At 74.0% G+C, this 56,048-nt stretch carries 49 protein-coding genes and 11 pseudogenes (1 of these 60 cut by a window edge); 41 read left to right on the forward strand and 19 right to left on the reverse strand.

The features are described 5' to 3' along the window. Positions 1-17: 17 nt before the first annotated feature. The 3 genes and pseudogenes from JD77_RS21770 to JD77_RS21780 form a co-directional block, all read right to left on the reverse strand. A complete protein-coding gene (locus JD77_RS21770) occupies positions 18-785 on the reverse strand; it encodes a polyprenol monophosphomannose synthase (RefSeq protein WP_145775947.1) in 768 nt (255 codons plus the stop codon). A gap of 124 nt (positions 786-909) precedes the next feature. Further along, positions 910-1,909: pseudogene (locus JD77_RS35575) on the reverse strand (SDR family oxidoreductase). Further along, positions 1,906-2,346, reverse strand: a complete 441-nt coding sequence (locus JD77_RS21780; protein ID WP_342799660.1) for an SRPBCC family protein — start codon at positions 2,344-2,346, stop codon at positions 1,906-1,908. Before JD77_RS21780 ends, JD77_RS35575 begins: the two are co-directional and overlap by 4 nt. A gap of 216 nt (positions 2,347-2,562) precedes the next feature. Here JD77_RS21780 and JD77_RS21785 point away from each other — a divergent pair. The 8 genes and pseudogenes from JD77_RS21785 to JD77_RS21820 all read left to right on the forward strand — a co-directional run. After that, a pseudogene (locus tag JD77_RS21785) lies at positions 2,563-4,227 on the forward strand (HAD-IIIA family hydrolase); the annotation flags it as partial. Between the two features lie 103 nt (positions 4,228-4,330). Next, positions 4,331-5,305 carry a glycosyltransferase gene (locus tag JD77_RS21790; protein WP_145775949.1) on the forward strand — a complete coding sequence of 325 codons (975 nt, stop codon included), beginning with the start codon at positions 4,331-4,333 and terminating at the stop codon, positions 5,303-5,305. Continuing rightward, complete coding sequence (locus JD77_RS21795) at positions 5,290-6,507, forward strand: glycosyltransferase (protein ID WP_145775950.1); 1,218 nt, start codon at positions 5,290-5,292, stop codon at positions 6,505-6,507. Before JD77_RS21790 ends, JD77_RS21795 begins: the two co-directional genes overlap by 16 nt. After that, positions 6,507-7,240 (forward strand): annotated as a pseudogene (locus JD77_RS21800) (D-sedoheptulose-7-phosphate isomerase). Before JD77_RS21795 ends, JD77_RS21800 begins: the two are co-directional and overlap by 1 nt. After that, positions 7,237-8,701: pseudogene (locus tag JD77_RS21805) on the forward strand (PfkB family carbohydrate kinase). Before JD77_RS21800 ends, JD77_RS21805 begins: the two co-directional pseudogenes overlap by 4 nt. Next, a complete protein-coding gene (locus JD77_RS21810) occupies positions 8,698-9,399 on the forward strand; it encodes an SDR family oxidoreductase (RefSeq protein WP_145775951.1) in 702 nt (233 codons plus the stop codon). The pseudogene JD77_RS21805 and the gene JD77_RS21810 overlap by 4 nt, the downstream one beginning before the upstream one ends. Further along, positions 9,396-10,394, forward strand: a complete 999-nt coding sequence (locus JD77_RS21815; RefSeq protein ID WP_145775952.1) for a glycosyltransferase family 9 protein — start codon at positions 9,396-9,398, stop codon at positions 10,392-10,394. Before JD77_RS21810 ends, JD77_RS21815 begins: the two co-directional genes overlap by 4 nt. Next, the gene (locus JD77_RS21820; RefSeq protein ID WP_145775953.1) at positions 10,378-11,361 is read left to right on the forward strand and encodes a DNA topoisomerase IB; all 984 of its coding nucleotides are present in this window, start codon (positions 10,378-10,380) and stop codon (positions 11,359-11,361) included. Before JD77_RS21815 ends, JD77_RS21820 begins: the two co-directional genes overlap by 17 nt. Positions 11,362-11,436: 75 nt before the next feature. Here JD77_RS21820 and JD77_RS21825 read toward each other — a convergent pair whose 3' ends face one another. Both JD77_RS21825 and JD77_RS32285 read right to left on the reverse strand, forming a co-directional pair. Further along, positions 11,437-12,519, reverse strand: coding sequence for an AraC-like ligand-binding domain-containing protein (locus tag JD77_RS21825; protein ID WP_145775954.1), 1,083 nt, complete (start codon positions 12,517-12,519; stop codon positions 11,437-11,439). 25 nt (positions 12,520-12,544) lie between these two features. Next, the gene (locus JD77_RS32285; protein WP_170286508.1) at positions 12,545-12,712 is read right to left on the reverse strand and encodes a hypothetical protein; all 168 of its coding nucleotides are present in this window, start codon (positions 12,710-12,712) and stop codon (positions 12,545-12,547) included. 107 nt (positions 12,713-12,819) lie between these two features. Between JD77_RS32285 and JD77_RS21830 the strand changes: the two genes are divergently transcribed. Continuing rightward, positions 12,820-12,999 carry a hypothetical protein gene (locus JD77_RS21830; protein WP_145775955.1) on the forward strand — a complete coding sequence of 60 codons (180 nt, stop codon included), beginning with the start codon at positions 12,820-12,822 and terminating at the stop codon, positions 12,997-12,999. Here JD77_RS21830 and JD77_RS21835 read toward each other — a convergent pair. Further along, complete coding sequence (locus tag JD77_RS21835; RefSeq protein ID WP_145775956.1) at positions 12,989-13,492, reverse strand: hypothetical protein; 504 nt, start codon at positions 13,490-13,492, stop codon at positions 12,989-12,991. The genes JD77_RS21830 and JD77_RS21835 overlap by 11 nt on opposite strands. 55 nt (positions 13,493-13,547) lie before the next feature. Continuing rightward, a pseudogene (locus tag JD77_RS21840) lies at positions 13,548-15,175 on the reverse strand (RecQ family ATP-dependent DNA helicase). 279 nt (positions 15,176-15,454) lie between these two features. On the opposite strand from JD77_RS21840, the gene JD77_RS21845 reads away from it, so the two are divergent. Further along, positions 15,455-15,814: a hypothetical protein gene (locus tag JD77_RS21845; RefSeq protein ID WP_145775957.1), complete on the forward strand. Its 360-nt coding sequence runs from the start codon at positions 15,455-15,457 to the stop codon at positions 15,812-15,814. Positions 15,815-15,845: 31 nt separating this feature from the next. Here the strand turns inward: JD77_RS21845 and JD77_RS21850 are convergent, their stop codons facing one another. Both JD77_RS21850 and JD77_RS34820 read right to left on the reverse strand, forming a co-directional pair. After that, positions 15,846-16,796: a TIGR03557 family F420-dependent LLM class oxidoreductase gene (locus JD77_RS21850; protein ID WP_145775958.1), complete on the reverse strand. Its 951-nt coding sequence runs from the start codon at positions 16,794-16,796 to the stop codon at positions 15,846-15,848. 116 nt (positions 16,797-16,912) lie between these two features. After that, positions 16,913-17,038, reverse strand: coding sequence for a hypothetical protein (locus JD77_RS34820; RefSeq protein ID WP_281292111.1), 126 nt, complete (start codon positions 17,036-17,038; stop codon positions 16,913-16,915). A 147-nt stretch (positions 17,039-17,185) separates the two neighbouring features. On the opposite strand from JD77_RS34820, the gene JD77_RS21855 reads away from it, so the two are divergent. Beyond that, complete coding sequence (locus JD77_RS21855) at positions 17,186-18,700, forward strand: glycoside hydrolase family 3 protein (RefSeq protein WP_145775959.1); 1,515 nt, start codon at positions 17,186-17,188, stop codon at positions 18,698-18,700. On the opposite strand, the gene JD77_RS21860 is transcribed toward JD77_RS21855, so the two are convergent. After that, positions 18,687-18,971: a GNAT family N-acetyltransferase gene (locus JD77_RS21860; protein ID WP_145775960.1), complete on the reverse strand. Its 285-nt coding sequence runs from the start codon at positions 18,969-18,971 to the stop codon at positions 18,687-18,689. The two genes, JD77_RS21855 and JD77_RS21860, sit on opposite strands and share 14 nt — an antisense overlap. Before the next feature lie 146 nt (positions 18,972-19,117). Between JD77_RS21860 and JD77_RS21865 the strand changes: the two genes are divergently transcribed. From JD77_RS21865 to JD77_RS21895, 7 genes and pseudogenes are all read left to right on the forward strand, one after another. Beyond that, entirely contained in the window at positions 19,118-19,483 is a 366-nt protein-coding gene (locus JD77_RS21865) for a hypothetical protein (RefSeq protein WP_145775961.1), read from the forward strand. A 62-nt stretch (positions 19,484-19,545) separates the two neighbouring features. After that, on the forward strand, positions 19,546-20,367 hold the full coding sequence (locus JD77_RS21870; protein WP_145775962.1) for a DUF1206 domain-containing protein: 822 nt from the start codon (positions 19,546-19,548) through the stop codon (positions 20,365-20,367). Between the two features lie 76 nt (positions 20,368-20,443). Then, a complete protein-coding gene (locus JD77_RS21875; protein WP_145775963.1) occupies positions 20,444-21,640 on the forward strand; it encodes a mechanosensitive ion channel family protein in 1,197 nt (398 codons plus the stop codon). A 246-nt stretch (positions 21,641-21,886) separates the two neighbouring features. Then, positions 21,887-22,320, forward strand: a pseudogene (locus JD77_RS21880) (phage holin family protein). Next, positions 22,317-22,661, forward strand: a complete 345-nt coding sequence (locus tag JD77_RS21885) for a DUF3618 domain-containing protein (protein WP_145775964.1) — start codon at positions 22,317-22,319, stop codon at positions 22,659-22,661. Before JD77_RS21880 ends, JD77_RS21885 begins: the two are co-directional and overlap by 4 nt. Continuing rightward, positions 22,658-22,930 (forward strand): DUF4235 domain-containing protein, encoded by a 273-nt coding sequence (locus JD77_RS21890; protein WP_145775965.1) that lies wholly within the window; start codon positions 22,658-22,660, stop codon positions 22,928-22,930. Before JD77_RS21885 ends, JD77_RS21890 begins: the two co-directional genes overlap by 4 nt. A 417-nt stretch (positions 22,931-23,347) precedes the next feature. Continuing rightward, entirely contained in the window at positions 23,348-23,551 is a 204-nt protein-coding gene (locus JD77_RS21895) for a cold-shock protein (RefSeq protein ID WP_011905669.1), read from the forward strand. A 153-nt stretch (positions 23,552-23,704) separates the two neighbouring features. On the opposite strand, the gene JD77_RS21900 is transcribed toward JD77_RS21895, so the two are convergent. Beyond that, positions 23,705-23,902, reverse strand: a complete 198-nt coding sequence (locus tag JD77_RS21900) for a hypothetical protein (protein ID WP_145775966.1) — start codon at positions 23,900-23,902, stop codon at positions 23,705-23,707. 204 nt (positions 23,903-24,106) lie between these two features. On the opposite strand from JD77_RS21900, the gene JD77_RS21905 reads away from it, so the two are divergent. Further along, on the forward strand, positions 24,107-24,901 hold the full coding sequence (locus JD77_RS21905) for a trans-aconitate 2-methyltransferase (RefSeq protein WP_145775967.1): 795 nt from the start codon (positions 24,107-24,109) through the stop codon (positions 24,899-24,901). Continuing rightward, the gene (locus tag JD77_RS21910; protein WP_145775968.1) at positions 24,898-25,920 is read left to right on the forward strand and encodes an adenosine deaminase; all 1,023 of its coding nucleotides are present in this window, start codon (positions 24,898-24,900) and stop codon (positions 25,918-25,920) included. The genes JD77_RS21905 and JD77_RS21910 overlap by 4 nt, the downstream gene beginning before the upstream one ends. A gap of 61 nt (positions 25,921-25,981) precedes the next feature. Here the strand turns inward: JD77_RS21910 and JD77_RS21915 are convergent, their stop codons facing one another. Both JD77_RS21915 and JD77_RS21920 read right to left on the reverse strand, forming a co-directional pair. Beyond that, the gene (locus JD77_RS21915) at positions 25,982-27,385 is read right to left on the reverse strand and encodes a HAMP domain-containing sensor histidine kinase (RefSeq protein ID WP_145775969.1); all 1,404 of its coding nucleotides are present in this window, start codon (positions 27,383-27,385) and stop codon (positions 25,982-25,984) included. Positions 27,386-27,414: 29 nt separating this feature from the next. Continuing rightward, positions 27,415-28,104 carry a response regulator transcription factor gene (locus JD77_RS21920; protein ID WP_145775970.1) on the reverse strand — a complete coding sequence of 230 codons (690 nt, stop codon included), beginning with the start codon at positions 28,102-28,104 and terminating at the stop codon, positions 27,415-27,417. Positions 28,105-28,177: 73 nt separating this feature from the next. Here JD77_RS21920 and JD77_RS21925 point away from each other — a divergent pair, with 73 nt between their 5' ends. Then, positions 28,178-29,095, forward strand: coding sequence for an ADP-ribosylglycohydrolase family protein (locus JD77_RS21925; RefSeq protein WP_145775971.1), 918 nt, complete (start codon positions 28,178-28,180; stop codon positions 29,093-29,095). Positions 29,096-29,426: 331 nt separating this feature from the next. After that, positions 29,427-31,430 carry a threonine--tRNA ligase gene (thrS, locus tag JD77_RS21930; RefSeq protein ID WP_145775972.1) on the forward strand — a complete coding sequence of 668 codons (2,004 nt, stop codon included), beginning with the start codon at positions 29,427-29,429 and terminating at the stop codon, positions 31,428-31,430. 53 nt (positions 31,431-31,483) lie between these two features. Here the strand turns inward: thrS and JD77_RS33935 are convergent, their stop codons facing one another. Continuing rightward, positions 31,484-31,738 carry a D-Ala-D-Ala carboxypeptidase family metallohydrolase gene (locus JD77_RS33935; RefSeq protein WP_246141324.1) on the reverse strand — a complete coding sequence of 85 codons (255 nt, stop codon included), beginning with the start codon at positions 31,736-31,738 and terminating at the stop codon, positions 31,484-31,486. Beyond that, on the reverse strand, positions 31,636-32,106 hold the full coding sequence (locus JD77_RS21935; RefSeq protein ID WP_246140828.1) for a peptidoglycan-binding domain-containing protein: 471 nt from the start codon (positions 32,104-32,106) through the stop codon (positions 31,636-31,638). Before JD77_RS21935 ends, JD77_RS33935 begins: the two co-directional genes overlap by 103 nt. Before the next feature lie 223 nt (positions 32,107-32,329). On the opposite strand from JD77_RS21935, the gene JD77_RS21940 reads away from it, so the two are divergent. Continuing rightward, positions 32,330-32,842 carry an HIT family protein gene (locus JD77_RS21940; protein ID WP_211372838.1) on the forward strand — a complete coding sequence of 171 codons (513 nt, stop codon included), beginning with the start codon at positions 32,330-32,332 and terminating at the stop codon, positions 32,840-32,842. A gap of 291 nt (positions 32,843-33,133) precedes the next feature. Further along, entirely contained in the window at positions 33,134-34,159 is a 1,026-nt protein-coding gene (locus JD77_RS21945; protein ID WP_145775974.1) for an aldo/keto reductase, read from the forward strand. A gap of 138 nt (positions 34,160-34,297) precedes the next feature. Here the strand turns inward: JD77_RS21945 and JD77_RS21950 are convergent, their stop codons facing one another. Continuing rightward, positions 34,298-36,457 (reverse strand): elongation factor G-like protein EF-G2, encoded by a 2,160-nt coding sequence (locus JD77_RS21950; RefSeq protein WP_145775975.1) that lies wholly within the window; start codon positions 36,455-36,457, stop codon positions 34,298-34,300. 248 nt (positions 36,458-36,705) lie between these two features. Here JD77_RS21950 and pgsA point away from each other — a divergent pair, with 248 nt between their 5' ends. From pgsA to JD77_RS21990, 8 genes are all read left to right on the forward strand, one after another. Further along, entirely contained in the window at positions 36,706-37,338 is a 633-nt protein-coding gene (gene pgsA, locus JD77_RS21955; protein WP_145775976.1) for a phosphatidylinositol phosphate synthase, read from the forward strand. Next, on the forward strand, positions 37,335-38,285 hold the full coding sequence (locus tag JD77_RS21960) for a phosphatidylinositol mannoside acyltransferase (RefSeq protein WP_145775977.1): 951 nt from the start codon (positions 37,335-37,337) through the stop codon (positions 38,283-38,285). The genes pgsA and JD77_RS21960 overlap by 4 nt, the downstream gene beginning before the upstream one ends. Positions 38,286-38,354: 69 nt before the next feature. Beyond that, positions 38,355-39,524: a glycosyltransferase family 4 protein gene (locus tag JD77_RS21965; RefSeq protein WP_145775978.1), complete on the forward strand. Its 1,170-nt coding sequence runs from the start codon at positions 38,355-38,357 to the stop codon at positions 39,522-39,524. Positions 39,525-39,667: 143 nt separating this feature from the next. Continuing rightward, positions 39,668-40,168: a hypothetical protein gene (locus JD77_RS21970; RefSeq protein ID WP_145775979.1), complete on the forward strand. Its 501-nt coding sequence runs from the start codon at positions 39,668-39,670 to the stop codon at positions 40,166-40,168. Positions 40,169-40,301: 133 nt separating this feature from the next. Then, positions 40,302-41,219 (forward strand): pyridoxal 5'-phosphate synthase lyase subunit PdxS, encoded by a 918-nt coding sequence (gene pdxS, locus JD77_RS21975; RefSeq protein WP_145775980.1) that lies wholly within the window; start codon positions 40,302-40,304, stop codon positions 41,217-41,219. A gap of 70 nt (positions 41,220-41,289) precedes the next feature. After that, positions 41,290-41,892, forward strand: a complete 603-nt coding sequence (gene pdxT / locus JD77_RS21980; RefSeq protein ID WP_145775981.1) for a pyridoxal 5'-phosphate synthase glutaminase subunit PdxT — start codon at positions 41,290-41,292, stop codon at positions 41,890-41,892. A gap of 231 nt (positions 41,893-42,123) precedes the next feature. Then, the gene (locus JD77_RS21985) at positions 42,124-42,873 is read left to right on the forward strand and encodes a YebC/PmpR family DNA-binding transcriptional regulator (protein ID WP_145775982.1); all 750 of its coding nucleotides are present in this window, start codon (positions 42,124-42,126) and stop codon (positions 42,871-42,873) included. Positions 42,874-42,893: 20 nt separating this feature from the next. Continuing rightward, the gene (locus tag JD77_RS21990; protein ID WP_145775983.1) at positions 42,894-43,667 is read left to right on the forward strand and encodes a recombinase family protein; all 774 of its coding nucleotides are present in this window, start codon (positions 42,894-42,896) and stop codon (positions 43,665-43,667) included. Here the strand turns inward: JD77_RS21990 and JD77_RS21995 are convergent. Next, positions 43,648-44,562 carry an IS982 family transposase gene (locus JD77_RS21995; protein ID WP_145775322.1) on the reverse strand — a complete coding sequence of 305 codons (915 nt, stop codon included), beginning with the start codon at positions 44,560-44,562 and terminating at the stop codon, positions 43,648-43,650. The two genes, JD77_RS21990 and JD77_RS21995, sit on opposite strands and share 20 nt — an antisense overlap. Positions 44,563-44,717: 155 nt before the next feature. Between JD77_RS21995 and JD77_RS35580 the strand changes: the two are divergent. Then, positions 44,718-44,882, forward strand: a pseudogene (locus JD77_RS35580) (recombinase family protein); the annotation flags it as partial. A 36-nt stretch (positions 44,883-44,918) separates the two neighbouring features. Here JD77_RS35580 and JD77_RS32295 read toward each other — a convergent pair. Then, positions 44,919-45,329: a carbohydrate binding domain-containing protein gene (locus JD77_RS32295; RefSeq protein ID WP_170286509.1), complete on the reverse strand. Its 411-nt coding sequence runs from the start codon at positions 45,327-45,329 to the stop codon at positions 44,919-44,921. 313 nt (positions 45,330-45,642) lie between these two features. Between JD77_RS32295 and dnaE the strand changes: the two genes are divergently transcribed. The 3 genes from dnaE (at position 45,643) to JD77_RS22020 (ending at position 51,376) form a co-directional block, all read left to right on the forward strand. Continuing rightward, a complete protein-coding gene (gene dnaE / locus JD77_RS22010) occupies positions 45,643-49,176 on the forward strand; it encodes a DNA polymerase III subunit alpha (protein WP_145775985.1) in 3,534 nt (1,177 codons plus the stop codon). A gap of 544 nt (positions 49,177-49,720) precedes the next feature. Then, on the forward strand, positions 49,721-50,233 hold the full coding sequence (locus tag JD77_RS22015; RefSeq protein WP_387228289.1) for a cation:dicarboxylate symporter family transporter: 513 nt from the start codon (positions 49,721-49,723) through the stop codon (positions 50,231-50,233). Between the two features lie 105 nt (positions 50,234-50,338). Continuing rightward, complete coding sequence (locus JD77_RS22020; protein ID WP_145775986.1) at positions 50,339-51,376, forward strand: aminotransferase class V-fold PLP-dependent enzyme; 1,038 nt, start codon at positions 50,339-50,341, stop codon at positions 51,374-51,376. A gap of 100 nt (positions 51,377-51,476) precedes the next feature. Here the strand turns inward: JD77_RS22020 and JD77_RS22025 are convergent, their stop codons facing one another. Then, entirely contained in the window at positions 51,477-52,358 is an 882-nt protein-coding gene (locus tag JD77_RS22025) for an SPFH domain-containing protein (protein ID WP_246140830.1), read from the reverse strand. Between the two features lie 331 nt (positions 52,359-52,689). On the opposite strand from JD77_RS22025, the gene JD77_RS22030 reads away from it, so the two are divergent. The 5 genes and pseudogenes from JD77_RS22030 to JD77_RS22050 all read left to right on the forward strand — a co-directional run. After that, a complete protein-coding gene (locus tag JD77_RS22030; RefSeq protein WP_145775987.1) occupies positions 52,690-53,451 on the forward strand; it encodes an ABC transporter ATP-binding protein in 762 nt (253 codons plus the stop codon). Then, positions 53,438-54,131, forward strand: a pseudogene (locus JD77_RS22035) (ABC transporter ATP-binding protein). The gene JD77_RS22030 and the pseudogene JD77_RS22035 overlap by 14 nt, the downstream one beginning before the upstream one ends. A 44-nt stretch (positions 54,132-54,175) precedes the next feature. Continuing rightward, positions 54,176-55,273 (forward strand): annotated as a pseudogene (locus tag JD77_RS22040) (ABC transporter substrate-binding protein); the annotation flags it as partial. After that, a pseudogene (locus JD77_RS22045) lies at positions 55,263-55,658 on the forward strand (branched-chain amino acid ABC transporter permease); the annotation flags it as partial. The pseudogenes JD77_RS22040 and JD77_RS22045, both read left to right, overlap by 11 nt. A gap of 242 nt (positions 55,659-55,900) precedes the next feature. Continuing rightward, positions 55,901-56,048, forward strand: a pseudogene (locus JD77_RS22050) (MFS transporter) (it continues 1,420 nt past the right edge of the window).

Raw genomic sequence — 56,048 nt, forward strand, 5'->3', positions numbered from 1 at the left:
AGATCGCGGAAGGGGAATCAGCGGTGGATGTTGCGGTGGCGGGTGCGGAGCATGAACGGCATGAGGGCGCTCTCGATCTTGGTGGCGGTGGTCATCTTGGAGATGCCGTCGCGGCGCTCCTCGAAGCGGATCGGCACCTCCAGGATGGTGTGCCCGAGCTTCGTGGCCAGGTAGTGCATCTCCACCTGGAAGCTGTAGCCGTTCGACTGGACCCGGTCCAGGCCGATGTCGCGCAGCGCGTCGGCCCGCCAGATCTTGAAGCCGGCGGTGAGGTCGCGGATGCGTACCCGCAGCAGGGTGTGCACGTAGAGGTTGGCCCAGCCGCTGAGCGCGCGGCGGTACAGCGGCCACGCCTCGTCCAGCTCGCCACCGGGGACGTACCGGGAGCCGATCACCACTCCGGCCCGGGTGGACAGCAGCGCGCCGAGCATGCCCGGCAGCGCCTCCGGCGGGTGGGACAGGTCCGCGTCCATCTGGGCCACGTACTCCGCCCCGCCGTCGAGCGCGCGGCCGATGCCGTCCACGTACGCCCGGCCGAGGCCCTCCTTGCCGGCCCGGTGCACGACCTCGACCCGGTCGGGGTGCTCAATGGCGAGCTTGTCGGCGACCTCGCCCGTGCCGTCCGGGGAGTTGTCGTCGGCGACCAGCACCTTCAGGCCGGGCAGGGGCAGCGCGAGGAGCCGTTCGACCAGCACCGGGAGGTTCCCCGCCTCGTTGTAGGTGGGCACCACGACGGTCAGACGTGCGTCCCGCCACGGGGCGGGCAACTGCACGGGTTCGATCATGACGGACATCCTCGGTTTGCCGACAGGGTCACCTGAGAGGGTAGCCAGTTGGCCCTTCCGGGTCATAACGGCTCCCCGTTCCGCAGCGTGACTGCCCGCGCCGGCCGCCGGCGGGACGCGCGCCTCAGCGCAGGCGGCGGGCCAGACCGGCGGCCGCGAGGGCGACCGTGAGGAGGCCCACCGTGGACACCGCGGGCTTGTGGGTGCTCACCCACAGCGCCGCCGACCGGGCCCGCGCCCGGTCGGCGAAGACGCCCTCGGCGCCGTGGTCGGTGTGCCCGTCCCGCGGGCGGTCCAGGTTGTCCCGCCAGGTCACCGGGTCGATCGGGGTGTCGGTCTGCTGGGCGTCGTAGCCGTCGCGCGCCAGCTTCCGGTCGAGCAGCCCGGGGAAGAGGATGTTGCCGAGCCGGGCCTGCCAGGTCGGCCCGCCGACGTTCAGCTCGCGGGGCGTGTGCTCGGCGGCCCAGAGCACCGCGCGGGCGGCGACCTCGGGGCGAAGATCGGCGGCACCGGCTGCGGATGCCGGGGCAGCCGGGTCCGCACCCAGGAGAACTGCGGGGTGTTGACCGCGGGCAGCTGCACCATGGACAGCCGCACCCCCGGCCTGTCGTGCAGCAGCTCCGCCCGCAGCGAGTCGTTGAAGCCCTGGATCGCGTGCTTGCTCGCGCAGTACGCCGACTGCAACGGGATGCCGCGGTAGGCCAGCGCCGAGCCGACCTGCACGATCGCCCCCCGCCCGCGCGGGCGCATGTGGTGCAGCGCGGCGAGCGTGCCGTGCACCGTGCCCAGGTAGTTCACCTCGGTGACCCGCCGGAACTCCGCGGCCGTGACCTCCCAGGCGGGCGCGAAGACCGACACCATCGCGTCGTTCACCCAGACGTCCAGCCCGCCGGCGTGGTGCACCAGGTCGTCGGCGGCCTGCTGCACGGCGCCGGCGTCGGCCACGTCCACCTGGTACGCCCGCACGTCGGCGGCGCCCCGCTCCCGGCAGTCCCGTTCGGCGCCCGACAGCCCCGCCGCGCCCCGGGCGATCAGCCCCAGCCGCGCGCCCCGCTCGGCGTACGCCCGGCGACCGCCCGACCGACCCCGGCGCTGGCCCCGGTGATCATCACGGTCTGGGTCATCGCGCCGCCTTCTGCCGGGTGGCGATGTCGGCGAGCCGGCACAGCGTCTCCTTGTTGCGCTGGCGCAGCACCAGGTGCCCGAGCTTGTTGTCGGCCAGGCGCAGCGGGCCGGCGGCGAAGTCCTCGGCCATCCGGACCCGGGTCGCGGCGGCGCCGTCGACCGGCTCCAGGGTGAAGGCCACGATCGCCTCGCCCGCGGGCCAGAGCCCGGCGCGGAGCACCAGCCGGTGCGGCGGCTCGCTGGCCAGCACGGTGGAGGCGTCCTGGATCGAGAACGGCCACGGCCCGGCCCGATGGTGCAGTTGGCTGCCGACCGCCGGCCAGGCGTTGTCGACGCCACGCATGTGCGTGGTGCCGACCACCCAGTCGCTGTACGTCCAGCCGTCGGCGAGGACGTCGAACACCTGCTGCGGGGGCGCCTCGATCACTTTCTCCACAATCGCCACTGTTTCCCCGTACCCCCTCGGGGGCCGGCGCTAACGAGCCGGGCGGGTTAGCTTCTCCGGGGCGGCGGGTATCGCCGCAGCGGAGACGACGCACGACCGCGCCCGCCCGCAGCCCCCGCGGGCCCGGCGCGGCGGCGGCGCCGCGGCAGGAAGATGATGTTTACTCCCCGGGGCGCCGGGAACCCGCGGCCCGTGCGACGGGACCAGATGGAGCCGGACCAGCGCAGGTCAGCCCGGGTCGACCCGGGTGCTGGCCGCTCCGGCGGTGTCCTGTTCGACGCGGTGCTGCTCGACCGGGACGGGACGCTGATCGAGGACGTCCCGTACAACGGCGACCCGGAGAAGGTGCGCCCCCTGCCCGGCGCCCGGGCGGCGCTGGACCGGCTGCGGGCGGCCGGCCTGCGGCTGGCCGTGGTGACGAACCAGTCCGGCCTGGCCCGGGGGTACTTCACGCCCGCGCAGATGGCCCGGGTGCACGCCCGCGTCGAGGAGCTGCTCGGGCCGTTCGACGCCTGGCTGGTGTGCCCGCACGACGACGACGCCGGGTGCGGCTGCCGGAAGCCGGCGCCGGGCCTGGTGCACGCCGCCGCGGCGCAGTTGGGCACCACCGCCGCCCGGTGCGTCGTGGTCGGCGACATCGGCCGCGACATGACGGCCGCGCTGGCCGCCGGGGCGAGCGGCATCCTGGTGCCCACCCCGGTCACCCGGGGCGAGGAGGTGGCCGCCGCCCCGGGCGCCGCCGCCACCCTCACCGCCGCCGTCGACGAGATCCTGCGCCGGCAGCGCGCCGTCGTGCCCGCCGCGCCCCGCACCGCCGGCACGGTGCTGGTGGTGCGCAGCGACTCGGCCGGGGACGTGCTGGTGACCGGGCCCGGCATCCGCGCGGTGGCGGCACACGCCGAGCGGGTGGTGCTGCTGTGCGGGCCGCGCGGGCGGGCCGCCGCCGACCTGCTCCCGGGCGTCGACGAGATCGTCGAGTGGCCGCTGGAGTGGATCGACCCGGACGCGGGACCGGTCGACCCGGCGCGCACCCGCCGCCTGGTGGAGCGGCTGGCGGCCACGGGCGCGGACGAGGCGGTGGTGTTCACCAGCTTCCACCAGTCGGCGCTGCCGCTGGCGCTGCTGCTGCGGATGGCCGGCCTGCGCCGGGTCAGCGCCATCAGCGACGACTTCCCGGGCAGCCTGCTGGACGTGCGGCACCGCGTACCGGTGGGCGTGCCGGAGCCCGAACGGGCCCTGTCCCTGGCCGCCGCCGCCGGGTACGCGCTGCCCGCGCACGACCAGCCCCGGCTGTGCCTGCGCCCGGACGCGGTGCCGCAGCCGCCACCCGGGCTCGACCGGCCCGGGTACGTGGTCGTCCACCCCGGATCGTCGGCGTCGGCGCGGGCCTGCCCGCCCGGGGTGGCCGCCGGGATCGTCCGGCTGCTCGCCGGCGCCGGGTACCGGGTGGTGGTCACCGGCGGGCCCGACGAGCGGGAGCTGACCGCCCGGGTCGCCGCCGCCGGTGGCCTCGACCTGGGCGGGCACACCGGCCTGACGGAGCTGGCCGGCATCGTCGCCCGGGCGGGGGCGCTGGTGGTCGGCAACACCGGCCCGGCCCACCTGGCCGCCGCGCTCGGCGTGCCCGTGGTCAGCCTCTTCGCCCCCACCGTCCCGTTCGGGCAGTGGGGGCCGTACCGGGTGCCCACCGTCCGGCTCGGCGACGCCGACGCGCCGTGCCGGGACACCCGCGCCGTCGCCTGCCCGATCCCCGGGCACCCCTGCCTGGCCGGCCTCGACCCGGGCGCGGTCCTCGACGCGGTACGCCTGCTCGGCGTGCCCACCGGCCAGCCCGACGCCCCCGGCGTCGGCCGCACCGCGTCGGCGGGCCGTCGGAGGCGGCCGGCGGCGGGACGTGGGAGGCGGCCGGCGGCCGGTTGGACTGGGCGGCCGGCGGCCGGTCGGACGGGGCGGCCGGCGGCGGCGGGAGCGGCCGATGAACGTCCTGGTGTGGCACGTGCACGGCTCCTGGACCACGTCCTTCGTGCACGGCCGGCACCGGTATCTCGTGCCGGTCACCCCCGACCGGGGCCCCTACGGGCTCGGCCGGGCCCGCACCTACCGGTGGCCCGACAGCGCCGTCGAGGTCACCCCCGCCGAGCTGCGCCGCGCCGAGGTGGACGTGGTCGTCCTCCAGCGGCCCGAGGAGCTCGACCTGGCGTGCCAGTGGCTGGGCCGCCGGGTCGGCCGGGACGTCCCGGCGGTGTACGTCGAGCACAACACGCCCAAGGGCGACGTGCCGAACACCCGCCACCCGATGGCCGACCGGGACGACCTCCTGCTCACCCACGTGACCCACTTCAACGAGCTGTTCTGGGACAACGGCGCCACCCGCACCGCCGTCGTCGAGCACGGCGTCGTCGCCCCGGACGCGGAGTGGACCGGCGAGCTGGAGCGCCTGGCCGTGGTGATCAACGAGCCGGTACGCCGGTGGCGGGTCACCGGCACCGACCTGCTGCCCCGGTTCGCCGCCGTCGCCCCGCTGGACGTCTTCGGCATGGGCGTCGCCGGCCTCGCGCGGCGGCTGGGGCTGCCGGCCGACCGGCTCGCCGAGCACGACGACGTGCCGCAGGAGCGGATGCACGCCGAGCTGGCCCGGCGGCGGGCGTACCTGCACCTGTGCCGGTGGACCTCGCTGGGGCTCAGCCTCGTCGAGGCGATGAGCATGGGCATGCCGGTCGTCGCGCTGGCCAGCACCGAGGCCGTGGCGGCGGTGCCGCCGGAGGCGGGCGCGCTCTCCACCCGCGTCGACGCGCTGCTGGCGACCGCCCGGCGGTTCCTCGACGACCCGGGGTCCGCCGAGCGGGCGGGCGCGGCGGCCCGCCGGGCGGCCCGGGACCGCTACGGCCTGGATCGCTTCCTCGCTGACTGGGACCGGCTGCTGGAGGAGGAAACATGCGGATCGCGATGATCTCGGAGCACGCCAGCCCGCTCGCCGTCCTCGGCGGCGAGGACGCCGGCGGCCAGAACACGCATGTCGCGGAGCTCTCCGCCGCCCTGGTCGCCGCCGGGCACGAGGTGCGGGTCTACACCCGCCGCGACGCCGTGGACCTGCCCGTGACGGTCCGCAGCCCCGACGGGTACGACGTCGTGCACGTCCCGGCCGGGCCGGCCGAGCCGGTCGCCAAGGACGCGCTGCTGCCGCACATGCGGGCGTTCGGCCGTTGGCTGGTCGACCGGTGGCGGGCCGGGGACTGGGCGCCGGAGGTGATCCACGCGCACTTCTGGATGAGCGGCCTGGCCGCGCTCGCCGCCGGCCGGCGGACCGGGGTGCCGGTGGTGCAGACGTACCACGCGCTGGGCACGGTGAAGCGGCGCCACCAGGGCGCGCAGGACACCAGCCCGCCGCGCCGGGTCGGCTACGAGCTCCAGTTGGGGCGGTCCGTGGACCGGGTCGTCGCCCAGTGCCAGGACGAGGTCGGCGAACTGGTGCGGATGGGGGTGCCCCGGTCCCGGATGACCGTCGTGCCGTCCGGGGTGAACCTGGCCACGTTCGCGCCGCTGGGCCCCGCCGCCGAGCGCACCCCCGGCCGGGCGCGCATCCTCTCCGTCGGCCGCCTGGTCGAGCGCAAGGGCTTCGCCGACGTCGTACGGGCGATGCCGCTGGTGCCCGACGCCGAGTGCGTGATCGTCGGCGGCCCGCCGGAGGGCCTGCTGGAGACCGACCCGCACGCCCGCCGGCTGCGGGCCCTCGCCGAGTCGTGCGGGGTCATTGACCGGGTGACGCTGGTCGGCGCGGTGCCGCGGGAGGAGATGGGCCGCTGGTACCGGTCGGCCGACGTGCTGGTCGCCGCCCCCTGGTACGAGCCGTTCGGGCTGACCCCGCTCGAGGCGATGGCCTGCGGCGTGCCGGTGGTCGGCAGCGCGGTCGGCGGGCTGACCGACACGGTGCTCGACGGGGTGACCGGCGACCTCGTGCCCGCCCGCGACCCGCGCGCCCTGGGCGCCGCGATCCGGCGCCTGCTCGACGACCGGATCCGCCGGTTCGCGTACGCCACCGCGGCGCGCGACCGGGCCCGGCGCAGCTACTCCTGGGCCGCCACCGCGGAGCGGCTGGCCGAGGTGTACCACGAGGTGGCGGCGCTGCGCCCGGCCACCGGGGTGGTCGCCTGATGGCCGCCCTCCCGGCCCGGCCCGACGGGGCCGCCCCGTCGCCGCTCGACGCACACCTGGCGAGCCTCGCCGCGGCGTTGCCGCCGTACCGGCGTCGCGCGGAGCTGCTGGCCCGGTGGGGCGGCGAGCTGGCCCACCGGCTGGCCGCCGGGGCCGGCTGCTGGTCGGGGGCAACGGCGGCAGCGCCGCCGAGGCGCAGCACCTGACCGCCGAACTCGTCGGCAGGCTCCGCGACGACCGGGAACCGCTGTCGGCCATCGCGCTGCACGCCGAGACCTCCGCCCTCACCGCCATCGGCAACGACTACGGCTACGCCGAGGTCTTCGCCCGGCAGGTCCGCGCCCACGGCCGGCCCGACGACATCCTGCTGCTGCTGTCCACCAGCGGCGTCAGCCCGAACCTGCTCGCCGCCGCCCGCGCCGGCCGGGACGCGGGCCTGCGCTGCTGGGCGTTCACCGGGCCCGCCCCCAACCCCCTCGCCGAGGCGTGCCACGAGGCGCTGGCCGTCGACTCGCCCGACAGCCAGGTGGTCCAGGAGCTGCACCTGGTCTCCGCCCACGTGCTCTGCGAGTACGTCGACCGGGTGCTGCCCGCCGCGCTGGCCGCCGCGGGCCGCAGTGCGGCGGCACAGCCGGTCGGCGAAGGGGCGGAGCCGGTGCGCGCCGGGGTCGAGGTGGTGCTGGACGGCGGTGGCGACGCCCAGGTCGAGGCCGGACGAGGGAGGCGAGCATGACGGGACCCGTGGTGGTGGTCGGCGACACCCTGCTCGACCGGGACGTGGAGGGGCTGGTGAACCGGCTCTGCCCGGACTCCCCGGTGCCGGTCCTCGACGAGTCCACGGCCGTCGACCGGCCCGGCGGGGCGGGCCTGGCGGCGGTCTTCGCCGCCGCGCAGGGCGCCGAGGTCGCCCTGGTGACGGCGCTCGCCGACGACGAGGGCGGCGCGCGGCTGAGCACCCTGCTGGCCGCCGCCGGGGTGCGGGTGTACCCGCTGCCGCTGCACGGCGCCACCCCCGAGAAGATCCGGCTGCGGGCCCGGGGCCGGGTGCTGCTGCGGCACGACCGGGGTGGGCAGCCGGGGGAGCCCGGCGAGCCGAGCGACGCCGTGCTGCGGCTGCTCGCCGCCGCGTCCGCGGTGCTGGTCAGCGACTACGGGCGGGGGGTGGCACGGCAGCCGGCGCTGCGGGCGGCGCTTGCCGCGACCCGCGCCCCGGTGGTGTGGGACCCGCACCCGCGCGGCCCGGCCGCCGTGCCCGGCGTGCACCTGGCCACCCCGAACGAGTCGGAGGTGCGCGAGCTGGCGAAGACCGCGCCGGGGGCGTCCCGGCTGGCCACCGCGTCGCGGGGCGCCCAGGGGCTGCGCCAGCGCTGGCAGGCCGGGGCGGTCGCGGTGACGCTGGGCGGCGACGGGGCGTTGCTCTGCCACGCCGGCTCCACCCCGCTGGTGGTGCCCGCGCCGGCCAGCGCCGAGGGGGACACCTGCGGCGCGGGGACCGGTTCGCCGCCACGGCCAGCATCGCGCTGTCCCGGGGTGCGCTGGTCTCCGAGGCGGTGCAGGCGGCGGTCGAGGAGGCGTCGGCGTACGTGGCGGCCGGCGGCGTCGCCACCGCCCTGCCGCCGCCGGCCCGGACGGCCCCGTGACCGTGTCGCGGCCCGGCGGCGAGCGGATCGGGGCGGGGGCGGCCGCCGCGGTCGTCGCCGAGGTACGCGCCGCCGGCGGCACCGTGGTCGCCACCGGCGGCTGTTTCGACCTGCTGCACGCCGGGCACGTCGCCACCCTGGAGGCGGCCCGTCAGCTCGGCGACTGCCTGGTCGTCTGCCTGAACTCCGACGCCAGCGTGGCCGGACTGAAGGGGCCGGACCGGCCGGTGGTGCCGCACGGCGACCGCAGCCGGTTGCTGGCGGCGTTGAGCTGCGTCGACGCGGTGATGATCTTCGACGAGCCCACGCCGGACGCGGCGCTGACCTGGCTGCGGCCGGACGTCTGGGTCAAGGGCGGCGACTACGCCACCGGCGGCGGCGAGCCGGCGCTGCCCGAGGCGGAGCTGCTGCGCCGCTGGGGCGGGCACACGGTCGTGGTGCCGTACCTGAACGGGCGCTCGACCACCGACATGATCGCCGCCGCCCGCGCCGACGGGGTCGGTGGCCGGCGGACCGGGGCGGGCGTGGACGGCGTGACGAGGGGGGCACGATGACGGACGACCTTCCCGGGGCGGGGCCGACCGTCCTGGTCACCGGCGGCTCCAGCGGTCTGGGAGCGGCGGTGGTGACGGCCGTGGCCCGGGCCGGCGGGCGACCGCTGGTGCTGGACCGGCGGGCCCCGGCCGACGGGGTGCCCTGGGTGGAGTGCGACCTCGCCGACACCCGCTCCGCCGAGGCGGCGACCCGCGAGCTGGCCGAGCGCTCCGGCGGCCTGGACGCCGTGGTGACCGCCGCCGGCATCGACGTCCCCGGCCGGCTCGCCGACGTACCCGCCGAGACCTGGGAGCGGATCGTCGCGGTCGACCTGCTGGCCACCGCCGCCGTGATCCGGGCGGCCCTGCCGTGGCTGGAGGCGTCCCGGGGCACCATCGTCACCGTCGCCTCGACGCTGGGGGTCAAGGCCGTCGGCGACGCCACCGCGTACTGCGCCGCCAAGTTCGGCGTCGTCGGCTTCACCCGGGCCCTCGCGGCCGAGCTCGCCGGGACCGTCGGCGTCACCCTGCTCATCCCCGGCGGGATGCGCACCGCGTTCTTCGACGACCGCGACCCGCGGTACCGACCCGGGCCGGACGCCGTGCTCAACAACCCCGCCGACACCGCCGCCGCCGTCATGTTCGCGCTGTCCCAGCCCGCCGGCTGCGCCGTACGCGAGATGGTCGTCTGCGCCGAGCGGGAGACCTCGTACCCGTGATCCTGGTGCTGCGCGCCCTCGGCGTCGGGGACCTCGCCACCGCGGTCCCCGCGCTGCGCGCCCTGCGGGCCGCGGCGCCGGACCGCGAGATCGCCCTCGTCGCCCCCCGGTGGCTGGCCCCCCTCGTCGAGCTGGTCGGCGGCGTCGACCGCCTCGTCCCGGTCTCCGGCCTCGGCCCGCTGCCCTGGCCCGGCCCGCCGCCCGACCTCGCCGTCAACCTGCACGGGCGGGGCCCGCGCTCGCACCGGGTGCTCGCCGCCACCTGCCCCGGCCGGCTGCTCGCCTTCGCCAACCCCGACGCCGGCCACGTCGACGGGCCGCGGTGGCGCGACGACGAGCACGAGGTGGACCGCTGGGTGCGCCTGCTCACCTGGTACGGCATCCCCGCCGACCGCGCCGACCTGGCTCTGCGCCGGCCCGCGCCGGGGCGCGCGCCGAGCGGGGCGACCGTGCTCCACCCGGGTACGAAGCTGGCGGTCAAGCGCTGGCCGGCCGAGCGGTACGCGGCGCTGGCCCGCCGGCTGACCGGCCGGGGGCACCGGGTGGTGGTCACCGGGTCGGCGGAGGAGCGGGAGCTGGCGGGGTGGGTCGCGTACCACGGCGGGCTCGGGCCGGAGGCGGTGCTCGCCGGCCGCACCGACCTGGGCGACCTCGCCGCCCTGGTGGCGTACGCCCGGCTGGTGGTCAGCAACGACACGGGGATCGCCCACCTCGCCACCGCGTACGGCACGCCGTCGGTGGTGCTCTTCGGCCCGGTACCGCCCGCGCGGTGGGGCCCGCCGCCGGACCGCCCCCGGCACCGGGTGCTCTGGGCCGGCGACCGCGGACACCCGGCCCCGGACCTGGGCCGGGAGCGCAGCTCGGCGGGGGATTGGCCGGGGCGCGACGGGGGTAGAACCGACCCGGCGTTGGCGGCCGTCGGGCTCGACGAGGTGTTGGCCGCCGTGGACGAGGCGGAACGGGCGGTGCGGATCTCCGGTGCGGTTACGGCGTAGCGATCCGGGCAGGCCGGGGTACGGGCGCCGCCGGCGCGGCAGGGGCTGGCTCTTCCTCGGCCCCGACGGCGCGCCGGTCCGCGGCCCGGACGAGCTGGCCCGGCTGCGGGACCTGGTGATCCCGCCGGCGTGGCGGGACGTGTGGATCTGCCCGCACCACAACGGGCACATCCAGGCCACCGGCGTCGACGCGGCCGGCCGCAAGCAGTACCTCTACCACCCCGAGTGGCGGCGCAGGCGCGACGAGGCGAAGTTCGACCACGTGCTGGAGGTGGCCCACCGCCTCCCGGTGCTGCGCGAGCGGGTCGCGCACGACCTGTCGGGTCGGGGACTCAACCGGGACCGCGTGCTCGCCACGGTGACCCGGCTGCTCGACATGGGCACGTTCCGGGTCGGCAGCGACCAGTACGCCGTCGGCGACGACGCCACCTTCGGCGTGGCCACCCTGCGCCCGGAGCACGCGCGCAGCCGGGGCGGCTGCGTGGTCTTCGAGTTTCCCGCCAAGGGCGGGGTGGAGCAGGTCCGGCGCATCGAGGACCCGGAGCTGTGCCAGGTGCTGCTCGACCTGCGTCGGCGGCGGCGCCGGGCCGAGCGGCTGTTCGGCTACTGGGACGGGCGGGACTGGCGGGACGTGCGCAGCGACGAGGTCAACGAGTACCTGCGCGACGCCAGCGGCGGGGAGATGACGGCGAAGGACTTCCGTACCTGGCACGCCACCGTCCTGGCCGCGACCGAGCTGGCCGCCGCCGGGCCGGCCCGCTCGGCCACCGCGCGCAGGAGGGCGGTGGCCGCCGTGATGCGGGAGGTGGCGGAGTTGCTCGGCAACACCCCGACCGTCGCCCGGACGTCCTACGTGGACCCCCGGGTCGTCGACCTGTTCCACGACGGCGTGGTGGCGCCGGTGCGACCCCGGATGCCGCGCGAGGAGGCCGAGCGGCGCGTGCTGGAGCTGCTGGAGGAGTCGTGACCGCTCCGCGGGCGCGGCAAACCGGGCGGCCGCCCGCGACGCTACCGGTCGCGGGCGCCTCGCCACGGCCCCCCGTTACCTGTGGGCCGTCCCACCGGTTGATCCGGTGACCGGCCCGTCCCCAGTATGTGCGGCCCCGTCGCGCGCCGAGTTGACCGTGGACGCCCGCTCGTTGACGATCCGTGCCTGTTCCCGCCGGTACGCCTGCGGCGTGGTCCCGTACGCGGCCCGGAACGCCCGGCTGAAGTGGGCCTTGTCCCGGAAGCCCCAGCGCAGGGCGAGCGCCTGGACCGGCCGGTCGCGCAGGGTCGGGTCCGCCAGGTCCCGCCGGCACCGCTCCAGCCGGCTCGCCCGGACGTACTCGGCGACCGTGGTCTCCTCGGCCTCGAAGAGGCGGTGCAGCGACCGGACCGAGACGTGGTGCGCGTCGGCGATCGCCCGGGGGTCGAGCCCGGGATCGCCCAGGTTCTCCCGGATGTACGCGCGGACCCGGGTGAGCAGCGCCCGGCGCCGGACCTCCGCCGGCACGTCGTCCTCGGAGACCAGATACCGGCCGAGCATGGTGGTGACCAGGTCCAGCCCGACGGTGCCGAGCCGGTCCGCGTCGGCGGCCTGGTACTGCTCGGGGTGCCGGGTGATCCGGACCAGGTAGTCCGCGAGCAGCGCCCCCAGCCCCTCGGTGCCGGAGAACCGGCCGGCGAACAGGGGCGCGAGCCGGTCCACCGGCAGCGGCAGCGCGGCGTGCGGGATGACCACCGCGACGGTGGTGGCCCGCTCCCGGCCGGCGTGCCGGCCCACGTGCGAGACCTCGTGCGGCTGGAAGCAGTCGTAGAAGGTGAAGTCGGCGGTGTCGAACCGGCTGCTGCGCCCGTGCTGGCTGATCCCGCTGCGGCCGGTGGTGGTCAGGGCGAGCGAGTAGACCTCCGGGTCGGAGCACTGGAACGGCTTGCGCGTCCGGACCGCGTGCAGCGAGGGGTAGCGGTAGCTGACGAGCTGGATCGGCCCCAGCTCGATGACGTCGGCGCGGGCGGCGAAGTCGGCCGTGTGGTCGCTGCGGATCCGCAGGGGAGCGGCCGTCCGCGCGATCAGGTCCAACCACATCCCGAACCGGTCGGCCGGTGCCGCGACCGTCGTGTCGACGGTGTGTCGCTGCAACATGCGCTCTCCTTCCGGCCCGAGGAGGCTACTCCGCCGGCCCCGGGCACGCGCCGGTCCGCCGCACCTCCCGGTACGCCCGTGGGCTCATCCCGAGGTGCCGGTCGATGAAGTCCCGCACCTGGGTGAGCAGCGCCTGCTGGCGCATCTCGGCGGGGAGCCGGGCCTCGGCGTCGAGGTGGCGGGCGATCAGCATGGAGACCAGGCTGGGCCAGCAGCGCTCCTGGACCCTCCGCTCCGGAGAGGAGGGCGGCCGAGAGACGGTCGACCCTGTCGGGGTCCAGCGGCAGCAGGGCCTGGGGGATGACCGCGGGTGATCGACTCCGCCGCCTCGCGGCCGTGCCGGCGCTGGCCGGCGTGGGGGTCATGGTGCTCGGCGCGGCGGTCGCGCTCACGGCGCTCCGCGGCGCCACCGTGCCGCCCGCCGACGCCCCGGGCGTTCCGGACGGCCCGGAGGCGCTGGCGGAACCAGTCAGTCGTTGAGGACCTGGGAGAGTTGGTCGCGGAAGCGCCGCTCCGAGTCGCTGACCACGTCGCCGCCGAGGCCGAGGAGGCCCCCGCTGGACGCCGCGCTCACGACGTTCTCGGCGATCTCCACCAGCCAGTGCTTGTACGCCCCGGCCTCGCCCTCGTCCACCTTGGCGGCCAGCAGGCGGGCGGCCTCGGCGGCCCGGTTCAGCACGTCCTCGATCGCGGCGCGGGGGTCGGCCGGCTCGATCACCGGCAGTTCCTCGCCGGCCTCCGGGTCGCCCACCCGGAGGACGATCTCGCCGGCCACGGCGGCGACGAGGGGGCTGGCGGACTCCCGACCGGCGGAGATGGTCTCCAGGCCCGCGGCGTTCTCGGCCATGGTGCGGCGGGCGCCGTCGTGTTCGGCGGCGCTCGCCGCGGTCAGGACCGACTGCGGCAGGCCGACCAGCAGCCCCCACTCCTCGTCGGAGAAACCGAACCCGGTGTACGCCGGCTGCTCGATCACGACAACGCTCCTCTCGCTCTCTGCTGTGGACCCCGGCGGCGGGGCCCGGCTCAGGCTAGTCGAGGCTCAGCAGCCCCTGTTCCGACACCACGCGCACCGACAGGGTCTTGTACCCGACCTCGTCGAAGAGCACCGTCATCCGGTCGTCCTCGTAGCTGAGCACCAGGCCGCCGCCCCACTCCGGATGCCGCACCTGGCTGTGCACCGGGAACGGCCCGCGGGCCCCGTCGTCGGCGACGCTCGTGCCGGCGAGGCAGTTGTCGCAGTGCCCGCAGACCTCCGTCATCTGCTCGCCGAAGTAGGCCAGCAGCGTCTGCCCCCGGCAGCCGCTGGTCTCGGCGAAGGCGCGCATCATGTCCGTACGCGACCGGGTGACGGCCTGCTGGCGCTCGGCCTCCGCGAGGGCGGCCCGCCCGGCCTCGACGGGCTTCGGGGAGTACCGGGGCGCCGCGAGGCGCTGCCCCCGCGGCTCCGCGGCGCCGACCTGCTCCAGTAGCGACAGGTACTGCCCGAGCCGGCGCGGCCCGAGTCCCGTCAGCTCCCGCAGTTCCTTCCTGGTGGTCGGCTTCCGGCGCAGCAGGGCGGCGAGGTCGCGCAGCTCGGTGGCGTCCGGCAGGCCACCGGTGAAGAACCGTCGCAGCCCGACGTCCTCGGCCTGCCAGAGCAGCAGCACCCGGGCCGGCTCGCCGTCGCGGCCGGCCCGGCCGATCTCCTGGAAGTAGCTGTCCGGCGAGTCGGGCAGCGCCATGTGCACCACCCACGCGATGTTGGGCTTGTCGATGCCCATCCCGAACGCCGAGGTGGCGACCATGATCGGCACCCGGTCGGCGAGGAACGCCTCGTGCAGTTCGCCGCGCGCCCCGGCGGTCATCCCGCCGTGGTAGTGCCTGGCGGGAAAGCCGGCGTCGGTGAGGCGCTCCGCCAGTTCCTCGGCCGCGCGGCGGGTCGGCACGTAGACGATGCCGGGCCGTCGGTCCTCGCGCAGCAGCGCGATCAGTCGCCGCCAGCGGTAGTCCTCCGTGGGGCAGTGGGCGACCTCCAGGAAGAGGTTGGACCGGTCCAGCCCGGAGACCACGATCTCGGGGTCGCGCAGCCGCAGCCGGGCGACGATGTCGTCGCGCACCGGGGGCGAGGCCGTGGCCGTCAGGGCCACCACGGGCGGCCGGCCGATGCCCTCGACGAGGTGGCCGAGCGCCAGATAGTCGGGGCGGAAGTCATGTCCCCAGGCGGAGATGCAGTGCGCCTCGTCGACCGCGACCAGGCCCGGCCGCAGCGACCGGACCTCGGCCATCCGGCCGGGGTTGGCGAGCTGCTCCGGGGTGATGAACAGGAACTCGGCCCGGCCGGCGCGCACGTCGGCGATCGCCTCGGCCTGCTGGGCGGGGCTCTCGGCGGAGCTGATCCGCACCGCGCCCAGCTCGGGCGCTGGCGCTCGTTCAGCGCGGCGATCTGGTCCTGCTGGAGGGCGAGCAGCGGGGAGACCACCACCGTCGGGCCGGGGATCAGGCTGGCCGGGATCTGGTAGATCGCCGACTTGCCGGCGCCGGTGGGCAGCACCACCAGGGCGTCGCGGCGCCTCATCACCGCGCGCATGGCGGCGAGCTGGTTGGGCCGCAGCGTGGTCCAGCCGAACAGCTTGCGCGCGGCGCGGCGCAGCGTCGTGGAGTGCGTGGACAGCTTCATCGAGGGCCGGAGGTACCCGGGGCCGGCTCCGCCGAAACCGCACCCGCCCGGAGGGTGGGGTCGGCAGGTCGCGGCATGTGGAGTTGCCCGCGTAGGTGGGGCAGTGCGGGGTCTGGGTCTCCACGCCATGCCCCACCCTTGGCGGGCGGCGGCCGGCACGGGCGGGCCGCGGAATCGGTAGCACGAACGGGGCAGCTCCAAAGGGCCCGCGCAGGGCTGTCTACGCCCCGGCCCCTTTCGGCCTAGGTGGCCGTTGTGCCGCCCCCGCACAATGTGCCGATGACCGCTTCCCGGCTGCCGGTCCTGCTGGCCCTCGCGCTTGCGCTCGGCTGGGCGGTGCTGGTCGGCGCGTGGCGACCGGGGGAGCCGGCGGCCTACGGCTGGTTCGTCGCCGGCCAGGTGTCGGGCAACCGCCTGCGTCTCCCGCTGCTCCGGCCGGAGCTGGTCCGGCGGTCGGGACTCACCGGGCGGGGCCCGTGGCCGTTTCCCGGGCTCTCCGTCGAGCTGGGCTGGGTGCGGATGCATCCGTGGTTCCTGGCGGACGTCTTGCGGTACTACGTCGAGCGGCCCGAGGAGCGGCCCGGCATCGGGACGGCTGACGGATACCGGCGGCTGCGCCGCACGCTCGGCCTGCCCTGAGCGGCCAGCCCGGCGTCCGACCCGACAGGGGTCAGCGCAGCCGGGGCAGCACCTCGCGCTGGTACAGGTCGAACAGGCCCTGGTAGTTCGGGCCGGTGTTGGCCACGTAGACCTCGTCGAAGCCGGCCTTGGCGTACTGGTCGATCATCTCCAGGTGCGCGTCGGCGCTGTTGCCGCAGACGAAGGACTCCTTCATCATCTCCGGCTGCACCAGCTGCCCGGCCTGCTCGAAGTGCCGCGGCGAGGGGAGCACCTGGGACAGCTCGTCCGGCACGCCCGCGTTGGGCCACCGCTCGTACGCGATCCGCGCGCCCTCGTCCTCGCTGTCGGCGTACGCGGCCTTGAAGCCGGCCTGGCACGGCTTGTCGCCGCCGCCGTTGTCGCGGAACCGGCGGACCAGGTCCGCGTCGGGCATGGTGCAGACGAACCCGTCGCCGATGCGCGCGGCCAGGTCGACGGACTTCGGGCCGAAGCCGGAGACGTAGACCGGCGGCGGGGTGTCGGGCCGGGTGTAGATCCGGGCGTGCTCGACGGTGTAGTGCCTGCCGTGGTGGTTGACGAACCTGTCCCGCCACAGCTTCCGCATCACCTCGACGGCCTCCTCCAGCATCTCCATCCGGACGTCGGCCTGTGGCCATGCCGCGCCGAGGATGTGCTCGTTGAGCGCCTCCCCGGTGCCGACGCCGAGGACGAACCGGCCGTCGTGCAGGACGGCGCTGGTGGCCGCGGCCTGGGCGACCACCGCCGGGTGGATGCGCATGGTCGGGCACGTCACCGCCGTGGTGACCGGCAGCGAGCAGACCTGGCTCAGCGCCCCGATCATCGACCAGACGAACGGGCTCTGGCCCTGGGCGTCCGTCCAGGGGTGGTAGTGGTCGGAGATCCACAGCGCCTCGAAGCCGGCCCGCTCGGCGCCCCGCGCCTGCTCCAGCAGCTCCGCCGGCGGGTACTCCTCGCAGGACAGGAAGTAGCCGATCTTCATCGTTCCCCCTCGCGGTGTCGCGGGTGCCGATCGCACCCGGTGGACACAGAGGGCCGTACCCCCGCGGCGACGGGATCAACCCGCCGGAGCGCCCGACGCGCGGCGTCGGTCGGGGGTCAGCGGCGGCGGAACATCGCCCGGATGGCGGCGAGCAGGAGCAGGCCGCCGACGACCAGGCCGAGCAGGCGTACGCCGGGCACGTCGGCCGCGCTGGTGGCGTCGGCGAGCGTCGAGGGAGGCATGCCGGAACTCTTCCACGACGGCCCGGCCGCCGCCAGCCATTACAGTAAGGTTTATTGACTATTACGGAGCGCGGTGTGACCATGGCAGGACCGCCGCAGCCCGCGGCCGGGTTCCGGGACGGGAAAAGACGGGGGTACGGCAGCCGCATGAGCAGCGCACCGACGGGGAACCTGGCGAGCCTGGCGGCCGCCGTCCTGCAACCGGGTTTCGTCGGCACCACCCCGCCGCCGTGGATCCTCCGCTGGCTCGGCGAAGGGCTCGGCTCGGTGGTGCTGTTCGCCCGCAACATCGTCGACCCGGACCAGGTCGCCGCGCTCACCGCCGCGCTGCGCGCCGAGCGGCCGGACGTCCTCGTCGGCATCGACGAGGAGGCCGGCGACGTCACCCGCATCGAGTCCGCCCGGGGCAGCTCCCGGCCCGGCAACCTCGCACTCGGCGCCATCGACGACCCCGAGCTGACCGCGGAGGTGGCCCGCGACCTGGGGCGGGAGCTCGCCTCGGTCGGCGTCACCCTCAACTTCGCCCCGGACGCCGACGTGAACTCCAACCCGGACAACCCCGTGATCGGCGTACGCTCCTTCGGCTCCGACCCGGCCCTGGCCGCCCGGCACACCGCCGCCTGGGTCGCCGGCCTGCAGGACGGCGGGGTGGCCGCCTGCGCCAAGCACTTTCCCGGCCACGGCGACACCCGCGTCGACTCGCACCACGACCTGCCCCGCATCGGCGGCACCCGGCAGCGGCTCGACGCCGTCGAGCTGGTGCCGTTCGGGGCCGCCGTGGCGGCCGGGGCGCAGGCGGTGATGACCGGCCACCTGCTCGTGCCGGCGCTGGATCCCGAGCTGCCGGCCACCCTCAGTCCCCGCATCCTCGGCGGGCTGCTGCGCGAGGAGATGGGCTTCCAGGGCCTGGTGGTCACGGACGCCATCGAGATGCGGGCGGTCGCGGGCCGGTACGGCTTCGCCGGCGCGGCCGTCCGCGCCCTCGCCGCCGGGGCGGACGCGATCTGCGTCGGCGGCGAGCGGGCCGACGAGGACGCCGCGAGCGAGCTGCGCGCCGCGATCGTCGCCGCGGTGCTCTCCGGTGAGCTGCCCGAGGAACGGCTGGCCGAGGCCGCCAAGCGGGTCGCCCAGCTCGCCGCCTGGACGGTCGCCGCCCGTGCCGGCGCACCGACCCGTCCCGCCGGGAGCCCCGACGGCTCCCCGGTCGGGCTGGCGGCCGCCCGCCGCGCGCTGCGGGTGACGGCCGGGGCGCCCGGGCCCTCCGCGACGCTGCCGCTGGCCGCCGCCCCGCACGTCGTGGAGTTCGCGCCCCCACGCAACATCGCGATCGGCGCGGAGACCCCCTGGGGCGTCGCCGCCCCCCTCGCGGACCTGCTGCCCGGCACCACCTCCGTACGCCTCGGCGCGGCGGACCTGCCCGCCGAGCCGGCGGCCGGGGCGGCCGGGCGACCCCTGGTGCTGGTGGTCCGCGACCTGCACCGGCACGACTGGATGCGCGCCGCCGTGCGGGACGCCCTCGCCGTCCGCCCGGACGCGGTGGTGGTCGAGCTGGGGGTGCCGGCCCTGGTCACCGGGGCGGTGCACGTCGCCACGCACGGCGCCACCCGGGCCTGCGCCCGGGCCGCCGCCGAACTGCTCGCGGGCGCCGTCAGGCGACCGTGACGAGGCTCGCGTACTCCGGGTGACGCTCGATGAAGGCCGTCATGAACGGGCACTCCGACACGATCCGGCCGCCCCGCTCGCGTACCTGGTCGAGGGCGGCCCGGATCAGCGCCGAGCCGACGCCCATGTCCCGGAACCGCGACTCGACCTCGGTGTGGGTGAACACGAGGACCTCACCCCGCGGGACGTACGCGGCGAACCCGGCCAGCGCGTCGTCGACCAGGATCTCGAACCGCCTGCGGGCGGGATTGTCCTCGACGAGGAAGCTCACGTCGTCATTGTGCCGCCGGCCGGGGCCGGCCGGTCCAGTTCGGCGAGCAACCGGCCCATCGCGTCGACCGTGTTGTAGTGGTAGAAGCGGCCCGCCCCCGCGTTCGGCCGGGGCCGGGTTCGCGGACGTCTCGTACGCTTGATCGCGTGACGAACCGACCCGATGCCACCCCGCTGATCCCCACCAGCCGGTCCGCCGGCCTGCTGGCCGGCCTGGCGCTCGGCGTCGCGCTGCTCGCCGGCTGCAGCTCCGAGGGCGCCTCCACCGACTGCGGCCTGGACGCCTGCACGGTCACCTTCGACCGGGGCGTCGAGGCGAACGCGAGGATCCTCGGCGTCGAGGCCAAGCTGGTCGGCGCCCAGGGCGACCAGGTGACCGTCGAGGTCGCGGGCGAGCAGTTGTCGCTGACCATGGGCCAGCAGGCCACCGAGGTCGGCGGCTTCGCGGTCACCCTCGACAGCGTCACCGACGAGCAGGTCAAGATCCGCGTCTCGCGCAACCCCAACAACTGACACCGTCCCGCGTGGGCGGCGGCCGACGTTTGGGGATCTCCGCGAACGGAGATTGTGGCGCCATGTCACTCACCCATGCCGAGGCCACCGCCGCGCGGGCCGCGAACAGCAGGTGGCTCGAACTCCTCGCCCGGGCCGGCTTCGTCGGCTACGGGATCGTGCACCTCCTCTTCGCCTGGCTGGCCCTGCAGATCGCGTTCGGCCGGTCGTCCGGCGCCAGTGGCGACCAGGCCGGCGCGCTGAGCACCCTCGCGGACGAGCCGCTGGGCAGGTTCCTCTGCGCGGCCATCGCCGTGGGCCTGCTCGCCATGGCCGTCTGGCAGGCGCTGGAGGCCGCCGCCGGGCACCTCGCCGAGCGCGGCCGGAGGCGGGTGGTGGAGCGGTTGACCTCCGCCGGGCGCACCCTGGTCTACCTCTACTTCGCGTGGCTCGCCTGGAAGGTGTTCTCGGGCGCGGGGTCCGGCGGCGCGGACCAGCAGGAGGCGCTCACCGGCCGGCTGATGACCTCCTCCGGCGGGCGCTGGCTGGTCGGCCTCGCCGGGCTGGTGCTCGCCGCGGTCGGCGTCGGGCTCGTGGTCTACGGGTGGCGGAAGAAGTTCGTGCGGCACCTGAAGACCGGGGAGATGACCCCGCGCACCCACACCCTCGCCCGGCGGCTCGGCACCGCCGGGTACGTCGCCAAGGGCGTCGCGTACGGCATCGCGGGCCTGCTGGTCGTCGTCGCCGCGCTGACGTACGACCCGCAGAAGGCGCGCGGCCTGGACGCCGCCCTGCGCCTGTTGCGCGAGCAGTCGTACGGCCCGCTGCTGCTCAGTCTCGTGGCCCTCGGCATCGCCGCCTTCGGCGTCTACTGCTTCCTCCAGTCCCGGTACCGCAAGGTCTGACCTGGTCGGATCAGTCCAAGCCGGGCACAATAGCGCTTTTGTCCGCGACGAGTGCCCGGCTGAAGGAGAACCACCTGTGCGGAGCTACCTCACCACGATCGTCGCCGCGCTCGCCGCGGCGGCGATCGCGTTTTTCCTGGCTACGGTGGCGCACCGGCTGACCCGGCGGCTCGGTCGGCGCTCCCTGCTGATGACCGAGCTGGCCGAACACGCGCACCGCCCGTTCCAGGTCGCGGCGACCGTCCTCGCCGTGCAGTTCGCCGTGCGGTTCAGCACCGGCTACGCGGTCGGCGCCCAGTGGCGGCAGGTGGCGCTGCACGCGCTGGTGCTCGGCGTCATCACGACCGTGGCCTGGCTGGTCGCCTCGCTGCTGGTGGTGGTCGAGGACGTCGCGCTGGCCCGGTTTCGGGTCGACGTGCCGGACAACCGGCACGCCCGCCGCGTACGCACCCAGGTGGTGATGCTGCGCCGGCTGACCATCGCGGTGATCGTGGTGCTGACGGTCGGCGTGATGCTGATGACCTTCCCCAGCGTCCGGGGCGTCGGGGCGGGCGTGCTGACCTCCGCCGGCGTCGTCGGCGTGGTGGCGGCGCTGGCCGCGCAGAGCCTGCTCGGCAACGTCCTCGCCGGCCTCCAGCTCGCCTTCAGCGACGCCGTCCGGCTCGACGACGTGGTCGTCGTGGAGGGGGAGTGGGGCCGGGTCGAGGAGCTGACGCTCAGCTACGTGGTGGTCCAGATCTGGGACGACCGGCGGCTGATCCTCCCCACGTCGTACTTCACGAGCAAGCCTTTCCAGAACTGGACGCGGACCGAGGCGGCGGTGCTGGGCACGGCCGAGTTCGACGTCGACTGGTCGGTGGACGTGCAGGCCATGCGGGAGGAGCTGCGCCGGCTGGTGGAGGGCAGCGAGCTGTGGGACGGCCGGGTCTGCGTGCTCCAGGTGACCGACGCGACCGGCGGCCTGATCAAGGTGCGCGCGCTGGTCAGCGCGGGGGACGCCGGCAGCCTGTGGGACCTGCGCTGCCTGGTGCGGGAGCACCTGGTCGGCTGGGTGCGGGACCACCGGCCCACCGCCCTGCCCCGGATGCGCGCCGAGGTCGGCGACGCCGCCGGCGCCCTGCCCTGGCAGTCGGTGACGCCCCGGCGCCCGGTGCGCCGCCTGCCCGAGGCCGAGGTGCCCGACGACGCCCGGCTCTTCGGCGGCAGCGAGGACGGCGACGCGCGCAGTGAGGCGTTCGTCGGCCCGGAGGAGCCCGCCGAGGCGCGTCGCTGACCCCGTACCTCGTCCCGCGGCCCCCGTCCCCGCCCGAGTGGCGGCGGGGGCCGCGTCGGGCGCGGGACGTGACCTCGGGAAGCGGCTCGGCGTTGCACCTGGCGGGGGAGCCCGGCCCGCCACGGGTTTGACGGTCCAGTATTCGGGGACTGCTGCGCGGCGCGGCCAGTGCGGCTGGCGCCCCGCGCAGGATTGACGGGCGGCGACTCCGGGCATACAGCGCGGTGATGACGAAAGGAGGACAGCATGGCTGACGTCGCGAATCACCGCACGTCTCGGACCGCGGGCGAGCCGTCCACCGCCGAACTCGTGCAGCGGGCCACGGAGCAGATCTCCCGCCTCGTTCGGGACGAGCTGGCGCTGGCGCGGGCGGAGCTGACCCAGAAGGGCAAGCGGGCCGGCATCGGGATCGGCCTGTTCGGCGGCGCCGGGGGCTCGCCGTGTACGGCCTGGGCGCGCTGGTCGCGGCCGCGATCCTGCTGCTGGCGCTGGTGCTCCCCGCCTGGGTGGCCGCGCTGGTCGTGGCGGTGGTGCTCTTCGCCGTCGCCGGGATCCTGGCGCTGGTCGGCAAGAAGCAGGTCAGCCAGGCTGTCCCGCCGGTTCCGACGGCGACGGTGCGCAGCGTCCGGGCGGACGTGGACACCGTGACCGCGGCGGTGAAGGACAGGGGACGGGCATGACGGGCAACGGGACCGGCGACACGGAGGCGCTGCGCGAGGAGATCCGGCGGACCCGGGTGGAGCTGGGCGAGACCATGGAGGCGCTGGCGGCCAAGGCCGACGTCAAGGCCCGGCTGCGGAACTCGACGGAGCAGGCGAAGGAGCGGATGCGCGGGCAGGCGGCGCAGACCCTGGCCCGGGTACGCGGGCAGGCGGTCCACGGGGCCGAGACCGTCCGCGGCCAGGCGCGCTCCGGCAGGGCGAGCCTGCGGCGGGGCGGTCCGGCACCGTGGGCCGCGCTCGCGGCCGGGGCGGTGGCTACCATGATCGTGTTGCTGGTCGTCCGGGGGAGGCGCAGGTGAGCAAGGCCATCGGCAAGGCCGCGTACAAGCCGGTCGGGGTGGTGCTCGGGCTGGCCGCCGGCGCGGTGGCGGGCGTCATCTTCCGGCAGGTCTGGAAGGTGACCTCGGGGGACGGCGAGGCGCCGAGCGCGACCGACGAGGACCGTGGCTGGGGCGAGATCCTCGCCGCCGCGGCGCTGCAGGGGGCGATCTTCGCGGTGGTGCGGGCGGCCGTGGACCGGGGCGGGGCGGTCGGCGTCCGCAGACTCACCGGCCGCTGGCCCGACTGAGCTCGGCGGCCCGGCTTCCCTGGTGGGACCTGTCGGGCCCACGGCCCGGCCTACCTGGTGGGACCCGTCGGGCCCACGGCCCGGCCTACCTGGTGGGACCTGTCGGGCCCACGGCCCGGCCTACCTGGGGAACTCGACGCGTGGGCCCCCTGACGGTCACGGCCGGCAGGGGGCCTTTCGCATGGCGGGATCGGCCCGCCCAGCGGAATCCCGCATCCGTCAGGTCACATGTCGGAGAATTTCGTCAGGTAGGCTGTGCAGAGTTTTCGCTACGTGGTTTGCTGTTCCACGCTGTTGAGAGATGGCGTGGGTTGAGAGAAGTCTCCTTCACGAGGGGGCCGCCTCAGGCGCCGCTGCTCGAAAACGGCCAATCGGCCGCACGGCGTGCTCGGCCGCCAGTTTTAGAAGGAGATACACATGGCGCAGGGAACCGTGAAGTGGTTCAACGCTGACAAGGGCTTCGGCTTCATCACCGTCGACGGCGGGGGTGCTGACGTGTTCGTCCACTTCTCGGCCATCCAGACCAGCGGCTACCGCACGCTGGAGGAGAACCAGCGGGTGGAGTTCGAGATCGCCCAGGGTCAGAAGGGCCCGCAGGCTGAGCAGGTCCGCCCGCTCTGAACCATCCCGGCCGGCGGCGTCGGCCGAAGGGGGCGATCCAGCCAGGATCGAAGTGAAGCCCCGCGTCCCGTCCGGGATGCGGGGCTTTCCGCATTTTCACGCCCAGGTCGTCGCGGCCGGCGCCCGCGCCGTCCCGGCGGTGTGGGCGGGCGGTCAGGAACGGCGGCGCCGGGCCCGAAGTCCGCGCCAGATGGCGGCCACTCCGATCAGGACCACCAGCGGGCCGATGAGGACCCAGATCCGTTGGTCGGTCATCAGGCTGCCGCTGACGTAGCCCAGGCCCTGCACCGTCCAGACGGCGCCGATGACCACGGCGAGCAGGCCGAGGGTGAGCGGGAGCCATTCCTTCATCGCGTTCCTCCTCCGCCCGTCGACCGGGCCCTGCCGTCCCGGTCCAGCATGCGCCGCGCCGGCCCGGCGTGCGAGCACCGCCGCCCCGAAGCCTAGTGACCGGCTTGCCTGGCAGGGCAGCCGGCCGTATCGTCCAGCAAGACGAACGTACGGTTTGCTGCTGCGGCTCGCCGACGCGGCGGCGTGGCGGCTTGGAGGAGAACCATGTGGGACCCGGCGACGTACCTGCGCTACGGCGACGAGCGGTCGCGGCCGTTCCACGACCTGGTGGCGCGGATCGCGGTGGAGCGGCCCCGGGCCGTGGTCGACCTCGGCTGCGGGCCCGGCACCCTGACCGCGGCCCTCGCCGCGCGCTGGCCGACCAGCCGGACCGCCGGGCTCGACTCCTCCCCGGAGATGGTCGAGCGGGCCGCCGCCCTGGGCGCCCCGGTCGAGTTCGCCGTCGGCGACGTCCGCGACTGGCGGCCCGCACCCGACGTCGACGTGCTGGTCAGCAACGCGGTCCTGCAGTGGGTCCCCGGCCACCGGGAGCTGCTCGCCCGGTGGGCCGCCGAGCTGCCCGCCGGGGCGTGGCTGGCCGTCCAGGTGCCGGGGAACTTCGACGCGCCCTCGCATCGCGCACTGCGCGAGGTGGCGCGGTCCGGCCCGTGGGCGGCCGAGCTGACGCCGCTGCTGCGCGAGGCCCCCGTCGACGACGCGGCCGGCTACGCCGCGCTGCTGGCCGGTGCCGGCTGCGCGGTCGACGCCTGGGAGACTACGTACGTGCACCTGCTGCCGGCCCGCGCCGACGCCGACCACCCGGTGCTGGCCTGGATGGAGGGCACCGCGCTGCGCCCCGTCCGGGCCGCCCTCGACGGCGCGCGGTGGGCCGACTTCCGAGCCCGGCTCGGCGTACGCCTCGCCGCGGCGTACCCGGTGCGGGGCGGTCAGGTGTACTTCCCGTTCCGGCGGGTCTTCGTCGTCGCCCGCACGGGCGCCCGCGCAGAGGAGAACCTGTGACCGACCTGTCCCCCTTCATCGCCGGACTGCCCAAGGTGGAGCTGCACGTGCACCACGTCGGCTCCGCCTCGCCCCGGATCGTGGCCGAGCTGGCCGCCCGGCACGAGGGGCGCAGCCCGGTGCCGGCGGACCCGGACAAGCTCGCCGACTACTTCGCCTTCCGCGACTTCGCCCACTTCATCGAGGTCTACCTGAGCGTCGTGGACCTGATCCGCGACCCGGAGGACGTCTGGATCCTCACCCACGAGGTGGCCCGCGAGCTGGCCCGCCAGCAGGTCCGGTACGCCGAGCTGACCGTCACCCCGTACTCGCACGTGCGCCGCGGGATCCCGTCCCCGGCGTTCTGCGAGGCCATCGAGGACGCCCGCAAGCGCGCCGAGGCGGACTTCGGCATCGCCCTGCGGTGGTGCTTCGACATCCCCGGGGAGGCCGGCCTGCCGGCCGCCGAGGAGACGCTGCGGATCTGCCTGGAGGACCGCCCCGAGGGGCTGGTCAGCTTCGGCCTCGGCGGCCCCGAGATCGGCGTGCCCCGGCCGCAGTTCAAGCCGTACTTCGACCAGGCCCGCGCGGCGGGGCTGCGGTCGGTGCCGCACGCCGGCGAGACCACCGGCCCGCAGACCGTCTGGGACGCGCTGCGCGACCTCGGCGCGGAGCGGATCGGCCACGGCATCTCCGCCGCCGCCGACCCGGAGCTGCTCGTGTACCTCGCCGAGCGGCGGATCGCCCTGGAGGTCTGCCCGACCTCCAACGTGCGGACCCGGGCGGTCGCCTCGCTCGACGAGCACCCGCTGCCCCGGCTCGTCGAGGCGGGGGTCCTGGTCACGGTCAACTCCGACGACCCGCCGATGTTCGGCACCACCCTCAACGACGAGTACGCGGTGGCCGCCCGGCTGCTCGGCCGCGGCCCGGACGGGGTGGCGGCGCTGGCCCGCGACGCGGTGGCCGCGTCGTTCCTGGCGCCGGCGGAGAAGGAGCGGATCGCCGCCGAGATCGACGCGTACCTGGCGGCGGCCGGCTGACGGGAGACGGCACGCGGCGGCCCGCCCACAACCACGCGGCGGCCGGCCGGGGCCGGACCGCTCAGTCCTCGGTCGGGCGCTGCCGGGGCCACCGGCGGCCCGCGCCCTTCTGCTCCCGCGCCTCCCGGGCCATCCGACCGACCAGGCCGAACCGGTTGACCTGCCGGGGGGCGGCCTCCGGGTCGGCCAGCAGCATCACCACGCTGGCGCCGCCGAGTTGGGCCCGGTCGATGCTCACCGATCCGTTGGCCTGCAACGCCACCCGCTTGGCGATGTCCAGGCCCAGCCCCGTCGAGCCCTGGTCGCTGGCGCCGCGGCGCAGCGCCCGGTCCGGGTTGGCGATGCCCGGCCCGGCGTCGTCGATCCGGATCGCCACGTACCCGTCCCGCCGGGAGACCGCGACCTCGAACGCGGTGCCCTGCGGGGTGTAGCGGAACACGTTGCCGATCACCGCGTCGAGCGCGGCGGCCAGTTCGGCCCGGGGGACCGGCGCCGGGATGCGCAGCTGCGCCCCGCTGACCCGGTGCGGCCGGTTCTGGTCGCCCGCGAGGGCCGCCCAGAACACCATCCGGTCCCGGACCACCTCGCTGACGTCGCACATCGCCGCCCCGGTCTCGTGCGTGACCGCCTTGCGGGTGGTCTTGATCAGTACGTCGATCTCGCCCTCGAGGGTGACGATCGCCTGCCGGATGCGCCGGATCGTCCGCCGCCGGTCCAGCTCCGCCTCGCTGAACGAGCCCACGCTCGTGTCGTCGGAGTCCAGCCCCTCGGCGTCCAGGCGCAGCACCGTCAACGGGGTGCGCAGCCGGTGCGACAGGTCGGCGACGAGTTCCCGCTCGTCGGTGCGGGCGGCCACCAGCCGGTCGGCCATCCGGTTGAACGCGTGCCCGGCCTCGGCCAGCTCGCGCGGCCCGCCCGGCTGCACGCGGGTGCCGAGGTCGCCGTCGCCGACCGCCTGCGCGGCCCGCACCAGGCCCCGGGCGGAGTCGGCCGTACGCGCGGCGACCCGGTCCACCACCAGCACGGCGGCCCCGACCAGCGCCGCCGCGACCGCGCCCAGCAGCGGCCAGCGGCTGCCCGAACCGGCGTCCAGCGCGGAGTCCGGGACGAACACCTCGACCACGGCCACCGTGTCCCCGAGCACCACCGGGTCGAGCCGCAGCACCCCGCCGCGGGTGTCGGTGACCAGGGAGCGGCGCTCGGCGGCGGCCCGGGCCAGCGCCGCCGCGTCGGCCCGCCCCGCCGGGGCGTCCCCGCCCAGCCCGTGCACCACCGGCCGGGTCGCCGGGTCGTCGCCGCTGGCCTCCACCGCGCGCCGCACGGCGGCCGGTTCGGTGCTGACGGCGAGCGCCCCGGTGACCAGGGCGGCGCGCCGGGCGGCGTCGGCGAGGGCGGCGTCCCGGGAGGTGTCGCCCAGGGTGATCCCGAGCGGGACGAGGAAGGCGGCCGCGGCGAGCGCGCACACGCCGGCCGTGAGCCAGGCCAGCGTCGCCCTCAGTCCGGGGCCACCAACCGGAATCCCACCCCCCGCACGGTGCGCAGGTAGCGCGGCTTCGCCGCGGACTCGCCCATCTTGCGACGCAGCCAGTACAGGTGGACGTCGATGGTCTGGTCCTCGCCGACCGACGGCTGCCGCCATACCTCCTCCAAGAGTTCCCGGCGGGACACCACCCGCCCAGGCCGTGCGGCGAGATACGCCAGCAGGTCGAATTCCTTCCGGGTCAGCGCGAGCGGCACCCCGTCGAGCGTGGCGCTGCGCTCGCCGACGTCGACCCGCAGGCCACCGACGGCGTGTACGGCCGGCCGCACCGTACGGCTGGCCCGGCCGGCCCGGCGCAGCACCGTGGTGATCCGGGCGTCCAGGTGCGCGCCGGTGAACGGCTTGACCATGTAGTCGTCCGCGCCCGCCCGCAGCAGGCGGACCACCGACTGCTCGTCGTCGCGGGCCGTGGCGACGATGACCGGGACGTCGGTGATGCCGCGTAGCATCCGCAGCGCGTCCGAGCCGTCCAGGTCGGGCAGGCCGAGATCCAGCACGACCAGGTCGGGGGTCTCCGCGGCCACCCGGCGCAGCGCGTCCAGCGCGGTGCCGACGGCGTGCACGGCGTGCCCCCGCTCGGTGAGGGACCGCAGCATCGCGCCGCGTACGACGTGGTCGTCTTCGACCAGGAGCACCGTGGCCACGTCAGCACCGTACTCGGCGTGGCAAGTTGATCGCGTTGCGGCGTGCGAGCGAACCGGGCAAGCTGGTACGACGATGTCCTTCACGCTCTTCGCGGACACCCGCCTGGCGCTCGCCCGGGACAGCCTCACCGGCCTCTCCGTCGGAGACGCCCTCGGGGCGCAGTTCTTCGTCCCGGGGCGGCTCCGCGCCGACCTCGCGGCCGGCCGGCTGCCGCCGCCGCCCTGGCAGTGGACCGACGACACCGAGATGGCCTGCTCGGTGGTGGCCGAGTTGGCCGCGGCCGGCGCGGTCGACCGGGACCGGCTGGCCCTGGCCTTCGCCGAGCGCTGCGAGCCCTATCGGGGCTACGGCCCCGGCGCCGTGGCCATCCTGCGCCTGATCCGGGCGGGCACCCCGTGGCCGGTGGCCGCCGCGTCCGCGTTCGACGGGCAGGGCTCGTGCGGCAACGGCGCGGCGATGCGGGTGGGCCCGCTCGGGGCGTGGTTCGCCGACTCCACCCGCCGCGCCGCGGCCCAGGCCCGGGCCTCGGCCGAGGTCACCCACGCCCACCCCGAGGGGATTGCCGGGGCGGTCGCGGTGGCGGTGGCCGGCGCCCTGGCCGCGCGGGCCCGCCTCGACGGGGACCGTCCGCCGCCGTCGCGGCTGCTCGCCGCGGTGGCCGCGGCCCTCGACCCCGGCGAGGTGCAGCGTGGGGTACGGCGGGCCGCCGCGCTGCTGGGCCGCCCGGCGGCGGAGGCCGCCGACGCGCTCGGCAACGGCTCCCGGGTCACCGCGCAGGACACCGTCCCGTTCACGCTCTGGCTGGCCGCCACGCACCTGGACGATTATCCGGCGGCGATCCGCGCCTGCGTCGAGGCGGGCGGGGACGTGGACACCACCGCCGCCATCGCCGGGGCGGTGGTCGCCGCCCACACCGGGGTCGGCACGCCCGGCGGGGTGCCCGCCGAGTGGCTCGCCGCCCGGGAGCCGCTGCCCGACTGGGCCGGCTGAGCGCCCGGTCCGGGGCGCGGGGCCGGCTGAGCGCCCGGTCCGGGGCGCGGGCCGGCTGAGCGCCCGGTCCGGGGCGCGGGGCCGGGGCCGGATCACGCCATGTCGGGGCCATGGCGGGGTGCACGCGGGTCAGATGGCGCCATGTCGCCGATCCGGAGCCAATCAAGGGCTGGGCCGCGCACGGTACGCGTCGCCGCGCCGGCTGCCGCGGTCCCGTGCCGACAAGGTGCGCTTCCTCTACCGAATGCGATAAGAAGTGGCCGTTCCGCGCCCGATAACATCAGCGGCAGCGGTCGCTCGGCCGCGTTCGTCGTCTGCTGGAGGAGTCACCGTGTCCGCACCCCGTACCCCCGTCGTGGCCGACCCCGTCGTCGTCGCCGCCGGGACGACGGCGGCCGACGCGGTGGCCGCGGCCGGGCTGCCCACCAGCGGCCCCAGGGCGGTCGTCGTGGTCCGCGACCCGCAGGGCCAGCTCCGCGACCTGGACTGGACGCCGGCGCAGGACACCACCGTCGAGCCCGTCGGCATCGACACCCCGGACGGGCTTAACGTGCTGCGCCACTCGACCGCGCACGTGCTCGCCCAGGCCGTGCAGGACGTCTTCCCCGAGGCGCGGCTCGGCATCGGCCCGCCCATCGAGAACGGCTTCTACTACGACTTCGCCGTCGACAAGCCGTTCCAGCCCGACGACCTGGCCAAGCTCGAGAAGCGGATGCAGGAGATCGTCAAGTCGGGGCAGCGGTTCCGGCGGCGGCGGTTCAACAGCCTGGACGAGGCCCGGGCCGAGCTGGCCAACGAGCCGTTCAAGCTGGAGTTGATCGAGGTGAAGGGCGAGGGGCTGGACTCCTCGCAGGTGATGGAGGTCGGCGGGGGCGAGCTGACCATCTACGACAACCTGGCCGCGAACGAGGACAAGGTCTGCTGGTCGGACCTGTGCCGGGGCCCGCACCTGCCGAACACGCGGCTGATCGGGGCGTTCAAGCTGATGCGCTCGGCCGCCGCGTACTGGCGGGGGTCGGAGAAGAACCCGCAGCTCCAGCGCGTGTACGGCACCGCCTGGCCGACCCGGGACGAGCTGAAGGCGTACCTGAAGCTGCTGGAGGAGGCCGCCCGGCGCGACCACCGCAAGCTCGGCGCGGACCTGGACCTGTTCAGCTTCCCCGACGAGATCGGCTCCGGTCTCGCGGTCTTCCACCCCAAGGGCGGCATCATCCGGCGGGAGCTGGAGAACTACTCGCGCCGCCGGCACGAGGCGGCGGGGTACGAGTTCGTCAACACCCCGCACATCACCAAGGCGCAGCTGTTCGAGACCTCCGGCCACCTGCCCTACTACGCCGACACGATGTTCCCGCCGATGCAGTTCGAGGGCGCGGACTACTACCTCAAGGCGATGAACTGCCCGATGCACAACCTGATCTTCAGGTCGCGCGGGCGGTCCTACCGGGAGCTGCCGCTGCGGCTGTTCGAGTTCGGCACGGTCTACCGGTACGAGAAGTCCGGTGTGGTGCACGGCCTGACCCGGGTGCGCGGGCTGACCCAGGACGACTCGCACATCTACTGCACCCGGGAGCAGATGGCGGGCGAGCTGTCGACCCTGCTCACCTTCGTGCTCGACCTGCTGCGCGACTACGGCCTGGACGACTTCTACCTGGAGCTGTCGACCCGCGACGACTCGCCGAAGTTCATCGGCAGCGACGCCGACTGGGCGGAGGCGACGGAGGCGTTGCGCACCGCGGCCGAGGAGTCCGGGCTGGACCTGGTGCCCGACCCGGGCGGGGCGGCCTTCTACGGCCCGAAGATCTCGGTGCAGGCCCGCGACGCGATCGGCCGGACCTGGCAGATGTCGACGATCCAGGTCGACTTCAACCAGCCGGAGCGGTTCGGGCTGGAGTACCAGGCCGCCGACGGCTCGCGGCAGCGGCCGGTCATGATCCACCGGGCGCTGTTCGGCTCGATCGAGCGGTTCTTCGGCGTGCTCACGGAGCACTACGCGGGCGCGTTCCCGGCCTGGCTGGCCCCGGTGCAGGTGGTCGGCATCCCGATCCGCGAGGACCACACCGACTACCTGCGCGGGTTCGTGGCGGCGCTGCGCGCCGAGGGCGTCCGGGCGCAGGTGGACGCGGGCGACGACCGGATGCAGAAGAAGATCCGCACCGCGCAGCAGCAGAAGATCCCGTTCATGGTGATCGCCGGCGACGACGACGTGGCCGCCGGGACGGTCTCCTTCCGCTACCGCGACGGCTCGCAGCGCAACGGGGTGCCGGTCGGCGAGGCGGTCGCGCACGTCCTCGACGTGATCAATTCCCGGAGCAACTCCGGCCCGTCGGCCGCCTGAGCCGGGACGCAGGGAAGGCCCCCGCCGCGGCGGGGGCCTTCGTCGTCCGGTGATCAGATTCCGCAGCTCGGGGCCGACCAGGACTGGCTGGGTGAGTTGCCCAGGTGGGTGTGGTCGTCGTGGGCCGGGTAGCCGGGGCCGAGGATGTTGGTGAAGCCGTGGTATCGGGCCTGCTGGGCCATCCGGCAGAACGAGGGCGAGCCGGTCAGGTCCACCCCGTCGCCGTAGAGGTGCCGGCTGCCGGCCGCCCCGCCGACCGCGTTGTTGCAGGCGTAGCTGCGGAAGCCGCTGCTGATGTAGAGCGGCAGCCGCCGAGGGCCTTCCGCATTGCCTGGAGCTTCCGGCGCGCCTGGAGGGCGTAGATCTGGTTGAAGGTCTGCGGGCCGGCGACGCCGTCGGCGCCCAGGCCGTACGCCTGCTGGAACCGGATCACCGCGGACCGGGTCCCCGGGCCGAACGCGCCGTCGATGTCGATCCGCGAGGCGTAGCCGGGGTAGCCGGAGACGCGGATCCGGAGCTGGCGGACGTCCTCGCCGGACATGCCCTGGGACAGGGCGCGTCCCCAGGTGTAGCAGCCGTCGGCGTGGGCTGCTCCGGCGGTGGCGGTGACGCCGACCACCGTGCTGGCGGCGGTGAGCGCGAGGGCCGCGAGGATCTTGCCGATTCGTCGGATCACGGGTACGCCATCGTTGAATGCAAGTGTTCCAATGTGTAGGAGTTTCATGGTTGGGCGTTGATTCGTCAACAACTTGCAGCAACGGGCGGTGGAATTTGCAGCGAAAGGCGGCGGTCACGCGTCGACGGCACCGTGCCGCGACAGTCGGCGGTCGCCGGCCGGCGGGACGGTCCGTAGGATCGCGTCTGTGACTGGGGCGGAGCGGCACACGGACAGCGGCGGGATGGCCGACGGCCTGGAGCGGCTCTGGACGCCGCACCGGATGACGTACATCTCCGGCGAGGACCGCCCCGCCGAGGGCTACGAGAAGCCGACCGGCTGCCCGTTCTGCCGGGCGCCGCAGCTGCCGCCCGGGGAGAGCCTGCTCGTGGCGCGCGGGCGGCACGTCTTCGCGGTGCTCAACCTCTACCCGTACAACCCGGGCCACCTGCTGGTCTGCCCGTACCGGCACGTCGCCGACTACACCGACCTGGACGAGCCGGAGACCGCCGAGCTGGCCGCGTTCACCCAGACCGCGATGCGAATGGTGCGCAAGGTCAGCAACGCGCACGGGTTCAACCTCGGGATGAACCAGGGCGGCGTGGCCGGCGCCGGGATCGCCGCGCACCTGCACCAGCACGTCGTGCCCCGCTGGGGCGGGGACGCCAACTTCATGCCGGTCATCGGCCGCACGAAGGTCCTCCCGCAGCTCCTGACGGACACCCGCGACCTCTTCACCCGCGCCTGGCCCACCTGACCCCCGGTCTCGCGCGATCTTGCACTTTCGGCCCCCGGAACGGGCGTGATTGCGGCTTTTGTCGGGGCGGAAAGTGCAAGATCGGCGGGGTCAGCGCGCGAGCACCGCCGCCAGCAGGGCCGGCCAGCGCCGCGAAGAGCCCCGTTGGCGGCGGGCGTCGCAGGTAGGTCGCGCCGAAGAAGGGGGTGTCCTCGCCGTCGGTGTCCACCCCGAGCCGCCGCTTGGCGCCGATCATGCCGCAACGGCCGAGTTCCCTGCCCTTCGCCCAGGTCGGGATGGCACGATCTGGCCGTGGCAGTGACGACACGGACCCTGGGCCGCAGCGGCATCGAGGTGGGTGCCCTCGGCATGGGGTGCTGGGCGATCGGCGGTCCCTGGGCCGACGGCGTCCGGCCGCTGGGCTGGGGAGCGGTCGACGACGACGAGTCGGTCCGGGCGATCCGCCGGGCGCTCGACCTCGGCGTGAACCTGTTCGACACCGCCGACACATACGGGGCGGGGCACGGCGAGCGGATCCTCGGCCGGGCCCTGGCCGGCCGGCGCGACGAGGCCGTGGTCGCCACCAAGTGGGGCTTCACCTTCGACGAGGCCACCCGGCAGGCCACCGGGCAGGACGCGTCCCCGGAGTACCTGCGCCGGGCGGTGCGGGACTCGCTGCGCCGGCTGGGCACCGACCGGATCGACCTGTACCAGCTGCACCTGGGCGACCTGCCGGTGCCGCGGGCCGAGGCGCTGATCGGCGCCTGCGAGGAGTTGGTCGCCGACGGGCTGGTGCGGGCGTACGGCTGGAGCACCGACCGGGCCGACCGGGCGGCCCGCCTCGGGCACAGCGCCCCGCACGCCACCGCCGTGCAGCACACCCTGTCGGTGCTGCGCGACGCTCCCGAACTGCTCGCCGTCTGCGACAAGTACGACCTGGCCAGCGTCAACCGCAGCCCGCTCGGGATGGGCCTGCTCACCGGGAAGTACGTCGCGGGCGCCACGCTGCCCCGGGACGACGTACGCGGCCTCGCGCCGAGCTGGCTGGAGTGGTTCCGTGGCGGCCGACCCGCCCCGGAGTGGCTGCGCCGGGTCCAGGCCGTCCGGGCGGCGCTGACCGCCGACGGGCGCACGCCCGCCCAGGGCGCGCTGGGCTGGATCTGGGCGCGCAGCGAGCGCACCGTCCCGATCCCCGGCTGCCGCACCGTGGCGCAGGTCGAGGAGAACGCCGCCGCCCTGGCGCGCGGTCCGCTGCCGCCCGACCAGTTCGCCGAGGTCGAGCGCCAACTGGCCGCGCTGCGCTCCGCCGCCCTCCGCGCCGCCACCCAGCACCCCTGACCGTCCCACCGATCATGGACTCGCGGCGTCCCGCAAGACGGGCAAAACGTGGCACCACGGCCACCGCAAGCCGCCTCACCGCCATCGACGGCCAAGCCAACGTCGCCTGAACCGCCCATGATCGCCTGACCTGCAGGCTCAGGAGGCGCCGCTGTGCTCCTTGCGCACCTGCTCGGCCAGGTGGGCGGGCATCGGCTCGTAGCGGGCGAAGGCGCGGCGGAACGTGCCGGTGCCCGAGGTCATCGAGCGCAGCTCGACGGCGTACCGGAGCAGTTCGGTGGCGGGCACCTCGGCGCGGACCAGGGTGCGGCCGTCCGCGTCCGGGTCGGGCTCGGTGCCGAGCACCCGGCCGCGCCGGCCGGACAGGTCGCCCATGACCGCGCCGACGGCGGAGTCGGGCACCCGGACGACCACCTCGTCCACCGGCTCCAGCAGGGCCGGCTGGCCCCGCTCGGCGGCGTCGCGCAACGCCAGCGCCCCGGCCGTCTGGAACGCCGCGTCGGAGGAGTCCACGCTGTGCGCCTTGCCGTCGGACAGGGTGACCCGCAGGTCCACCACCGGGTGGCCGGCGACGAGGCCGCGCTCCATCTGGGCCCGCACGCCCTTCTCCACCGACGGGATGTAGTTGTGCGGCACCGCGCCGCCCACCACCCGGTCGACGAACTCGAAGCCGCCGCCCCGGGGCAGCGGCTCCACCTCGATGTCGCAGATCGCGTACTGGCCGTGGCCCCCGGACTGCTTGACGTGCCGGCCGTGCCCCTTCGCGGGCGCGGTGAGGGTCTCCCGGCACGCCACCCGCACCGGCTCGGTGTCCAGCTCGACACCGCCGCCGCGCAGCCGGTCGAGCACCACGTCCGCGTGCGCCTCGCCCATCGTCCACAGCACCAGCTGGTGGGTCTCCGGGTTGCGCTCCAGCCGCAGCGTCGGGTCGCCCGCCACCAGCCGGGCCAGGTTGCGGGCCAGGGCGTCCTCGTCGGCCCGGCTGCGCGCGACGATCGCCACCGGCAGCAGCGGCTCCGGCATGTCCCACGGCGCCACCAGCAACGGGTCGTCCTTGGCGGAGATCGTGTCGCCGGTCTCCGCGCTGCCCGACTTGGTGATCGCGCAGATGTCGCCGGCCACGCACAGGGGCACCTCGCGCAGGGCCGCCCCGAGCGGGCTGTAGAGGTGCCCGACCCGCTCGTCGGCGTCGTGGTCGGGGTGCCCGCGCTCGGTCATGCCGTGCCCGGCGACGTGGACGGTGTGCTCCGGGCGCAGCGTGCCGGAGAAGACCCGGACCAGCGAGACCCGCCCGACGTGCCGGTCGACCGTCGTCTTGACCACCTCGGCGACGAGCGGGCCGTCCGGGTCGCAGGTCAGCGGCGGCCGGGGCGAGCCGTCCAGCCCGGTCACGGCGGGCAGCTCGTGCTCCGGCGGCGACGGGAACGCGGCGACCAGCCCGTCCAGCAGCGCGTCCAGGCCCACGCCGGTGTCGACGGAGACGGGGACGACCGGGTAGAAGTGCCCCCGGGCGACCGCCTTCTCCAGGTCGGCGATCAGCACCTCGGTGTCGATCTCCTCGCCGGCGAGGTAGCGGTCCATGAGGGACTCGTCCTCGCTCTCGGCGATGATCCCCTCGATCAGCTCGTCGCGGGCCTCGGCGATGGCCGGCAGGTGCTCCGGGTCCGGCTCGCGGACCTGCGCCGGCAGGCCGGCGGTGTAGTCGAAGACCCGGCGGGTGACCAGGCCGAGCAGGCCGGCCACGGACTCGCCCTCGTCGTCCAGCATGGGCAGGTACAGCGGCAGCACGTTGTCACCGAAGACGCGCTGGCACAGCGCCACGGTCTCGTCGAAGTCGGCGCGCGGGTGGTCCAGCCGGGTCACCGCGACCGCCCGGGGCATCTCCACCGCGGCGCACTCCTCCCAGAGGGCGACGGTGGCGGCGTCCATCCCGCCGGCGGCAGAGACCACGAAGAGCGCGGCGTCGGCGGCCCGCAGACCGGCGCGCAGTTCGCCGACGAAGTCGGCGTAGCCCGGGGTGTCCAACAGGTTGATCTTCACGTCCCGGTGCAGCAGCGGGGCGCAGGCCAGGCTCACCGACCGCTGCTGGCGGACGGCCGCCGGGTCGTGGTCGCAGACCGTGGTGCCGTCGGTGACCGTGCCGGCCCGGCCGATGGTGCCGCTGGCCGCGAGCAGCGCCTCCACCAGGGTCGTCTTGCCCGCACCGGAGTGCCCGACGAGCACCACGTTGCGAACCCTGCCGGGCTCGGTCACCACCGGCGCGCCGCCGGTGACACCCTTCTCACTCTTCTGCGCCATGGGGCGCACCTCCCTCAGCCGGTGTTTGGTGGCGACCGCCGCGCGCGACGGGGGAGCGGCCCGGGCGGGTTCCGCGGCGATATCCTCCGGTGATCTGGTGGACAGCGGGTACGGGACGGGCGGACAGGTGAGCTGCCTCACCCCCATGCTCGATCTCACACCGGTTGCCGGCGCCGCACAAGACTTCGGGGCGGCGCGACGCCCGGGGCGTGCCGCCGCCGGGGTCGGCCGTTATCGTGGGGACCGCCATGGCGAAGATCTTCCAAGTGTCGGCCCGCGCGGGGATGACCCGCGTCGTCGAGCCGATCGCGCGCGGCCTGCTTCGCGCGGGCGTGTCTCCCAACGCGGTCACCGTGGCGGGCACCCTCGGGGTGCTCGTCGGCGCGCTCGGCCTCGGTGCCCGCGGGCACCTGGTCGCCGGCGCCCTCTTCGTGACGGTCTTCGCGCTCACCGACCTGCTCGACGGGACGATGGCCCGGATGAGCGGCGGGTCCACCCGGTTCGGCGCGTTCCTCGACTCGAGCATGGACCGGGTCGCCGACAGCGCCGTCTTCGGCGCGGTCGCGTACTGGCTGGCCACCCAGGGCGACCACGCCGGCGTCGCCGCCGCGCTGCTCTGCCTGGCCGCCGGGGGCCTGGTCTCCTACGTCAAGGCCCGCGCCGAGGGGCTCGGGATGACCTGCAACGTGGGCATCGCCGAGCGCACCGAGCGGCTGCTCATCGTCGGCGTCGGCGGGCTGCTCACCGGCCTCGGCGTCCCGTACGCCCTCCAGATCGCGCTCTGGCTGCTGGCCGCCGTCTCGGTCTTCACCGTGGGCCAGCGGATACGGCACGTGTACCGGCAGGCGCGCGAGGTCACCCCGAGCGGGCAGCCGGGGTGAACCTCACCGAGCTCGGCTACGTCGCCGGCTGGCGCCTGGTCCGCGCGCTGCCCCGGCCCGTGGCCGCCGCGGCCTTCCGCGTGGGCGCCGACCGCGCCCACCGCTCCGGCGGGGCGGGTACGGCCCGGCTGCGCGCCAACCTGCGCCGGGTGGTCGGCCCCGGGCTGCCCGAGGCCGAGCTGGACGACCTGCTCCGGCGGGGCCTGCGCTCGTACGCCCGGTACTGGATGGAGGCGTTCCGGCTGCCGGCGCTGAGTCGGGAGCAGATCCTCACCGGGTTCCGGCTCGACCCGGCGGGGGTCGAGTCGCTCGGCGCCGACGTCGCCGCCGGCCGGGGAGCCGTCGTGGCGCTGCCGCACGCCGGCAACTGGGACGCCGCCGGCGCCTGGGTGGCGGCCACCGGCTGGCCGATCACCACCGTCGCCGAGCGGCTCAAGCCGGAGGGCGTCTACCAGCGCTTCCTGGCCTTCCGCCGGAGCCTGGGCATGGAGATCCTGCCCACCTCCGGTGGTGCACGGCCCGCGTTCGACGTGCTGGTGGACCGGCTGCGGGCCGGCACGGTGGTGCCGCTGCTGGCCGACCGGGACCTCTCCGCCCGGGGCGTGGAGGTCGACTTCTTCGGCGCGCGCACCCGGATGCCCCCCGGCCCGGCCCTGCTCGCCCTGCACACCGGCGCCCCGCTCTACGTCGCCCACATGTGGTACGAGCCGGACGCCGCGTGCGGCGCGCTCGAAGGGCCGCTGGTCCTGCCCGGCGCGGCCGACGCGCCGCTGGACCAGCGGGTCCGGGCGCTGACCCAGCGGCTCGCGGACACCCTGGCGGCCGGCATCGCCCGACATCCGGAGGACTGGCACATGTTGCAGCGGATGTGGCTGGATCAGCGCGGCGCGGGCGACGTGGGGGCCGCGCCCGTTCCCGCGCCACCGGCCGCAGACGGAACGGTCTGAGGCGGGGAGGCGTGGTGGGCGCGAGGAGTGCGGCGCGGTGGCGCCCCGCGGACGAGGGCCGGTTCTGACGTGCGGATCGGCATCGTGTGCCCGTACTCGTTCGACGTGCCCGGCGGGGTCCAGAACCACGTCACGGACCTGGCCGAGGCGCTGATCGGGCTCGGGCACGAGGTGAGCGTGCTCGCCCCCGCCGACGAGGACGCCCCGCTGCCGCCGTACGTGGTGCCCGCGGGCCGGGCCGTGCCGCTGCCGTACAACGGGTCGGTGGCGCGCATCGCGTTCGGCCCGGTCTCCACCGCCCGGGTGCGCCGCTGGCTCACCCGGGGCGACTTCGACGTGCTGCACGTGCACGAGCCGCTGACGCTGAGCCTGTCGATGCTCGCCGTGCTCTCCGCCCGGGGCCCGGTGGTGGCGACCTTCCACACGGCGATCACCCGGTCCCGGATGCTCGCCGCCGCGCAGGGCGCGCTCCAGATCGTGCTGGAGCGCATCACCGCCCGGATCGCCGTCAGCGCGCTGGCCCGCAAGGTGCAGGTCGAGCACCTGGACGGCGGCGCGGTGGAGATCCCCAACGGCGTGACGGTCGCCAAGTTCACCGGGGCGGCGCCGTTGCCCGGCTGGCCGGGGGAGTGCGGGCCCGGCGAGGGCGGCTCGGTCGGCTTCCTCGGCCGGTTCACCGAGCCCCGCAAGGGCTTCCCCGTCCTGCGGGACGCCTTCGTCGACCTGGCCCGCCGCCGTCCCGGGCTGCGGCTGCTGGTGGCCGGGCCGGGCGACCCGGACGACCTGTTCGACCAGTTCCCGGCCGATCTGCGCGACCGGGTCACGTTCCTCGGCCTGGTGCCGGAGGAGGACAAGGCGCGCATGCTGCGCAGCGTGCACCTGTACGTCGCCCCGAACACCGGCGGCGAGTCCTTCGGCATGATCCTCACCGAGGCGCTGGCCGCCGGCACCACGGTCGTGGCCAGCGACCTGGACGCGTTCCGCCGGGTGCTCGACGGCGGCCGGGCCGGGCGGCTGTTCGCCACGGGCGACGCGGCGGCCCTGCGCGAGGCCCTGGCCGAGTTGTTGGACGACCCGGGGCGGCGGGCCGAGTTGACCGCCTGCGGCGACCAGGTGGTGGCGCAGTTCGACTGGCCGGTGGTCGCCCGCCGGGTGCTGGAGGTGTACGCGGCGGCGATCGAGGCGACCGACGGGCGGGTCATCGACCAGGAGTGGGCGGAGCTGGGCCGGCCGGAGTGACCGCCGGGACCGATGTGACCGCCGTGGCCGGTGTGCCGGAGTGAGCCGGTGACCGCCGTGGCGGGGGAGGCCGGCGTGGGCCGCGCCCCGGGGCCGTTGCGCGGAGCCGCCGCGCCGGTCGGGTGAGAGGGGACAGCACTACGATGCCGGGCATGTGGTGGGTGGGGGGCACGACCCTGGTCGTCGGGCTGGTCGTGGCGTACCTGGTCTGGACGGCCGGCCGGGTCGAGCGGCTGCGCGTCCGGGTGGAGTCCGCGGCCCGGGCCCTCGACGCGCACCTGCTGCGCCGGGCGGCGGCCGCCGCGGTGCTGGCCGAGCGGCGCTACGGCGTGGAGCTGTACGCGGCGGCCCGCATCGCCCTGGACGCCGAGCCGGAGGAGCGGGAGGCGGCCGAGAACGACCTCACCCGGCAGCTGCGCGCCGTGCCGCTGGACCCGGCGGAGGCGGACTGCGCCGCGGTGATCGCCGCGAGCCGCCGCCTGGCGCTGGCCCGCCAGGTGCACACCGACCTGGTCCGGGACGCCCGCGCGGCTCGCGGCCGGCGCCTGGTGCGCCTGTTGCGGATGGGACGCCGGCACCCGTGGCCGCGCTACTTCGACATCGACGATCCCACCCTGGAACTGCCCGCGGACGTCCCGGCCTGAGCCAGGCCGCCGGGGGGGGGTGAGGACGGCCACAGAACAGGCCACCGTGGGTCTGATTGGCTGTCGGCGACGCGTTGACCCCGTCGTAACATTCGAACGAGCCAGCCCCGAGCACGCCGAGGAGCGATTAACCGTGCCCGAAACCACCCCCCAGAACGCCAGTGCCACCCCCGTCGTCGGCACCGCCCGCGTCAAGCGCGGCATGGCCGAGATGCTCAAGGGTGGCGTGATCATGGACGTGGTCACCCCCGAGCAGGCCAAGATCGCCGAGGACGCCGGCGCCGTCGCCGTGATGGCGCTGGAGCGGGTGCCCGCCGACATCCGCGCCCAGGGCGGCGTCTCCCGGATGAGCGACCCGGACATGATCGACGGCATCATCAACGCCGTCTCCATCCCGGTGATGGCCAAGGCCCGGATCGGCCACTTCGTCGAGGCGCAGATCCTCCAGTCGCTCGGCGTCGACTACATCGACGAGTCCGAGGTGCTGACCCCCGCCGACTACGCCAACCACATCGACAAGTGGGCGTTCACCGTCCCCTTCGTCTGCGGGGCGACCAACCTGGGCGAGGCGCTGCGCCGGATCACCGAGGGCGCGGCGATGATCCGCTCCAAGGGCGAGGCCGGCACCGGCGACGTCTCCAACGCGACCACGCACATGCGGAAGATCCGCCAGGAGATCCGGCGCCTGCAGTCGCTGCCCGAGGACGAGCTGTTCGTCGCGGCCAAGGAGCTCCAGGCGCCGTACGAGCTGGTCAAGGAGATCGCCGAGACCGGCAAGCTCCCCGTGGTGCTGTTCACCGCCGGCGGCATCGCCACCCCGGCCGACGCCGCGATGATGATGCAGCTGGGCGCCGAGGGTGTCTTCGTCGGCTCCGGCATCTTCAAGTCCGGCAACCCGGCCCAGCGGGCCGCCGCGATCGTCAAGGCCACCACCTTCCACGACGACCCGGACGTGCTGGCCAAGGTCTCCCGGGGCCTCGGCGAGGCGATGGTCGGCATCAACGTCGACGAGATCCCGCAGCCGCACCGCCTGGCCGAGCGCGGCTGGTGACGTGGCGGAGGGCCCCGGCCGACGTCGGGGCCCCTCCCGGAAACAGACAGAGCTTCGAGAGGTGACAAACGTGACGGCACCCGCCATCGGCGTGCTCGCGCTCCAGGGTGACGTCCGCGAGCACGTCGCGGCCCTGACCGGCGCCGGCGCCGACGCCCGCCCGGTCCGCCGGCCCGAGGAGCTGGACGCGGTCGACGGGCTGGTCATCCCCGGTGGCGAGTCCACCACGATCAGCAAGCTGGCCGACATCTTCGAGATGCGCGAGCCGATCGACAAGCGGATCGCCGCCGGGATGCCGGTCTACGGCTCCTGCGCCGGCATGATCATGCTGGCCACCGAGGTGCTCGACGGCCGTCCCGACCAGCGCGGCTTCGCCGGCATCGAGATGACCGTCCGGCGCAACGCGTTCGGCCGGCAGGTCGACTCCTTCGAGGCCCCGGTGGCGATAGCCGGAGTCGAGGGCGAGCCGTTCCACGCGGTCTTCATCCGGGCGCCGTGGGTCGAGCGGGTCGGCGCCGGGGTGGAGGTCCTCGGCGAGGTGACCGACGGCCCGGCCGCCGGGCGGATCGTCGCGGTCCGGCAGGGCAACCTCCTGGCCACCTCCTTCCACCCGGAGCTGACCGCCGACCTGCGGCTGCACCGGTACTTCGTGGACCTGGTCCGCGCCGCCTGAGCGGCGGCGCGGCCCCTCCGTACCAGGGAGACGCGCCGCGTGCGGGACGTGCCGGGTGACGGGTGTGACGCCGACCCGCGTCGCCTCGGTAGGATTGCCGCGGTTCGGCAGGGCCCAGCGCCCGCCGCGGCCTTCCACGGAACGACCGACCGGCCCATCGCGTTCGCCGGTGGAGAGGTGGATCTGGCGCGGGCAGTCGACGCAGGCGTGATCAACAGACGGAGGTAGGAGATGTCCGGCCACTCTAAGTGGGCGACCACCAAGCACAAGAAGGCCGTGATCGACGCCAAGCGCGGCAAGATGTTCGCCAAGCTGATCAAGAACGTCGAGGTCGCGGCCCGCACCGGCGGCGGCGACCCGGCCGGCAACCCGACGCTCTACGACGCCATCCAGAAGGCGAAGAAGAACTCGGTCCCCAACGACAACATCGACCGGGCGGTCAAGCGCGGCTCCGGCCTGGAGGCCGGCGGCGCCGACTACCAGACGATCATGTACGAGGGGTACGGCCCGAACGGCGTGGCGCTGCTCATCGAGTGCCTGACCGACAACCGCAACCGCGCCGCCACCGAGGTGCGCACCGCGCTGACCCGCAACGGCGGCTCGTTCGCCGACGCCGGCTCGGTGTCGTACATGTTCTCCCGCAAGGGCGTCGTGATCGTGCCCAAGGGCGGCACGACCGAGGACGACGTGATGCTGGCCGTCCTCGACGCCGGGGCCGAGGAGGTCAACGATCTCGGCGAGGCGTACGAGGTGGTCTCCGAGCCGGGCGACCTCGTCGCCGTCCGCACCGCCCTGCAGGACGCCGGCATCGAGTACGAGTCCGCCGAGTCCTCCCTCATTCCCAGCGTGAACGTGCCGCTGGACGAGGACGGCGCACGCAAGATCTTCAAGCTGATCGACGTCCTGGAGGACTGCGACGACGTGCAGAACGTCTACGCGAACTTCGACGTCAGCGACGAGATCCTTGCACAAACGACCTGATCCTGTCTGGTCTGCGCAGCATGTCTGCTGCCGAGCTGCTGCGCGGGCTGCGCGGGCTGCGCGGGCTGCGCGGGCTGCGCGGGCTGCGCGGGCTGCGCGGGCTGCGCGGGCTGCGCGGGCTGCGCGCAAGCCTGTACGTCCGGCTGTCCAAGGCGTCCGATGATCGCAACCTGTCCAAGCAGGGCATGATTGACGATCTTCGGGCGCTTTGTGCTGCTCGTGGGTTCACCGAGGTGGCACTTCACGTCGATGACGGGAAGTCAGGCAGCATCCGTGACCGGCCAGAGTTCCTGGCATGGCTCGCTGACGCCGTTGAGGGTCGCGCTGACGTCCTGGTGGCGTGGCACGTAGACCGGCTGTCCCGTGAGGGCTTGAGCGTCGCAGCGACGATCCTGGACGTGATTGAGGGCAAGGACCCTGACACGGGTCGGAAGGTCCGCCGAGAGGTCCGGCTCATCGGCTACGACGATCGGCTCGACTCCGCAGACGGTGAAGGCTTCCGCCTGAACTTCTTGATCAAGGCTGAACAGGCTCGTAGCGAGCTGGATCGGATGAAGTCGCGTAGCCAGGCGCGAGTCAAGCGGATGCGGCGGGAGAAGCGTTCAACCGGCGGGCTGACTCCGTACGGGTATCAGCGCGCGCTGCGTGGTCCGCTGGAGCTTGAGCACGATCCGGTGAGTGCGTCGATCCTGCGGGAAGCGGTCCGCCGGGTGATCGCTGGTGACAGCATCGCCAGCATCGCTAGACGACTGATAACCGGAGTTTGCTGCGCGTTCAGTGGTCGTAGGCGATGAGGCTGCGGGTGACGGGCTGGCCGGTCTTGTGGTTGTGCCAGATGGCGGCGGTCAGGGCGAGCAGGCGTTGAGCAACGCGGGTCGCGATGCCTTCGAAGGTACGGCCGCCGTGTAGTTCCAGGTCGAGTTGGCCCTTGAGAGTGTCGTTGACCGACTCGATCAGTTGGCGGACGGCCTTCAGGAGGCCCTGGCCGGGGCGTTGCTTCTCCTTCTTGCGGTTGGGTCGTAGCAGGGTGACACCGCGGTCGGCCAGGTCCTGCTCGAAGCGTTTCGCGGCGAAGCCCTTGTCGGTGATCAGTAGCAGTCCGGGCCGGCCGGCGAGCAGGGCGGGCTCGCGGTCGAGCATGTACTCCACGACCTCGCGTTCGCCGATCTTCGCATCAGCCAGGGCCCACATGATGGGCAGGCCGGTCGGGGTGCAGATCAGGTACAGGCGCAGTCCCCAGAAGAACCGTGAGTGTGACGCGCAGTAGCCGTAGGTGGCCCAGCCGGCGGCGTCCGAGCGTTGCACGGTGGGCCTCGACCGGCCGCACTCGACCGGGGTGGAGTCCAGGATCCAGTGGTTGTCGAACCAGAAATCGGTGTCGAAGGCCAACGCTCGGATGAAGTGCTGGATCAGCGGCAGGGCGGCCCGCAGTCGCTTGTTGTAGCCGGGCTGGGACAGCTGGACCGGGAACAACGCGCGTAGGTTCTTCGCCAGGTAGCGGACCCACCGGCGTTCGGAGCGGATGTTCAGCAGCGACTGCATGACCGCCATGGTGATCAGTTCGGCGTCCGACAGCACTGGGGTGAACCCGGTCACCGGGCGGGCCGGACGTAGATCAGGGCGGGCTTTCAACTCGTCATCGATCTTCACGTACAGTGCGGTAGCGAGGGTCTCCAGATCGACGTGCACATGGCCTCCATGGTCATAGTTGCGTAGCAACGTCGATCATGGAGGCCCTCGTCCGTTCACCGCACCTGTGTCCCATCCACACAGGCCACCGTGGTTATCACTCGTCTAGAGACCTGAACGTCCGAGGTGTGCCGTCGCCTAGGGACCATGCCGCCATGCGGGACACGGGAAAGCCGCGCGTGGACAAGGAAACGGGCGAGCCTCTACCGGCGCAGCTTTGGACGGACACCACTCTTCGGCGCATGCTCACGAATCCTGTCCTTCTCGGCTACCTCACCGATAACCGAAAGATTGTCCGTGACAACGAGGGTAAGCCGGTGCTCCGTGGTGAGGCGCTGATCTCCAAAGAGGACTGGTCAGCGCTTCAGGACACGATCGATGGCAGCAAGAAGCCCAAATGCCGGAGCGCTCCCGATGCCCTGCTTTCCGGTGAGGTTGACTGTTCCCTCTGCGGTTCCTCTCTGCACTTCCATTGGATGGTGAAGAAGCACCGAAAGCAAGAATATAGCGAACCGGAGCCGGTACCGCTGGCCGGCGGTCACCCCGAACTCGAAGTGCCCGACGAGGTCGTCGTACGTGCGGACGGCGCGGCCGGCCGTCTGGATGCGCAGCTGGCCCGACTGCACGGTGGTGCGCGTCTCGGCCAGCCGCGTCCACCAGGGCTCGGTGCTGCCGTTGTCGAAGGTGCCGTTGATGATCAGGTTTCCGGTGGGGGTCGGGGCGGCCGTCGCCGGCCGGGCCAGGGCCGGCATGGCGACGGTGAGCACGGCTGCCAGCGCGGCGCCGGACGCGCGGCGCAGCAGCCGCCAGCGTCCGCCGCGCCGGACCCGCAGAGGTGGTGTCCTGGAGGGCCTTTCCGGTGGAGGTGGCGGCGTCGGTCCGCCGCCGGGACCGGCACACCGTAGGGACGTACGCACTGTCCGCAGCCGCGGAACGGGCGTGCGGAACGGTCCCGAACGCGGGCGTCCGCGGCGAGGCGCACCACACCTCGGCGCGCCGGTGGAGCCGCCCCGGTGACCTCGGTAGGGTGGTGCCCGGCCGGTTCCGGCCGACCATGATTTCGACCCGGGGGGGCTCTGCATGGGCGAATCGTTCGCGCATCTGCACGTGCACACCGAGTACTCGATGCTCGACGGGGCCGCCCGGCTCAAGGACCTCTTCGCCGAGGCCAGCCGGCTCGGCATGCCGGCGGTGGCGATGACCGACCACGGCAACATGCACGGCGCGAACGACTTCTACAAGCAGGCCATGGCCGCCGGGATTACCCCGATCCTGGGCGTCGAGGCGTACGTGGCGCCGGAGTCGCGCTTCCACAAGCAGCGGGTGAAGTGGGGCCGGCCGGAGCAGAAGAGCGACGACGTCTCCGGCAACGGTGCGATCACCCACATGACGATGTGGGCGCGGGACAGGAACGGCCTGCACAACCTGTTCAAGCTCAACTCGCGCGCCTCCATGGAGGGCCACTACGTGAAGTGGCCCCGGATGGACATGGAGTTGATCGCCGAGCACGCCGAGGGCATCATGGCCACCACCGGCTGCCCCTCCGGCGCGGTGCAGACCCGGCTGCGGCTCGGCCAGTTCGACGAGGCGCTCAAGGTCGCCTCGGCGTACCAGGACATCTTCGGCAAGGACAACTACTTCCTGGAGCTGATGGACCACGGCCTCGACATCGAGCGCCGGGTCCGCGACGGGCTCACCGAGATCGGCCGCAAGCTGGGCATCCCGCCGGTGGTCACCAACGACTCCCACTACACCCACGAGGCGCAGGCCGAGGCGCACGACGTGCTGCTGTGCGTGCAGACCGGCAGCAACATCGCCGACCCCAACCGGTTCCGCTTCGAGGGCGGCGGCTATTTCATCAAGTCCGCCGAGCAGATGCGGGCGGTCGACACCTCGGAGCTGTGGCTGGAGGGCTGCCGGAACACGCTGCTGGTGGCCGAGAAGGTCGACCCGGCGGGGATGTTCACGTTCCACAACCTGATGCCGCGGTTCCCGATCCCGGAGGGGGAGTCGGAGGAGTCGTGGTTCCGTAAGGAGACGTTCGCCGGGCTGGCCCGCCGGTTCCCGAACGGCATCCCGGAGGGCCACGTCGTCCAGGCCGAGTACGAGCTGGGCGTCATCGTGCAGATGGGGTTCCCGTCGTACTTCCTCGTGGTCGCGGACTTCATCCAGTGGGCGAAGAGTCAGGGCATCGCGGTGGGTCCGGGCCGTGGCTCGGCCGCCGGCTCCCTCGTGGCGTACGCCCTCGGCATTACCGACCTCGATCCGATCCCGCACGGGTTGATCTTCGAGCGGTTCCTCAACCCGGAGCGCGTCTCGATGCCGGATGTCGACATCGACTTCGACGAGCGTCGGCGCGGTGAGGTGATCAAGTACGTCACCGACAAGTGGGGCGAGGACAAGGTCGCGCAGATCGCCACGTTCGGCACGATCAAGGCGAAGGCCGCGATCAAGGACTCGGCGCGGGTGCTGGGCTACCCGTACGCGGTCGGTGACCGGATCACCAAGGCGATGCCGCCGGCGGTGATGGGCAAGGACATCCCGCTGTCGGGGATCTTCGACGCGAAGCACCCGCGTTACGCGGAGGCGGGTGAGATCCGGGGCCTGTACGAGTCGGACCCGGACGTGCGCAAGGTGATCGACACCGCGAAGGGCATCGAGGGGCTGATCCGGCAGACGGGTGTGCACGCCGCCGGGGTGATCATGTCGGCCGAGCCGATCATCGAGCACATTCCGCTGATGCGCCGGGACTCCGACGGGGTGATCATCACCCAGTTCGACTACCCGACGTGCGAGTCGCTCGGGCTGTTGAAGATGGACTTCCTCGGCCTGCGGAACCTGACGATCATCGACGACGCGGTCAAGAACATCCAGCTCAACCACGGCAAGGAACTGGATCTCCTCGGCCTGGAGCTGGACGACAGGGCGGCCTACGAGCTGCTGGCCCGCGGTGACACCCTCGGGGTGTTCCAGCTCGACGGCGGGCCGATGCGGTCGCTGCTGCGGCTGATGAAGCCGGACAACTTCGAGGACATCTCCGCCGTCCTCGCCCTGTACCGGCCGGGTCCGATGGGTGTGGACTCGCACACCAACTACGCGCTGCGCAAGAACAACCTCCAGGAGATCACCCCGATCCACCCGGAGCTGGAGGAGCCGCTGCGGGAGATCCTCGCCCCGACGTACGGGTTGATCGTCTACCAGGAGCAGGTGCAGCGCGCCGCGCAGATCCTCGCCGGTTACAGCCTTGGCCAGGCCGACCTGCTGCGCCGGGCGATGGGTAAGAAGAAGAAGGAGATCCTCGACAAGGAGTTCGTGCCGTTCCGGGACGGCTGCCGCGAGCGCGGCTACTCCGACGAGGCGATCCAGGCCGTGTGGGACGTCCTGGTGCCGTTCGCCGGGTACGCGTTCAACAAGGCGCACTCCGCCGCGTACGGCCTGGTGTCCTATTGGACGGCGTACCTGAAGGCGCACTACCCGGCCGAGTACATGGCGGCGCTGCTGACCTCCGTCGGCGACGACAAGGACAAGATGGCGCTCTATTTGTCGGAGTGCCGGCGGATGGGCATCCAGGTCCTGCCGCCGGACGTGAACACCTCCGCCGGGCCGTTCACCCCGGTCGGCGCCGACATTCGCTTCGGCCTGGCGGCGATCCGCAACGTCGGCGCGAACGTGGTCAGCTCGATCATGCGCTGCCGGGAGGAGAAGGGCGCCTACGCCGACTTCTACGACTTCCTGTCGAAGGTGGACGCGGTGGTCTGCAACAAGAAGACCATCGAATCGTTGATCAAGGCCGGCGCGTTCGATGTCATGGGCCACCCCCGCAAGGGGCTGCTCGCCGTGCACGCCGACGCCATCGACGCGTACGCCGACGTCAAGCGCAAGGAGGCCGTCGGCCAGTACGACCTGTTCGGCGCCGGCTTCGGCGACACCGAGGCGACCACCACCACGACGGTCATGCCCGCCATCGGCGACAGCGAGTGGGACAAGCGCGACAAGCTGGCCTTCGAACGCGAGATGCTCGGCCTGTACGTCTCCGACCACCCCCTGTTCGGCCTGGAACACGTCCTCGGCGCGGCGGCCGACTGCACCATCGCCGCCCTCTCCGAGGAGGGCACCGTCCCCGACGGGGCGGTGGTCACCCTCGCCGGCATCCTCTCCGGCGTCCAGCGGCGGGTCACCAAGCAGGGCCGCGCCTGGGCCTCGGCCACCCTGGAGGATCTCGCCGGCGGCGTCGAGACCCTGTTCTTCCCCAACACCTACGAGGTGATCGGCCAGTACATCGCCGAGGACGCCATCGTCGTGGTCAAGGGACGGGTGGACCGCCGCGACGACACCCCGCGCATCATGGCGATGGACATGCAGATGCCCGACATCACCAGCAACCCGGCCAGCAAACCCGTCAGCCTCACCATCCCGGCCAACCGGTTCACGCCACCCCTGGCCGACCGGCTCAAGGAAACCCTGGTGCTGCACCCCGGCGACACCGAGGTACACGTCAAGCTGCGCATCGGCGGCAAGATCGAGACGTGGCGGATGGGGCTGTTCCGGGTCGCGCCCACCACCGCCCTGATGGGCGACCTGAAGAGCGTCCTCGGCCCGGCCAACGTCAGCTGACGGGCCGTCCCGGCCAGGGCCGCCCCCGGTGGGCGGGTCACGCCGTGCGGTACTCCACCTCCGGGCGCCCGGGGGTGCCGTAGCGGGGGGCGCGGACCGCCCGCTCGACGGTCACCAGGTACTCCAGGTAGCGGCGGGCGGTGACCCGGGAGATGCCGTGAGCCTGCCCACCTCCGTGGCGGACCGGCCGGTGTCGCGGGACAGCGACCGCAGCACCACACCCAGGGTCTGCTGGTCACCACCTGGGCCCCCCGAGCCAGATCCAACCTGACCCGCGAACTAACCCACCTCACCTACCCCCCACCCCCACCCCCACCCCCGCCCCACCCCCACCCCCACCCCCACCCCTTACCCCCGCGATCTTGCACTTTTGGCCCCGACAAAAGGGTCCAGCCGAGACAAATTGAGGGCACAAAGTGCAAGATCGGCGAGTGTCTAGGGGCGGGGGCGGGGGCGGGGGCGGGGCGGGGCGGCGGAGGTTCGTTGCGCGGAGCAGGCGGACCAGGTCGCGGCTCGGCGCCACCCGCGCCGGGAGTACGCGCACGTGCCGGACCCGGACTTCCGCGCTGGCCGGGCCCGGGTGCTGCGGAACCTGCTGGCCCTGCCCGCCCTCTACCGCCTCCCCCCCCGCTGGCCGGTCGCCGACGCGATGGGCAGGCCGATGTCGATCGGCCAGCAGCTCGGCCTGCTCGTGTTCATGATCATCGCTTCGAAGGGCGCCGCCGGGGTGACCGGCGCCGGCCTGGCCACCCTGGCCGGCGGCCTCCAGTCGCACCGGCCCGACCTGCTGGACGGGGTGGGGCTGATCGTCGGCATCGACCGGTTCATGTCCGAGGCCCGGGCGCTGACCAACTTCGCCGGCAACGCCGTGGCGACCGTGCTCGTCGGCACCTGGACCGGGGAGTTCGACCGGGAGCAGGCCCGGGCCGTGCTCGCCGGCGAGCGCCCGTTCGACGAGACGAGCATGCTGGACGAATACGACGCCCACGGTCCCGCCGACCCGTCCGCGGCCCCGCCGGAGGCCGCCCCGTCGCAGCTCACCGGCGCGCGGGCCTGACCCGCCGGCCCCGCCGCCCCGCCGGGATCCGACCGCGGGGCGGCGGGGCCACCAAAGGCGAATTGGGCGCTGACCGTCACCCCGTCGGCGCCCTAGCGTCACGGCATGGAGCTGGAACAGGCACGGAAGCTGTGGCAGCCGGAGCCGGGCTGGCTGAACACCGCCAGCTACGGGTTACCGCCGGACCCCGCGTACGCGGCGCTGACGGAGGCGCTGGCCGACTGGCGGGTGGGGCGTACCTCCTGGGAGGGCTGGAACGACGCGGCCGGCCGCGCCCGGTCCGCCTTCGCCGGGCTGGTCGGCGTGCCCGCCGCGGACGTCGCGATCGGCGGCAGCGTCTCCCAGTTGCTCGCCCCGGTCGCGGCGGCGCTGCCGCCCGGGGCCACGGTGGTGGTGCCGGAGGTCGAGTTCACCTCCAACCTCTTCCCCTGGCTGGTGCAGGCCGAGCGGGGCGTTGAGGTGCGGACGGTGCCGCTGGCCCGGCTCGCCGACGCGGTGGACGCCGACACCGACCTGGTGGCGTTCAGCCTGGTGCAGTCCGGCGACGGCACCGTGGCCGACCACGACGGGATCATGGCCGCCGCCGGCGCGCACGACGCGCTCGTGGCGGTGGACGCGACCCAGGCCTGCGGCTGGCTGCCGTTCGACGCGAGCCGGGCGGACGTGGTGGCGGTCGGGGCGTACAAGTGGCTGATGGCGCCCCGCGGCACCGCCTTCGCCTACCTGGCGCCGGCGCTGCGGGAGCGGCTGCGCCCCGACGCGGCGAGCTGGTACGCCGCCGACGACCCGTACTCCGCCTACTACGGTCCGCCGCTGCGGCTGGCCGGCGACGCCCGCCGGTTCGACCTCTCCCCGGCGTGGTTCAGCTGGGTGGGGGCGGCACCCGCCCTGGAACTGCTCGCCGAGATCGGCGTGCCGGCGGTGCACCGGTACGACGTGGCGCTGGCCAACCGTTTCCTCGCCGGGCTGGGCCGCCCGCCGGGGGACAGCGCGATCGTCACGGTCGAGGTGCCCGGCGCACGGGAGAAGCTGGAGCGGGCCGGGGTCCGGGCGGCGGTCCGCGCCGGGCGGGTCCGCGCCTCGTTCCACCTGTACACCACGGAGGAGGACGTCGACCTCGCCCTCGACGCGCTGACCGCCTGACGCTGCCCACGCTGCCCACGCCGCCCACGCCGCCCACGCCGCCCACGCCGCCCACGCCGCCCACGCCGCCCACGCCGGCCACCCGGGCGTGGGCGGACGCTCACCTGCCGGCGCCGGTGACGATGCCCGGGTTGATGCACAGGCCCGGCGTGCTGCCGTTCTTCTCGGCGATCTCCAGGCAGCGGGTCACCTTGTCCACCTTGGCGTTGGTCTCGGTGATCTGCTTCTGGATCTCGGCGTTGCGGCGGTCCTGTTCGAGGTTGCGGGTCTGGGCGAGCTTGTCCTGGAACGCCTTGATGTTGCCCTCGGTCTTGTCGTCGTGGTTGACCCGGGTGATGGTGACCGACAGGATGTCGACGTCCTCGGCCAACCGGCCCTTGGCGTTGGTCTTGATGCTCTCGGCGAACGGCTTGAGGTCGACGTTCAGGTTGCCGGTCTTCGCGTCGATCCGCTCGAGCGGGTTGTAGGAGGAGAAGGCGTCGTTCACGGCGCTGTCGAGCTGGACGCCGACCCGCTGCCCGCGGAAGCTGTCGAAGTCGCCCTTGTAGTTCATGAACTGCTGCGCGGCGTTCTCGGGCCGGACCTGCCACTCCACCAGCACCTCGACGCACGCGTCGGCGAGGGTGCTGGTACGCACCCGGACGCACTTGTCGTTGCCGATGTGGTCGTACTTCTGCCGCCCGGCGTCCCACTCGCCGACCCGCTGCCACGGCGCGACCCACTTCAGCCCGGACCCGGTGACCTCACCGGTCGGCTTGCCGAAGCTGGTCACGATTCCGACCGAGCGGATGGGTACCGAGTGGGCGCTCGACGCTGCCGTGAGCAGGAGGGCCCCGGCGAGGGCGCCGGCCGCCGTCAGGAAGGCGGGCTTCCGGACCGTCGGGCGCGGGTTCAGGAGTGCGACGGCGGCGGCGATGAATGCGGCGACGGCGATGACGATCGCGAAGGTGAAGCCGGACGGCATGGGCGCGGGGCCTTTCACGGGGGGCGGCTAGTCGATGATCAAGGTAGCCGTCTTGGGCAAGGCGTCGGGCGGCGCGGGCATACCTGGCGCGGGTTCCCGGGGATGCCGGCGGGCCGGTGGCGCCGCCACATGTCCCCGTATATCGGCGGCCGACGATCCCGATCGCCCGCCGTCGAGGGGGTGCCCGGGTGGGCACCCTATGGCGGGGGTACCCGCATCCGTTGGGGTGAATGTGTGGGGAATCGGCATGGCTCGACTCCTTCGGCCCGCCGTAGGTTTCCTGCACGCGACGGCCCTGTGACCACTGTCACCGACCGGCCGACGCGACGGACCTGCGGAGGGTGTGGCGATGGCCGGGCAAGCGGTCCTGACGGCTCGCGGGCTGACCCGCGACTTCCGGGGCTTCCGGGCGGTCGACAGCGTCGACCTCGACGTGGCGCCGGAGAGCGTGCACGCCCTGGTCGGCCCGAACGGCGCCGGCAAGACGACCCTGTTCAACCTGCTCACCGGGTTCCTGCGGCCCACCGGCGGGCGGATCGAGCTGGCCGGCCGGGACGTCACCGGCCTCCCGCCGGAACAGGTCGCCCGGCTCGGGGTGGCCCGGTCCTTCCAGATCACCAGCCTGTTCCCGCAGCTGTCCGCGCGGGAGCACGTCGAGCTGGCGCTGCAGTCGCCCAGCGGGCTCGGCTGGCGGTTCTGGCGCTCGGCGACGCTGATGCGCCGCTACCGCGACCGCGCCGACGAGTTGCTGGGCATGGTCGGCCTCGCCGAGCTGGCCGAGGCCCCGGCCGAGGTTCTCGCGTACGGGCGCAAGCGGGCCCTCGAACTGGCCATCGCCCTCGCCCTCGACCCCAAGGTGCTGCTGCTCGACGAGCCGACCGCCGGGATGGGGCTGGAGGACGTCGACCGCACCGTGGAGCTGATCTCCCGGATCCGGCAGGGCCGGACGGTGGTCATGGTCGAGCACAACATGAGCGTGGTCGGCCGGCTCGCCGACACCGTCACCGTCCTGCAGGCCGGCAAGGTGCTGGTCGAGGGCCCGTACGAGCAGGTCCGCGCCGACGAGCGCGTGATCACCGCCTACCTGGGAGCCGCCGATGCTGCGCATTGAGAACCTCTCCGCCTGGTACGGGGAGGCGCGGGTGCTGGCGCGAGGTCAGCCTCGACGTCGCCGCCGGGGAGGTGGTGACCCTCGTCGGGCGCAACGGCGCCGGCAAGTCCACCCTGCTGCGCTGCGTGCTGGGGCTGCACGCCGGCCAGAGCGGCAGGGTGGAACTCGACGGCCGCGACGTCACGCGGCTGCCCGCGCACCGGCGGGCCCGGCTCGGGCTCGGCTGGGTCCCCGACGACCGGGGCAGCTACGCCACGCTCAGCGTCACCGAGAACCTCACCCTGCCGCCCCGGGTCGGCCCCGACCCGTGGCCGCTGGAGCGGGTGTACGAGGCGTTCCCCGCCCTGTACGGCCGCCGCGACTCGGCGGCCACCCAGCTCTCCGGCGGCGAGCAGCAGATGCTCGCCCTGGCCCGGGTGCTGCGGATGGGCGCCCGGCTGCTGCTCTGCGACGAGCCCACCGAGGGGCTCTCCCCGCTGCTGGTGCAGCAGGTCGGTGACCTGCTGCGCGAGGCCAAGCGGCACGGCGTGACCGTGCTGCTGGTCGAGCAGAACCTGCACTTCGCCACCGGCGTCGCCGACCGGCACTACCTGCTGGCCGAGGGACGGATCGCGGAGGCGATGGACAACTCCGAGGTGCGCTCGCGGGAGCGCGAGCTGCTGGCGTACCTCGGAATCTGATGTCGACGCGAGGCCGCGCGGCGCGCGCGGATGGAGGGACGGACATGCGTAGGACCGTGGGTGTGGCCGCGGCGTCGGCCGCGGTGGTGCTGGCGGCCGGCTGCGGTGGCGGTGGCCCCCAGTCGTCGGGGGACCAGAAGCTGACCGGCGACAAGATCGTGCTGGGCGTGCTCAACGACCAATCCGGGGCGTACTCGGAGCTGTCCGGGAAGAACTCGGTCAAGGCCGTCGAGATGGCCATCGCCGACTTCAAGGCGAAGTACGGCGACAAGGCGGTGACCAGGAACATCGCGGTGGAGACCGCTGACCACCAGAACAAGCCGGACGTGGCCAACACCAAGGCCCAGGAGATGATCGACCGCAAGGGCGCGGACGCCATTCTCGACGTGCCGACCTCCTCGGCCGCCCTGAAGGTCGCCGACGTGGCCAAGGAGAAGAAGAGGCTCTACTTCAACATCGGCGCGGCCACCACCGACCTGACCGGCAAGAGCTGCAACAGGTACACGTTCCACTACGCGTACGACACGTACATGCTGGCCCACGGCACCGGCACGGTGACCACCCAGCAGGTCGGCAAGAACTGGTACATCCTGTACCCGAACTACGCCTTCGGTCAGGACATGGAGAAGAACTTCTCCGCGGCGATCGGCGCGGCCGGCGGCACCGTGGTCGGCGGCGCCCCGTTCCCGAACACCAGCGGCGACTACTCCTCCTTCCTGCTCAAGGCCCCGACCCTGAACCCGAAGCCGCAGGTGCTCGGCACCATGCAGGCCGGCGCCGAGCTGGTCAACGTCGTCAAGCAGTACAACGAGTTCAAGCTGCGGGACAAGGGCATCGGCCTGGCCGTGGGCCTGATGTTCATCACCGACATCCACTCGCTGACCCCGGCGGCGCTGGCCGGCACCACCTACACCGACGCGTGGTACTGGAACTTCGACCAGCAGAACCGGGAGTGGGCCGACCGCTTCCAGAAGGAGACCGGCACCCGTCCCCCCTTCGCGCACGCCGCCAACTACTCCGCCGCGCTGCAGTACCTGGAGGCGGTGCAGGCCGCCGGCACCGACGACGCGGACGCCGTGGTCAAGGGCCTGGAGGGCAAGGAGGTCAACGACCTCTTCCTGCGCAACGGCAGTGCACTCGCCGTTCGGCCGGGTGCTCGTCGGCATCCGGGACAACCCGGCCCGGGCGCGGGCGCTGGGCTACCCGGTGCACCGCTACAAGCTGACGGCGTTCGTGCTCTCCGGTTTCCTCGCCGGGCTCGGCGGCGGGCTCTTCGCCATCGGCCACCGGTTCGTCTCGCTCGACGTGCTGCACTGGACCACCTCCGGCAAGGCGGTCATCGTCGTGGTGCTCGGCGGCATCGGCACGCTGTGGGGCGGGGTGCTCGGCTCGGCGCTCGTCGTCCGCCTGGAGGACTGGCTGTCGTTCTCCGGGTTCGAGGCGATCGGCCTGGTCACCGGCGGCATCTTCGTACTCGTCGTGCTGCTGTTCCGGCGTGGGATCTGGGGGTCGGTCGCGCAGTTGGCGCCTGCACCGTCTGCACGACGGGCTCAGTCGCGCACATCGACGCCGTGTCGCCGATATGGCGGCATCCGGAGGGCTCGGACACCCCCATGTCGCCGACATCGGGGCGCCGCCGGGTGACCTGGCGCACAAACGATACGAACCGGTTCCGTATCGAAATGCTCTCGCATACGCTCAACGGCGTTACGAGTCTGCCCCGTATCGTATTGCGCGTCGCGGGGGAATCCGGGGGGAGAACGCCGCACATGCAACCGCACGAGAACACCGGACACCCGAGGAGGTGGGCGATCCTCGGGGTGCTGGTGATCAGCCTCCTCGTCGTCGTCCTCGACAACACCATCCTGAACGTCGCCCTGCGCACCCTCGCCGACCCGGTGCACGGGCTCGGCGCCA

This window comes from Micromonospora olivasterospora (genome assembly GCF_007830265.1).
GTDB classification, from domain to species: domain Bacteria; phylum Actinomycetota; class Actinomycetes; order Mycobacteriales; family Micromonosporaceae; genus Micromonospora; species Micromonospora olivasterospora.

Bases quoted from the DNA above. Each gene is read 5' to 3' on its own strand.
- JD77_RS32285 (WP_170286508.1), bottom strand. From the start codon at position 12,712: ATGCTGATCGCCCGCCACCTCGACGCCGAGGCCCGGCTCCCCGCCGAG.
- JD77_RS34820 (WP_281292111.1), bottom strand. From the start codon at position 17,038: ATGCCTCCCTCGACGCTCGCCGACGCCACCAGCGCGGCCGACGTGCCC.
- JD77_RS21970 (WP_145775979.1), top strand. From the start codon at position 39,668: ATGCCGGGCATGTGGTGGGTGGGGGGCACGACCCTGGTCGTCGGGCTG.
- pgsA (WP_145775976.1), top strand. From the start codon at position 36,706: ATGGCGAAGATCTTCCAAGTGTCGGCCCGCGCGGGGATGACCCGCGTC.
- JD77_RS22030 (WP_145775987.1), top strand. From the start codon at position 52,690: ATGGCCGGGCAAGCGGTCCTGACGGCTCGCGGGCTGACCCGCGACTTC.
- JD77_RS21940 (WP_211372838.1), top strand. From the start codon at position 32,330: ATGGCCGACGGCCTGGAGCGGCTCTGGACGCCGCACCGGATGACGTAC.
- JD77_RS21810 (WP_145775951.1), top strand. From the start codon at position 8,698: ATGACGGACGACCTTCCCGGGGCGGGGCCGACCGTCCTGGTCACCGGC.
- dnaE (WP_145775985.1), top strand. From the start codon at position 45,643: ATGGGCGAATCGTTCGCGCATCTGCACGTGCACACCGAGTACTCGATG.
- JD77_RS21870 (WP_145775962.1), top strand. From the start codon at position 19,546: ATGTCACTCACCCATGCCGAGGCCACCGCCGCGCGGGCCGCGAACAGC.
- JD77_RS21905 (WP_145775967.1), top strand. From the start codon at position 24,107: ATGTGGGACCCGGCGACGTACCTGCGCTACGGCGACGAGCGGTCGCGG.
- JD77_RS21925 (WP_145775971.1), top strand. From the start codon at position 28,178: ATGTCCTTCACGCTCTTCGCGGACACCCGCCTGGCGCTCGCCCGGGAC.
- JD77_RS21900 (WP_145775966.1), bottom strand. From the start codon at position 23,902: ATGAAGGAATGGCTCCCGCTCACCCTCGGCCTGCTCGCCGTGGTCATC.
- JD77_RS21845 (WP_145775957.1), top strand. From the start codon at position 15,455: ATGACCGCTTCCCGGCTGCCGGTCCTGCTGGCCCTCGCGCTTGCGCTC.
- JD77_RS21825 (WP_145775954.1), bottom strand. From the start codon at position 12,519: ATGTTGCAGCGACACACCGTCGACACGACGGTCGCGGCACCGGCCGAC.
- JD77_RS21885 (WP_145775964.1), top strand. From the start codon at position 22,317: ATGACGGGCAACGGGACCGGCGACACGGAGGCGCTGCGCGAGGAGATC.
- JD77_RS21795 (WP_145775950.1), top strand. From the start codon at position 5,290: ATGCGGATCGCGATGATCTCGGAGCACGCCAGCCCGCTCGCCGTCCTC.
- JD77_RS21850 (WP_145775958.1), bottom strand. From the start codon at position 16,796: ATGAAGATCGGCTACTTCCTGTCCTGCGAGGAGTACCCGCCGGCGGAG.
- JD77_RS21990 (WP_145775983.1), top strand. From the start codon at position 42,894: ATGTCTGCTGCCGAGCTGCTGCGCGGGCTGCGCGGGCTGCGCGGGCTG.
- JD77_RS21790 (WP_145775949.1), top strand. From the start codon at position 4,331: ATGAACGTCCTGGTGTGGCACGTGCACGGCTCCTGGACCACGTCCTTC.
- JD77_RS22020 (WP_145775986.1), top strand. From the start codon at position 50,339: ATGGAGCTGGAACAGGCACGGAAGCTGTGGCAGCCGGAGCCGGGCTGG.
- JD77_RS21950 (WP_145775975.1), bottom strand. From the start codon at position 36,457: ATGGCGCAGAAGAGTGAGAAGGGTGTCACCGGCGGCGCGCCGGTGGTG.
- JD77_RS21855 (WP_145775959.1), top strand. From the start codon at position 17,186: ATGAGCAGCGCACCGACGGGGAACCTGGCGAGCCTGGCGGCCGCCGTC.
- JD77_RS21770 (WP_145775947.1), bottom strand. From the start codon at position 785: ATGATCGAACCCGTGCAGTTGCCCGCCCCGTGGCGGGACGCACGTCTG.
- JD77_RS21985 (WP_145775982.1), top strand. From the start codon at position 42,124: ATGTCCGGCCACTCTAAGTGGGCGACCACCAAGCACAAGAAGGCCGTG.
- JD77_RS21830 (WP_145775955.1), top strand. From the start codon at position 12,820: ATGACCGCGGGTGATCGACTCCGCCGCCTCGCGGCCGTGCCGGCGCTG.
- JD77_RS21895 (WP_011905669.1), top strand. From the start codon at position 23,348: ATGGCGCAGGGAACCGTGAAGTGGTTCAACGCTGACAAGGGCTTCGGC.